Source organism: Geothermobacter hydrogeniphilus (assembly GCF_002898515.1).
Taxonomy (GTDB): domain Bacteria; phylum Desulfobacterota; class Desulfuromonadia; order Desulfuromonadales; family Geothermobacteraceae; genus Geothermobacter_A.
This window is the reverse complement of the sequence record NZ_PPFX01000005.1, coordinates 56,137-111,222: the sequence shown is the minus strand read 5'-3', so window position 1 is coordinate 111,222 and position 55,086 is coordinate 56,137. Positions and strand designations below refer to the sequence as shown.

General features: G+C 59.5%; 65 protein-coding genes (2 of these 65 cut by a window edge). 18 read left to right on the top strand and 47 right to left on the bottom strand.

Features of this window, described 5'->3' with window-relative positions; genetic code table 11:
• From infB to C2E25_RS03830, 18 genes are all read left to right on the top strand, one after another.
• A protein-coding gene (gene infB, locus C2E25_RS03915; RefSeq protein ID WP_103114483.1) for a translation initiation factor IF-2 crosses the window boundary here: on the top strand, positions 1–1,886 show its 3' portion. The gene continues 883 nt to the left of window position 1, outside the view; only the last 1,886 of its 2,769 coding nucleotides appear in the window; its start codon lies off the left edge, out of view; the stop codon is at positions 1,884–1,886.
• Between the two features lie 54 nt (positions 1,887–1,940).
• Positions 1,941–2,249 (top strand): DUF503 domain-containing protein, encoded by a 309-nt coding sequence (locus C2E25_RS03910; protein WP_103114482.1) that lies wholly within the window; start codon positions 1,941–1,943, stop codon positions 2,247–2,249.
• A gap of 23 nt (positions 2,250–2,272) precedes the next feature.
• Entirely contained in the window at positions 2,273–2,641 is a 369-nt protein-coding gene (gene rbfA, locus C2E25_RS03905) for a 30S ribosome-binding factor RbfA (RefSeq protein ID WP_103114481.1), read from the top strand.
• Positions 2,601–3,578, top strand: a complete 978-nt coding sequence (locus tag C2E25_RS03900; RefSeq protein WP_233189325.1) for a DHH family phosphoesterase — start codon at positions 2,601–2,603, stop codon at positions 3,576–3,578. Before rbfA ends, C2E25_RS03900 begins: the two co-directional genes overlap by 41 nt.
• Complete coding sequence (truB, locus tag C2E25_RS03895; RefSeq protein ID WP_103114479.1) at positions 3,575–4,483, top strand: tRNA pseudouridine(55) synthase TruB; 909 nt, start codon at positions 3,575–3,577, stop codon at positions 4,481–4,483. The genes C2E25_RS03900 and truB overlap by 4 nt, the downstream gene beginning before the upstream one ends.
• 115 nt (positions 4,484–4,598) lie before the next feature.
• Positions 4,599–4,865, top strand: coding sequence for a 30S ribosomal protein S15 (gene rpsO, locus C2E25_RS03890; protein WP_085008561.1), 267 nt, complete (start codon positions 4,599–4,601; stop codon positions 4,863–4,865).
• A gap of 209 nt (positions 4,866–5,074) precedes the next feature.
• Positions 5,075–7,174, top strand: coding sequence for a polyribonucleotide nucleotidyltransferase (pnp, locus tag C2E25_RS03885; RefSeq protein WP_103114478.1), 2,100 nt, complete (start codon positions 5,075–5,077; stop codon positions 7,172–7,174).
• Positions 7,175–7,189: 15 nt separating this feature from the next.
• Positions 7,190–8,455, top strand: coding sequence for a M16 family metallopeptidase (locus C2E25_RS03880; protein WP_103114477.1), 1,266 nt, complete (start codon positions 7,190–7,192; stop codon positions 8,453–8,455).
• Positions 8,456–8,625: 170 nt separating this feature from the next.
• Positions 8,626–9,081, top strand: coding sequence for a dUTP diphosphatase (gene dut / locus C2E25_RS03875; protein ID WP_103114476.1), 456 nt, complete (start codon positions 8,626–8,628; stop codon positions 9,079–9,081).
• A 2-nt stretch (positions 9,082–9,083) separates the two neighbouring features.
• A complete protein-coding gene (locus tag C2E25_RS03870) occupies positions 9,084–9,362 on the top strand; it encodes a YbeD family protein (RefSeq protein ID WP_158247115.1) in 279 nt (92 codons plus the stop codon).
• Positions 9,363–9,459: 97 nt separating this feature from the next.
• Complete coding sequence (locus C2E25_RS03865; RefSeq protein ID WP_103114474.1) at positions 9,460–10,074, top strand: L-threonylcarbamoyladenylate synthase; 615 nt, start codon at positions 9,460–9,462, stop codon at positions 10,072–10,074.
• Positions 10,074–10,463: a hypothetical protein gene (locus tag C2E25_RS03860; RefSeq protein WP_103114473.1), complete on the top strand. Its 390-nt coding sequence runs from the start codon at positions 10,074–10,076 to the stop codon at positions 10,461–10,463. The genes C2E25_RS03865 and C2E25_RS03860 overlap by 1 nt, the downstream gene beginning before the upstream one ends.
• Positions 10,464–10,611: 148 nt before the next feature.
• A complete protein-coding gene (locus C2E25_RS03855; protein WP_103114472.1) occupies positions 10,612–11,760 on the top strand; it encodes a phosphotransacetylase family protein in 1,149 nt (382 codons plus the stop codon).
• A complete protein-coding gene (gene hflK / locus C2E25_RS03850) occupies positions 11,757–12,782 on the top strand; it encodes an FtsH protease activity modulator HflK (RefSeq protein ID WP_103114471.1) in 1,026 nt (341 codons plus the stop codon). Before C2E25_RS03855 ends, hflK begins: the two co-directional genes overlap by 4 nt.
• Positions 12,779–13,726, top strand: a complete 948-nt coding sequence (gene hflC, locus C2E25_RS03845) for a protease modulator HflC (RefSeq protein ID WP_103114470.1) — start codon at positions 12,779–12,781, stop codon at positions 13,724–13,726. The genes hflK and hflC overlap by 4 nt, the downstream gene beginning before the upstream one ends.
• A 50-nt stretch (positions 13,727–13,776) precedes the next feature.
• Positions 13,777–14,307 (top strand): glycine cleavage system protein R, encoded by a 531-nt coding sequence (locus C2E25_RS03840; protein ID WP_103114469.1) that lies wholly within the window; start codon positions 13,777–13,779, stop codon positions 14,305–14,307.
• 21 nt (positions 14,308–14,328) lie between these two features.
• The gene (locus tag C2E25_RS03835) at positions 14,329–14,628 is read left to right on the top strand and encodes an Imm27 family immunity protein (RefSeq protein ID WP_103114468.1); all 300 of its coding nucleotides are present in this window, start codon (positions 14,329–14,331) and stop codon (positions 14,626–14,628) included.
• Positions 14,629–14,793: 165 nt separating this feature from the next.
• Complete coding sequence (locus C2E25_RS03830; protein WP_103114467.1) at positions 14,794–15,306, top strand: O-acetyl-ADP-ribose deacetylase; 513 nt, start codon at positions 14,794–14,796, stop codon at positions 15,304–15,306.
• A 74-nt stretch (positions 15,307–15,380) separates the two neighbouring features.
• On the opposite strand, the gene C2E25_RS03825 is transcribed toward C2E25_RS03830, so the two are convergent.
• From C2E25_RS03825 to fliM, 47 genes are all read right to left on the bottom strand, one after another.
• Positions 15,381–16,271 carry a HAMP domain-containing protein gene (locus C2E25_RS03825; protein WP_103114466.1) on the bottom strand — a complete coding sequence of 297 codons (891 nt, stop codon included), beginning with the start codon at positions 16,269–16,271 and terminating at the stop codon, positions 15,381–15,383.
• Between the two features lie 70 nt (positions 16,272–16,341).
• Complete coding sequence (locus C2E25_RS03820; protein ID WP_233189324.1) at positions 16,342–16,950, bottom strand: chemotaxis protein; 609 nt, start codon at positions 16,948–16,950, stop codon at positions 16,342–16,344.
• A gap of 188 nt (positions 16,951–17,138) precedes the next feature.
• Complete coding sequence (locus tag C2E25_RS03815; RefSeq protein WP_103114465.1) at positions 17,139–17,441, bottom strand: EscU/YscU/HrcU family type III secretion system export apparatus switch protein; 303 nt, start codon at positions 17,439–17,441, stop codon at positions 17,139–17,141.
• A 1-nt stretch (position 17,442) separates the two neighbouring features.
• Positions 17,443–18,477, bottom strand: coding sequence for a hypothetical protein (locus C2E25_RS03810; protein ID WP_103114464.1), 1,035 nt, complete (start codon positions 18,475–18,477; stop codon positions 17,443–17,445).
• 235 nt (positions 18,478–18,712) lie between these two features.
• Positions 18,713–19,423 carry a PilZ domain-containing protein gene (locus C2E25_RS03805; RefSeq protein ID WP_158247114.1) on the bottom strand — a complete coding sequence of 237 codons (711 nt, stop codon included), beginning with the start codon at positions 19,421–19,423 and terminating at the stop codon, positions 18,713–18,715.
• A complete protein-coding gene (locus tag C2E25_RS03800; protein ID WP_103114462.1) occupies positions 19,413–20,087 on the bottom strand; it encodes a flagellar brake protein in 675 nt (224 codons plus the stop codon). The genes C2E25_RS03805 and C2E25_RS03800 overlap by 11 nt, the downstream gene beginning before the upstream one ends.
• A gap of 51 nt (positions 20,088–20,138) precedes the next feature.
• Positions 20,139–20,552: a hypothetical protein gene (locus tag C2E25_RS03795; protein WP_103114461.1), complete on the bottom strand. Its 414-nt coding sequence runs from the start codon at positions 20,550–20,552 to the stop codon at positions 20,139–20,141.
• A gap of 8 nt (positions 20,553–20,560) precedes the next feature.
• Complete coding sequence (fliS, locus tag C2E25_RS03790) at positions 20,561–21,007, bottom strand: flagellar export chaperone FliS (protein ID WP_103114460.1); 447 nt, start codon at positions 21,005–21,007, stop codon at positions 20,561–20,563.
• Positions 21,004–22,389, bottom strand: a complete 1,386-nt coding sequence (fliD, locus tag C2E25_RS03785) for a flagellar filament capping protein FliD (protein ID WP_103114459.1) — start codon at positions 22,387–22,389, stop codon at positions 21,004–21,006. The genes fliS and fliD overlap by 4 nt, the downstream gene beginning before the upstream one ends.
• Before the next feature lie 22 nt (positions 22,390–22,411).
• Positions 22,412–22,756 (bottom strand): flagellar protein FlaG, encoded by a 345-nt coding sequence (locus tag C2E25_RS03780; protein ID WP_103114458.1) that lies wholly within the window; start codon positions 22,754–22,756, stop codon positions 22,412–22,414.
• Positions 22,757–22,853: 97 nt separating this feature from the next.
• Complete coding sequence (locus C2E25_RS03775) at positions 22,854–24,278, bottom strand: flagellin (RefSeq protein ID WP_103114457.1); 1,425 nt, start codon at positions 24,276–24,278, stop codon at positions 22,854–22,856.
• Between the two features lie 170 nt (positions 24,279–24,448).
• Positions 24,449–26,521, bottom strand: a complete 2,073-nt coding sequence (locus C2E25_RS03770; protein WP_103114456.1) for a 6-hydroxymethylpterin diphosphokinase MptE-like protein — start codon at positions 26,519–26,521, stop codon at positions 24,449–24,451.
• Positions 26,522–26,525: 4 nt separating this feature from the next.
• The gene (locus C2E25_RS03765) at positions 26,526–27,974 is read right to left on the bottom strand and encodes a B12-binding domain-containing radical SAM protein (RefSeq protein WP_103114455.1); all 1,449 of its coding nucleotides are present in this window, start codon (positions 27,972–27,974) and stop codon (positions 26,526–26,528) included.
• Positions 27,971–29,011: a radical SAM protein gene (locus C2E25_RS03760; protein ID WP_103114454.1), complete on the bottom strand. Its 1,041-nt coding sequence runs from the start codon at positions 29,009–29,011 to the stop codon at positions 27,971–27,973. The genes C2E25_RS03765 and C2E25_RS03760 overlap by 4 nt, the downstream gene beginning before the upstream one ends.
• On the bottom strand, positions 29,008–30,027 hold the full coding sequence (locus C2E25_RS03755; protein WP_103114453.1) for a radical SAM protein: 1,020 nt from the start codon (positions 30,025–30,027) through the stop codon (positions 29,008–29,010). Before C2E25_RS03755 ends, C2E25_RS03760 begins: the two co-directional genes overlap by 4 nt.
• A 39-nt stretch (positions 30,028–30,066) precedes the next feature.
• On the bottom strand, positions 30,067–30,696 hold the full coding sequence (locus C2E25_RS03750) for a PIG-L deacetylase family protein (RefSeq protein ID WP_103114452.1): 630 nt from the start codon (positions 30,694–30,696) through the stop codon (positions 30,067–30,069).
• Positions 30,693–31,412 (bottom strand): WbqC family protein, encoded by a 720-nt coding sequence (locus tag C2E25_RS03745; RefSeq protein ID WP_103114451.1) that lies wholly within the window; start codon positions 31,410–31,412, stop codon positions 30,693–30,695. Before C2E25_RS03745 ends, C2E25_RS03750 begins: the two co-directional genes overlap by 4 nt.
• Positions 31,402–32,364: a glycosyl transferase gene (locus tag C2E25_RS03740; RefSeq protein WP_103114450.1), complete on the bottom strand. Its 963-nt coding sequence runs from the start codon at positions 32,362–32,364 to the stop codon at positions 31,402–31,404. Before C2E25_RS03740 ends, C2E25_RS03745 begins: the two co-directional genes overlap by 11 nt.
• On the bottom strand, positions 32,364–33,137 hold the full coding sequence (locus tag C2E25_RS03735) for a cytidylyltransferase domain-containing protein (RefSeq protein ID WP_103114449.1): 774 nt from the start codon (positions 33,135–33,137) through the stop codon (positions 32,364–32,366). The genes C2E25_RS03740 and C2E25_RS03735 overlap by 1 nt, the downstream gene beginning before the upstream one ends.
• Positions 33,121–34,014 carry an NAD-dependent epimerase/dehydratase family protein gene (locus tag C2E25_RS03730; RefSeq protein WP_103114448.1) on the bottom strand — a complete coding sequence of 298 codons (894 nt, stop codon included), beginning with the start codon at positions 34,012–34,014 and terminating at the stop codon, positions 33,121–33,123. The genes C2E25_RS03735 and C2E25_RS03730 overlap by 17 nt, the downstream gene beginning before the upstream one ends.
• Positions 34,002–34,721 (bottom strand): nucleotidyltransferase family protein, encoded by a 720-nt coding sequence (locus tag C2E25_RS03725; RefSeq protein ID WP_103114447.1) that lies wholly within the window; start codon positions 34,719–34,721, stop codon positions 34,002–34,004. Before C2E25_RS03725 ends, C2E25_RS03730 begins: the two co-directional genes overlap by 13 nt.
• A complete protein-coding gene (locus tag C2E25_RS03720) occupies positions 34,714–35,700 on the bottom strand; it encodes an NAD-dependent 4,6-dehydratase LegB (RefSeq protein ID WP_103114446.1) in 987 nt (328 codons plus the stop codon). Before C2E25_RS03720 ends, C2E25_RS03725 begins: the two co-directional genes overlap by 8 nt.
• Before the next feature lie 9 nt (positions 35,701–35,709).
• Positions 35,710–36,753, bottom strand: a complete 1,044-nt coding sequence (locus C2E25_RS03715) for an N-acetylneuraminate synthase family protein (RefSeq protein WP_103114445.1) — start codon at positions 36,751–36,753, stop codon at positions 35,710–35,712.
• A gap of 170 nt (positions 36,754–36,923) precedes the next feature.
• Entirely contained in the window at positions 36,924–37,352 is a 429-nt protein-coding gene (locus tag C2E25_RS03710; protein ID WP_103114444.1) for a flagellar assembly protein FliW, read from the bottom strand.
• Positions 37,349–37,597: a carbon storage regulator CsrA gene (csrA, locus tag C2E25_RS03705; protein ID WP_085008639.1), complete on the bottom strand. Its 249-nt coding sequence runs from the start codon at positions 37,595–37,597 to the stop codon at positions 37,349–37,351. The genes C2E25_RS03710 and csrA overlap by 4 nt, the downstream gene beginning before the upstream one ends.
• A 245-nt stretch (positions 37,598–37,842) precedes the next feature.
• A complete protein-coding gene (gene flgL, locus C2E25_RS03700) occupies positions 37,843–38,781 on the bottom strand; it encodes a flagellar hook-associated protein FlgL (protein ID WP_103114443.1) in 939 nt (312 codons plus the stop codon).
• Between the two features lie 3 nt (positions 38,782–38,784).
• The gene (gene flgK, locus C2E25_RS03695) at positions 38,785–40,164 is read right to left on the bottom strand and encodes a flagellar hook-associated protein FlgK (protein ID WP_103114442.1); all 1,380 of its coding nucleotides are present in this window, start codon (positions 40,162–40,164) and stop codon (positions 38,785–38,787) included.
• Between the two features lies 1 nt (position 40,165).
• Complete coding sequence (locus tag C2E25_RS03690) at positions 40,166–40,519, bottom strand: flagellar protein FlgN (RefSeq protein WP_103114441.1); 354 nt, start codon at positions 40,517–40,519, stop codon at positions 40,166–40,168.
• A 3-nt stretch (positions 40,520–40,522) separates the two neighbouring features.
• A complete protein-coding gene (gene flgM, locus C2E25_RS03685) occupies positions 40,523–40,819 on the bottom strand; it encodes a flagellar biosynthesis anti-sigma factor FlgM (protein WP_103114440.1) in 297 nt (98 codons plus the stop codon).
• 166 nt (positions 40,820–40,985) lie between these two features.
• A complete protein-coding gene (locus tag C2E25_RS03680; RefSeq protein WP_103114439.1) occupies positions 40,986–41,330 on the bottom strand; it encodes a rod-binding protein in 345 nt (114 codons plus the stop codon).
• Positions 41,331–41,397: 67 nt separating this feature from the next.
• Positions 41,398–42,492, bottom strand: a complete 1,095-nt coding sequence (locus tag C2E25_RS03675) for a flagellar basal body P-ring protein FlgI (protein WP_103114438.1) — start codon at positions 42,490–42,492, stop codon at positions 41,398–41,400.
• 19 nt (positions 42,493–42,511) lie between these two features.
• A complete protein-coding gene (locus tag C2E25_RS03670; protein ID WP_103114437.1) occupies positions 42,512–43,198 on the bottom strand; it encodes a flagellar basal body L-ring protein FlgH in 687 nt (228 codons plus the stop codon).
• Positions 43,199–43,200: 2 nt separating this feature from the next.
• Positions 43,201–44,154, bottom strand: coding sequence for a flagellar basal body P-ring formation chaperone FlgA (flgA, locus tag C2E25_RS03665; protein ID WP_103114436.1), 954 nt, complete (start codon positions 44,152–44,154; stop codon positions 43,201–43,203).
• A gap of 13 nt (positions 44,155–44,167) precedes the next feature.
• Positions 44,168–44,953, bottom strand: a complete 786-nt coding sequence (gene flgG / locus C2E25_RS03660; protein ID WP_103114435.1) for a flagellar basal-body rod protein FlgG — start codon at positions 44,951–44,953, stop codon at positions 44,168–44,170.
• Between the two features lie 17 nt (positions 44,954–44,970).
• Entirely contained in the window at positions 44,971–45,711 is a 741-nt protein-coding gene (gene flgF / locus C2E25_RS03655) for a flagellar basal-body rod protein FlgF (protein WP_103114434.1), read from the bottom strand.
• Positions 45,708–46,103 (bottom strand): hypothetical protein, encoded by a 396-nt coding sequence (locus C2E25_RS03650; protein ID WP_103114433.1) that lies wholly within the window; start codon positions 46,101–46,103, stop codon positions 45,708–45,710. Before C2E25_RS03650 ends, flgF begins: the two co-directional genes overlap by 4 nt.
• 16 nt (positions 46,104–46,119) lie before the next feature.
• Positions 46,120–46,878 (bottom strand): FliA/WhiG family RNA polymerase sigma factor, encoded by a 759-nt coding sequence (locus C2E25_RS03645; RefSeq protein WP_085008666.1) that lies wholly within the window; start codon positions 46,876–46,878, stop codon positions 46,120–46,122.
• The gene (locus C2E25_RS03640) at positions 46,875–47,789 is read right to left on the bottom strand and encodes a MinD/ParA family protein (protein WP_103114432.1); all 915 of its coding nucleotides are present in this window, start codon (positions 47,787–47,789) and stop codon (positions 46,875–46,877) included. The genes C2E25_RS03645 and C2E25_RS03640 overlap by 4 nt, the downstream gene beginning before the upstream one ends.
• A gap of 11 nt (positions 47,790–47,800) precedes the next feature.
• Positions 47,801–49,057: a flagellar biosynthesis protein FlhF gene (flhF, locus tag C2E25_RS03635; protein WP_103114431.1), complete on the bottom strand. Its 1,257-nt coding sequence runs from the start codon at positions 49,055–49,057 to the stop codon at positions 47,801–47,803.
• Entirely contained in the window at positions 49,047–51,134 is a 2,088-nt protein-coding gene (gene flhA, locus C2E25_RS03630; RefSeq protein ID WP_103114430.1) for a flagellar biosynthesis protein FlhA, read from the bottom strand. The genes flhF and flhA overlap by 11 nt, the downstream gene beginning before the upstream one ends.
• Positions 51,135–51,150: 16 nt before the next feature.
• Positions 51,151–52,209 (bottom strand): flagellar biosynthesis protein FlhB, encoded by a 1,059-nt coding sequence (flhB, locus tag C2E25_RS03625; protein WP_103114429.1) that lies wholly within the window; start codon positions 52,207–52,209, stop codon positions 51,151–51,153.
• Positions 52,210–52,218: 9 nt separating this feature from the next.
• Complete coding sequence (fliR, locus tag C2E25_RS03620; protein ID WP_103114428.1) at positions 52,219–52,995, bottom strand: flagellar biosynthetic protein FliR; 777 nt, start codon at positions 52,993–52,995, stop codon at positions 52,219–52,221.
• An 8-nt stretch (positions 52,996–53,003) separates the two neighbouring features.
• Positions 53,004–53,273, bottom strand: a complete 270-nt coding sequence (gene fliQ, locus C2E25_RS03615) for a flagellar biosynthesis protein FliQ (protein WP_103114427.1) — start codon at positions 53,271–53,273, stop codon at positions 53,004–53,006.
• 94 nt (positions 53,274–53,367) lie between these two features.
• Positions 53,368–54,093: a flagellar type III secretion system pore protein FliP gene (fliP, locus tag C2E25_RS03610; RefSeq protein ID WP_269845096.1), complete on the bottom strand. Its 726-nt coding sequence runs from the start codon at positions 54,091–54,093 to the stop codon at positions 53,368–53,370.
• 5 nt (positions 54,094–54,098) lie between these two features.
• Positions 54,099–54,479 (bottom strand): flagellar biosynthetic protein FliO, encoded by a 381-nt coding sequence (gene fliO, locus C2E25_RS03605; RefSeq protein WP_103114425.1) that lies wholly within the window; start codon positions 54,477–54,479, stop codon positions 54,099–54,101.
• Entirely contained in the window at positions 54,479–54,805 is a 327-nt protein-coding gene (gene fliN / locus C2E25_RS03600) for a flagellar motor switch protein FliN (protein ID WP_103114424.1), read from the bottom strand. Before fliN ends, fliO begins: the two co-directional genes overlap by 1 nt.
• Positions 54,795–55,086, bottom strand: the end of a protein-coding gene (gene fliM, locus C2E25_RS03595) for a flagellar motor switch protein FliM (RefSeq protein ID WP_103114423.1). It continues 704 nt past the right edge of the window; only the last 292 of its 996 coding nucleotides appear in the window; its start codon lies off the right edge, out of view; it ends in the stop codon at positions 54,795–54,797. The genes fliN and fliM overlap by 11 nt, the downstream gene beginning before the upstream one ends.

The window sequence follows — 55,086 nt, the reverse complement described above, 5'->3', positions numbered from 1 at the left end:
GTCGCAGCAAACGCGCCCGCATGGAGGTCTTCGAGCCGGACCGGACCGACCGTTATCGTCGCGCCAAGCGTTCCGGCAAGCAGCAGAAGAAGACCGAAATCACCGTGTCCAAGGCGATCAAGCGCAAGATCAGAATTTCCGATGTCATCACCGTCGGCGAGCTGGCGAAGCGCATGGGGGTCAAGGCCAATGACCTGATCCGGGAACTGATGAGCCAGGGGAATATGGTGACCATCAACCATCCCCTCGATTACGAAACCGCCGCCATCCTCGCTTCGGAGTTCAACTACGAGGTCGAAAATGTCGGTTTCAACGAGGAAACCATCCTCAACGTCGACAAGGCTGCTGTCGGTGAAGACAAACCTGAAGATCTCGAACCGCGGCCGCCGGTGGTCACCATCATGGGCCATGTCGATCACGGCAAGACCAGTCTGCTCGATGCCATCCGCGCGACCAATGTGATCGCCGGCGAGGCCGGCGGCATCACCCAGCATATCGGTGCCTACGACGTTGAACTGGACGGCAGGAAGATCGCCTTCCTCGACACTCCCGGCCATGAGGCATTCACCGCCATGCGTGCCCGCGGGACCAGCGTGACCGATATCGTGATCCTGGTCGTGGCCGCCGATGACGGCGTCATGCCGCAGACCCGCGAGGCGATCAACCATGCCAAGGCCGCCGGGGTGCCGATCATCGTTGCGGTCAACAAGATCGACAAGCCGGGCGCCAACCCGGAGAAGGTCAAGCAGGAACTGACCGAGTTTGAACTGGTCCCTGAAGACTGGGGCGGTGATACCATCTTTGTCGAGGTGTCGGCCAAGGAAAAGACCAATATCGACGGTCTGCTGGAGATGATCCTGCTGCAGGCCGAGGTGCTCGATCTCAAGGCCAATGCCAATAAGCATGGTTGCGGTGCCATCGTCGAGGCCCGTCTCGACAAGGGCCGCGGACCGGTGGCAACCCTGCTGGTTCAGGAGGGCACCCTGCGCATCGGCGACCCGCTGGTGTCAGGCGCTCACTACGGACGGGTGCGGACCATGACCAATGACCGCGGCGAGCAGGTTCAGGAGGCCGGACCTTCGACGCCGGTTGAGGTGACCGGCCTTTCGGGCGTTCCCGACGCCGGTGACACCTTCAATGCCCTTGATGATGAAAAGGCGGCCAAGGAGGTTGCCCAGCATCGCGCCCAGAAACAGCGCGAAGCCGAGCTGGCCAAAACCAGCAAGGTGTCTCTTGACCAGCTTTACGCCCGTCTCCAGGAAGGGGATGTCAAGGAACTCAAGGTCATTCTCAAGGCCGACGTTCAGGGTTCCGTCGAGGCGGTCAGGGATGCGCTGGTCAAGCTCTCCAACGATATCTGCCGACTGGTGGTCATTCATACCGGGGTCGGCGGCATCATCGAGAGCGATGTCACTCTGGCGACCGCGTCCGACGCGATCATTATCGGCTTCAATGTCCGTCCCGAACCGAAGGCCGCAAGCCTGGCCGAGCACGAAGGGGTCGATATCCGCCTTTACAGCATCATCTACGATGCCGTGGCGGACGTGAAGAGCGCCATGGAAGGTCTGCTGGCGCCGACCCTTAAGGAAGTCGCCCTCGGTCGCGTCGAAGTCCGTGATACCTTCCACGTATCCAAGGTCGGCACCGTTGCCGGCTGCTACGTCCTTGACGGCAAGGTTTCTCGCAACGCCCAGGTTCGCCTGGTGCGCGACAGCGTGGTCATCTGGGAAGGCAAGCTCAACAGCCTCAAGCGTTTCAAGGATGACGCCCGCGAAGTTCAGGCCGGTTACGAATGCGGTATCGGGCTGGAGAACTACAATGATGTCAAGGTCGGTGATATCATTGAAGCCTTCGAAATCGAAGAGATTGCAACCACGCTTGACTGATGCCTGCTGCGGCGGCTTCTGCTGCCGCGCGGAGCGAAGGGACGGGGTTGGGGAATGGTTGTCGGTATTCTGCGGCTGGAGCTGCTGCTGCACGGCCCTCAGAGCCTGAAGGAGAAGCGCGGGCTGCTGAAAAAGCTGATTGCCCGGCTGCGCAACCGTTTTCCGATCAGTATCGCCGAGGTTGATCATCAGGATTGCTGGCAGCGGGCCGGTCTCGGTATCGTTGTGGTCGGGGTCGAATCTGCTCCGATTGAACGGCTGGCCGACTGTCTGGAGGAGGAAATCGCCCGTTCCGGCCTGGCGGAAACCGGTCTCAGGCATTTCGAATTGCTGCATTACTCCGGAGTTGTCGAGGCCGGTTGATTTTAAATGGAGAAAAATATTACGTGGAATTCCAGCGTTCACAAAGGGTTGCCGAGGTTCTGCACCAGGAAATCTCGCGCCTGATCCAGTTTGAATTGAAAGATCCCCGGCTCGGTTTTGTCACCATCACCGCCGTTGATGTCAGCAGGGATGTGCAGCATGCCAAGGTCCATTACACGGTGATTGGTGACGAGGCGGCACAGAAGGACTCCGGTCGTGCCCTGCAGAGTGCCGCCGGGTTCATCCGCCGACAGCTCGGACGGGTTCTGCATCTGCGCACCGTGCCGGAGATTGTTTTCCAGTACGATAAGTCGATCGCCTACGGAAACCACATCGAATCCCTGATCCGGGATGTCAACAAAGACCGGGATGATGCTGCAGAAGATAAGTGAACTGATCAACAGCAGCCACTCTATCCTGATCGCCTCTCACTCGAGTCCGGACGGAGATGCGATATCCTCCACGCTCGCCCTTTACAACGCCCTGAAAAAAATCGGCAAAGAGGTGGTTGCCTACAATCGCGACGAGGTTCCCGGTGATCTGCGTTTTCTTCCGGGAAGTGACGCGTTGATCCGTGAGCTGCCGGCCGGGCGTTCCTTTGACCTTGGACTGGTGCTTGATGCCGGAGAGTTGCGTCGTGCCGGGACCGAACTGCGTGACCGCTGCGCCCGACTGGTCAATATCGATCACCATCCCCACTCCGAAAGCTTTGGTGAAATCAACTATGTTGATGTCAAAGCCAGCGCCACCGGCATCCTGATTTACCGCCTGCTGAACGAACTCGGCTACGCCATCGATTATCCGGTCGCGCTCTGTATCTACACCGCCATTCTGTCCGATACCGGATCCTTCCGTTACTCAAATGCGGACCCGGAGAGTTTCGAGGTCGCCGGAAAGCTGGTGGCGATGGGCGTCGATCCCTGGAAGGTGGCCTCCGGTCTCTATGAAAGCCAGGAAGAGGTGAGCCTGAAGCTGCTCGGTCTGGCATTGCAGACCCTGGAGGTTTCTCCCTGCGGTCGTTTTGCCGCTCTGACGGTGACCGGCGAGATGCTCGCCGCAACCGGAGCGACGGCCGAGCATACCGATCGCTTCATCAATTATCCCCGTTCCATCGAAGGGGTCGAAGTGGCGGTTTTCTTCCGCCAGGTCGATGCCGGACAATTCAAGGTCGGGTTTCGTTCCAAGGGACATGTTGATGTCGGGGCCCTGGCCCGCGAGTTCGGTGGTGGCGGGCACCACAATGCAGCCGGCGCCCTGCTTAAAGGGACCGCTGCTGCCATCCGCCGACAGGTGTTTGAACGTCTCGGTGAACTGCTCCCCAATCAATGACCGGACTACTGCTGATCGATAAACCCGAGGGGCTCAGTTCCTTCGATGTTGTCCGACGTGTGCGTCGTTCCCTGAAGATCAAACGGGTCGGACACGGCGGCACTCTCGACCCGTTCGCCACAGGACTGCTGCCGGTGGCGGTCGGGGACGCGACCCGGCTGCTTGAATACCTGCTCGGCGACTGGAAACGTTATCGGGCCGTCATGTGTCTCGGCATCGCCACCGACACTCTCGACAAGACCGGCAGGGTGATCGCGCAGACCCGTCCGGATGACGGGATCCACAACCGGCTGGATGAGGTTTTTGCCGCCCACACCGGCCTTGTCATGCAGGTTCCTCCGATGTATTCAGCTCTCAAGCGTGACGGAGTTCCTCTGTACAAGCTCGCCCGCCGGGGAGCCGAGGTCGAACGGAAGGCCCGGCAGATTGAGATCCGCGAGCTGAAGCTGCTGGCGGTCGAGGGTGACGATGTCAGTTTCGAGGTCTATTGTTCCAAGGGAACCTATGTGCGGACCCTGGCCGATGACATCGGCCGCGAGCTCGGCTGCGGGGCACACCTGACGGCGTTGCGGCGCCTGGCCAGCGGCCCCTTCAGCCTGGATGACGCCCTGCCGCTGGAGACGATTGAAACCTGGGACTGGAGCACTCCCCATCCGCGCCTGTTGAGTCCGCTGCAGGCCATGTCCGGATATCCGGTGGGACAGTTGTCCTGCTCCGCGCGGCAGCGTCTGGCCCATGGCGTGCCTCCGGCCGCCGTGGATGTCGCTTTCGACCGTCCGCCCGAGGCCGGCGAACTGGTCTGCCTGGCCACCGAGGGACAACTACTGGCGATGGCCCGGTTCGCGCCAGCTCGCGAACGGGAGAAAAGGGGTGATTTTGAGCTCTGCAAGGTGTTTAATACCTGAACGGGCAGGCTCTCCGTGCTTTACAGGCCGGGGGTTTTGTGTTAAAAGGTCCGGTACTCTGAACGCCGGTATGGCCGGCATGAATCAACACATCACGTAAGAAGGAGGTGGCAACGTGTTCGCCACGGAACGTAAACAGGAAATCATCAACAAATTCCAGAAGCACGAGGGTGACACCGGGTCTCCCGAAGTCCAGATCGCCCTGCTTTCTGAGCGCATCACCTATCTGACGGATCATTTCCGCACCCACAAGAAGGATCATCATTCCCGACGTGGCCTGCTGAAGATCGTCGGTCAACGCCGTCGTCTGCTCGACTACCTGAAGAAAAAGGATGTTGAGCGTTATCGGACGATTATCAAGGAACTCGGCATCCGTCGCTGATCGGGCAACAGGTTCTTCGTCTGGGCGAAGGGCGGTTGCCCTTCGTTTTTTTTGGGTTCGGTGGAGGTTGTCCTAAGAGAGGGTTTGCTGTCGCGACATTGCGGCACGAATTCTGTCTCAGGCCATCCTCCTTCAGCCGGTCCTTGTCCGCGACGAAGAACCTGCCTTTTCATCGATCGATGCCCCAACAGGCTTGAGGAGGAACTCACATGGCCTATCACAAGGTAGAAGTAGAATTCAATGGACAACCGCTGTCCCTTGAAACAGGAAAAATGGCTCGTCAGGCCGACGGAGCGGTGGTCATCAGTTATGGTGGCACCAAGGTGCTCTGTACGGTTGTCTCGGCGCGAAAAATGCGCGAAGGTCAGGATTTCTTTCCCCTGACCGTCAATTACCAGGAAAAGTTCTATGCCGCCGGCAAGATTCCCGGCTCCTTTTTCCGCCGCGAACGCGGCGCGACGGAGCGTGAAACCCTGATCTGCCGGTTGATCGATCGTCCGATGCGGCCGCTCTTTCCCAAGGGTTACCTGTTCGAAACCCAGATCATGCCGACCGTCATTTCGGCCGACTGCGTCAACGATCCCGATACCCTGGCGATGGTCGGGGCCTCGGCCGCCGTGGTCGTGTCCGATATTCCCTTCGAGGGTCCGATCGCCGCCGTGCGCGTCGGCCGTGTCGGCGGGAAGCTGATCGCCAACCCGACCCTGGAACAGCAGCAGGAGAGCGACATCGAAATCGTCGTTTCCGGTTCGCGCAACGCGGTGATGATGGTTGAAGGCGAGGCCGACCTGATTTCCGAAGATGAGATGCTTGAAGCGATCTTCTTCGGTCACGAGGCCCTGCAGCCGCTGATCGACCTGCAGCTCAAGCTGCAGCAGCTGGTCGGCAACGAGAAGCGTCCCTTTGAAGTCGCCGAGGTCGACGCCGAACTGGAAGCGAAGGTTGTCGAGCTGGCCGAAGCCCGTCTCGCCGAGGCGGTGCGCATCCAGACCAAGCAGGAGCGCTACGCCGCCATCGACCAGGTCAAGGCTGATGTCAAGGAAGCCCTTGCCGAAGCCTACGAGGGCCGCTCTGATGAGATCGGCAACATCCTCGGTGCCATCGCCAAACGTCTGGTGCGGCAGATGGTCACTAAAGAGAAAGTGCGGATCGATGGTCGCGACATGACCACCGTGCGCCCCATCAGCTGTGAAGTCGGCGTACTCCCCAACGCCCACGGCAGCGCGCTGTTCACCCGTGGGGAAACCCAGGCGCTGGTGGCGGTGGCGCTCGGCACCTCGATGGACGAGCAGCGGATGGACAATATCCAGGGCATGGAATTCAAGAAATTTCTGCTGCATTACAATTTCCCGCCGTTCTGCGTCGGTGAGACCAGCATGCGGCTCTTCCCCGGCCGGCGCGAGATCGGTCACGGCATGCTGGCCGAGCGGTCGGTTGCCAAGATCCTGCCGGAGCATGACGATTTCCCCTACACCATCCGCCTGGTTTCCGACATTCTCGAGTCGAACGGCTCTTCGTCGATGGCCAGCGTCTGCGGTTCCTCCCTCGCTCTGATGGACGGCGGCGTACCCACCAAGGACGCGGTGGCCGGTATCGCCATGGGCCTGATCAAGGAAGGGGACGATATCGCCATTCTCTCCGATATCCTCGGTGACGAGGATCATCTCGGCGACATGGACTTCAAGGTGACCGGCACCAAAGACGGCGTCGCCGCCCTGCAGATGGACATCAAGATCACCGGGGTCGACAAGGCGATCATGAAACAGGCGCTGGAACAGGCCCGAGAAGGCCGGATTCATATTCTCGGCAAGATGGCTGAAGCGCTGCAGGCTCCGCGTACCGAACTGGCGCCAAACGCTCCGCGCATCACCATCGTCCAGGTCAAGCCCGAGCAGGTGCGCACCGTCATCGGTTCCGGCGGCAAGACCATCCGCGGCATCATCGAGGCGACCGGCTGCCAGATCGACATCGAGGACGACGGCAAAGTCAAGGTCTTCTCCTCCGATGCCGCCGCCGCCGAGGCTGCCAAGAAAATGATTCGCGACCTGACCGAAGAGCCGGAAGTCGGCAAGCTTTACCAGGGGACAGTCAAGCGGATCATGGAATTCGGCGCTTTCGTCGAAATTATTCCCGGAACCGACGGCCTGGTGCATATCTCCGAACTCGCCAAAGAGCGGGTCAAGGCCGTGACCGACATCCTCAAGGAAGGGGACTCGGTGCTGGTCAAATGCATCGGCATCGATCGCCAGGGTAAAATCAAGCTCTCCCGTAAGGAAGCCCTCGGCGAATCCGCCCCGGAAGAGAAGTAATATCAGCGGCGGGACATGATTCAGTCCACGACGCTGCAGAATGGCCTGCGGGTCATTACCGAATACGTGCCGGGAGTCCATTCCGTATCCATAGGTTTATGGGTCGCGAATGGTTCCCGGCACGAACCTTTTGAGCACAACGGCGTCGCTCACTTTGTCGAACACATGTTGTTCAAGGGGACGACCCGTCGCACGGCTCGTGCCATCGCCCGGGAGATCGACGCGGTCGGTGGTTTTCTCAATGCCTTCACCACGCGTGAATTCAGCTGTTTTTATGCCAAGGTCATGGGAGACAAGCTGCCCATGGCGCTTGATCTGCTGGCTGACATCATCCTCGATTCGACCTTCGATCCCGAAGAGGTGGAAAAAGAAAGGAAGGTTATTCTCCAGGAACTGCACATGGTGGAGGATGCTCCCGAGGATTGCATCCATGATCTTTTCTGCCAGCTGTTCTGGAAAAAACATCCGCTCGGTCTGCCGACGGCCGGCACGGCGAAAACCGTTTCCGGGTTGCAGCGACAGCAGCTGATCGACTATCGCGACCAGCGTTTCGTCGGTCGAAACCTGATGGTCTGCGCCGCGGGGGCGGTCAATCACGATCTCCTTCTCAATGATGTTGAACGGTTGCTTGGGAGTCTGCCTGCCGGCTCCCTTCCCGCCGGCGGCGGCGGATTTGAACCCCAACGTCGGGTCAGTCTTGAACATCGGGATCTGGAACAGGTTCATTTCTGCCTCGGGACCAGGGCATTGCCGCAGAACCATCCCGACCGTTTTGCCGGTTTTTTGCTCAACGCCATACTCGGCGGCGGCATGAGTTCCCGCCTTTTTCAGGTGATCCGCGAGGAACGCGGACTTGCCTATTCTGTCTACAGTTACCTCAACTGTCATGTCGACAGTGGTTGCCAGGTGGTCTATTCCGCCACGTCGCCGACCGATTCAGCGGATGCCATCCGCCTGGTGCTGGCGGAAATGCGGCGCCTCAAGGAAGAGCCGGTTGAAGATGACCTGCTCCATGACATCCGTGAGCAGTTGAAGGGCAACCTGATTCTTTCCCTGGAAAGCACCGACAACCGGATGAGCCGACTGGCCAAAAATCAGTATTATCTCGGTGGACAACTTGAAATTGACACCGTTATTGAACAGTTTGACCGGGTGACCGCGGAGGATGTGCGTCAACTGGCCGCCGAACTTTTCACCAACCGGAGTCTCAACCTGCAGTTTCTCGGCAAACTGGAGGTGAGCGGTTTTCCGATGTTCGATTTAAGCTTAGACCCGAATTAGTGAGTACATTGCCAACGAATAGCACAAGTCATTGGCCTGCCTGCGTTTTTCAAAAATCATCAGCGAACCTATGGGTGCGCCTTAAATTTTTGAAAACCTCATTCAGGCCAAGCACTTGCACTCTTCATCCGGCATGAACTCACTGATTCAGGTTAGACTGAGAGGTTTTCGTGTCATCACCTGTTGTTCGTTGTCTCCGTCTGCATCCCGATGCCGTTTTGCCGTGTTACATGACCGCCGGGGCCGCCGGTATGGATCTGCATGCCGTCGTTGACGGGAGCCTGCTGCTGACGCCCGGTGAACGCTGCCTGGTGCGCACCGGCCTGGCGCTGGAAATCCCTCCCGGTTTCGAAGGCCAGGTTCGTCCACGGTCCGGTCTCGCCCTGCGCCATGGCCTGAGCATGGTCAATGCGCCGGGAACAATTGATTCCGATTACCGCGGTGAAATCGGGGTGCTGTTGATCAATCTCGGCCAGGAGTCGATTCGAATCAGCAGCGGCGACCGGATCGCCCAGCTGGTGATCGCTCCCGTTGTCCAGGTGGAGCTGGTCGAAGTTGCCGAGCTGAACGACAGTGAACGGGCCGATGGTGGTTTCGGTCATACCGGTATTCGCAGGGAGGTGTGATCGTGGGTCAGGTGGATTCCCCGGAAGAGTTGTTTGATTTCCCCTGTGATTTCCAGTTCAAAGCCTTCGGTGAGACGGCGTGTGAGGAGAGCTTCTTCCGCGAGGTTCTGCAGGCGGTCAGCCGGGTGATTCCGGTGGGCCGGGAGGCCCTGCGTTCGCGGACCAGCTCCGGCGGTCGCTATATCTGCGCGACCATCACCGTCCGAGTGAGCAGCCGTGACCAGATGGAGGCCATCTATGCCGAGCTGCGGACTCTTGAAGGACTGCGTTACCTGCTCTGACCCCTGTCGCGTGGAGGTGGCGGTTGTTGCAGACGCCGGTTAATCAGTGTATTCTCACACCTGATTCAGACGATATCCAAAGTCAGGAGTCCCGATCATGCTGATGCCCATTAACGCTGAAACTCCACAACTCCGTCTCGTCCGCCGGGTTGTCGAGACACTGACCCGTGGCGGAGTGATTGCCTATCCCACCGACACGATCTACGGGATCGGTTGCGATATCTTCAACAAAAAAGGGGTCAGGAAGATCTACCAGATCAAGCAGCGGGATGCCCGCAAACCCTTTTCCTTCATCTGTTCCGACCTCTCCGAGGTTGCCAACTATGCCCGGGTCAGCAATTTCGCTTTCAAATTGATGAAACGCCACCTGCCGGGCCCCTATACCTTTGTTCTTGAGGCGAGCCGCGTGGTTCCCGATCTGCTGGTGACCCGGCAGAAAACGGTTGGCATCCGGATTCCCGACAATCCCATTGCCACCGCGATCGTCCGTGAACTCGGTCATCCTCTGGTAACGACCAGCGCCAACCTGGCCGGTGACGAAATTCTTCAGGATCCCGCCGATATCGAAGAGAGTCTCGGCAGGAAGCTCGACCTGGTGATCGACGGCGGCATCCTCAACAGCAAACCTTCGACCGTGATCAGCCTGGTGAATGATCAACCTGAAATCCTGCGCCTGGGATGCGGTTCGGTGGACTGGTTGGAGCAGGGCTGATGCGTAAAGAGGTGACGGTTGCCTTCTATCCCTGTTGCTTTGAAACAGAGACCTGGTCGTACGAGGTCGATCGTGCCGCGATCAACGCCCGGCTTGAATCTCAGGGGGAGGAACTGGCCGGGCTGGGTGTGCGGTTGCGGATTGTCGATGACAACAGCCGGACCATTGAAGTTCGAGGGTACGGCGATCTGCTCAACAGTATTCGCCTTCGTTCTCCGGCCGACGGGATTTCCAACCTCTGCCTCGGACATATCATCGGACCGAGTCGTGACTGCGACCTGATCGAAGATATCCGGCGAGGGATCAACCGCGTCGCTTTCGCGCCGGAAATGATCCGCCCCGAGGATGAAAACCTTCGGGTCTGTCATAATTGCGGTTGCGGCTGCTGAATATCTCCCGGGATTCCATCTGAATCAGCGGGTTCATGCCGGTTCCAGATTTCCGTGCCGAATTATAAAAACTTCTTTGTCCGTAGTGGTACACTGCATCTATACCCAAAACCGTCACTATCGGACAGCCTGGAAGGATGAGCTGTTTATGGCTCGTAAAATTTTCATTGCCGCGACCGGCCAGAACAGCGGCAAAACCACCACAAGCCTGTCATTGATGCATATGGCCCGCAAAAAGTATCCGCGGGTCGGTTTTATCAAGCCGATCGGGCCGAAGCCGGTGCTTTACCGCGGCATCAGCGCCGACAAGGACGCGGTGGTCATGGCGCGGGTTTTCGGGCTTGAAGACGATCTGCGGCTGATGTCTCCCTTCGTGCTGCAGCCGGGGGATACCCGCCGCGTTCTGGACGGTAAGATTGACCGCGACCTGATCGCCGAACGGATGATTGAGGCGATTGAGGAACTTGACGCCAAAAATGATTTCCTGATTATCGAAGGCGCCGGTCATCCGGGCGTCGGTTCGCTGCTCGGCTGCAACAACGCCCGCCTGGCCGCGGAATCCGGCGCGGCGGTGATGCTGGTGACCGGCGGCGGACTCGGTAACGTGGTCGACAGCGTCTGCATGAACCTGGCCTTGTTCGAGAAAGAACAGGTCGAGGTCAGGGCCGTGCTGGTGAATAAAATCATACCTGACAAGCGCGAGCGGACCCTGAATTACCTGGAACGCGCTTTTGCCGACCATACTCTCAAGTTGATCGGTGGTTTCAATTACCAGCCGATTCTGGCCAACCCGACCCTGCGGCGGATTGCCGGGGTTCTCGATATCGAGCTGCATGCTGACGAGGAGGAGGCGCAGCGGATCGTCCATCACGTCCAGCTCGGCGCGGCCAGCGCCCAGCGGGTCGCGGGTCTGTTGCAGGACTCAACACTGGTTATTGTCAACAGCAGTCGGGATGAGTTGATCGTCACCCTGGCGAACCTCTACCAGATCCCCGCATGGCGCGCCAAACTGGCCGGGATCATCATTCCCGGAACGGGTGAGGTCAGCGACATCTCCCAGCAGATCATCGAAACCAGCGGCATTCCGTACATGCGTGCCGGGCGGACATCGACCAGGGTGTTTGAAATCATCAAGGAAGATGTTTCCAAGCTGACCGCGGAAGATACTCACAAAATAGCTTTGATCAGTGAACTGGCTGAAAAGCGCTTTGATTTTGAAGCGATTGACGCTTTATTCGACCAGGAGACCAGGTCTCCCGGACGACCGACAACCTCCAACGACACGGGGCATTTATGAGCGACTGGGGCCAGGGTTCTCCCGGCGATGAGTTTGAAAAGAAAGTTGTCGAGATCGGCAAGCATCTCAAGAATAATTTCCGACCGAAAAAGGAGCTGCTGATTGTCATCGTGCTGCTGGTACTCGGTTTCGGCGTCTTCAACAGCTTCTACGAGGTCGATACCGAGGAGACCGGTGTCCTGCTGCGGCTGGGCAAATTTGCCGGTTATACCGAGCCGGGACTTCATTTCAAGCTTCCCTTCGGTATCGATCAGGTCTACCTGGTGAAAACCGGACGGGTTCTCAAGGCCGAGTTCGGATTCCGGACCGTAAACCCCGGTGTGCGGACGACCTACACCAAGCGGGGGCTGGAGGAGGAAGCCCTGACCTTGACAGGGGACCTCAACGTCAGCGATGTCGAGTGGATCGTGCAGTACCAGGTCGCCGATCCGTTCAAGTATGTTTTCCGCATCAAGGACCCGGTTGAAACCATTCGCGACCTGTCCGAAGCGATGGTGCGACGGGTGATCGGCAATTCCAATGTCAGCGCGGTTCTGACCACTGAACGCGCGCAGCTGGCGACCGAAATCCAGAAGGATCTGCAGAAGATCCTCAACGACTACGACATCGGCGTGCGCATTGTCACCGTCAAGTTCCAGGATGTGACTCCGCCGGACCAGGTCAAGGCAGCTTTCAACGAGGTCAACGAGGCCGAACAGCAGAAGGAGAGTCTTATTTTCCAGGCCCGTGAACAGTTCAATCGCGAGGTCCCGAAGGCGCGTGGCACGGCCAAGAGAACACTGCAGGAAGCCGAAGGCTACGCGGTCGAACGGATCAACAAGGCGCGCGGCGAAACCGACCGTTTCCTGGCGCTGTTGACCGAATACCACAAGGCACCGGAAGTAACCCGCAGACGAATCTATCTTGAGACCCTCGAAGAGGTGCTGCCCCGATTGAAGGAGATCTATATCATGGACGGAGACGGTACCGGAGCGCTCCCGCTGCTGCCGCTGCGCGCGGAAACGAAAGGGGGCGGCAAATGAAAACCCCGATTCTGATTGTTGTCGTGGCGCTGGCCGTTATCCTGGCCAGCAGCAGTCTCTACGTTGTCAATGAAGCCGAGCAGGCGATTGTCACCCAGTTCGGCAAGCCGGTCGGTGATGTCAGCACGCCCGGTCTGCATTTCAAGATTCCCTTTATCCAGAACGTCAACAGGTTTGAAAAACGGATTCTGAAATGGGACGGTGATCCCAACCAGATTCCGACCAAGGACAAGCGGTTTATCTGGGTGGATACCACCGCTCGTTGGCGGATCGTTGACCCGCTGGTTTTTTTCAAGACCGTGGCCACGGAACGGGGCGCCCAGAGCCGTCTGGATGACATTATCGACTCGGTGGTCCGGGACGCGGTTTCCGAACGGCTGCTGGTTGAACTGGTGCGCGGCAAAGATTACAAGCCCCAGAAGCAGGAAGCGGAAAAATTTGTCGTCGAAGGGGTCGAGGTCCGTCCCGAACAACTGGTCGGGCGAGAGGAGATCCTTGCCGGCCTGCTGACCAAGGCCCAGGCCAGTACCCCGGAATACGGCATCGAACTGATCGACGTGCAGATCAAGCGCATCAATTATGTCGAACAGGTCCGCAAGCGGGTCTACGAGCGGATGATCAACGAGCGCAAGAAGGTAGCGGCCAAGTACCGCTCCGAAGGGGAGGGCGAACAGGCCGAGATCCTCGGCCGGATGAACCGTGAGCTGAAGGGCATTACCTCCGGGGCGTTGCGCAAGGCTCTTGAAATACGCGGCAAGGCGGACGCCGAGGCGGCGGCGATCTATGCCGGTGCCTACAATCGGGACCCGGAATTCTACTCCTTTCTGCGAACCCTTGAATCCTACAAAAAGACGATCCGGGAGAACGGCCGACTGGTTATTTCCACCGATTCCGATTTTTATCGTTATCTGAAACAGCTTACGCCGAAGAATTCCCGACGTTAGAACTGCTGTGCCCGGCAGGAGCCGGGGGATCGTTGCAAGAGGAGGAAGGAATGGAAAATCGCTTCATCATGACCGCGTTCGGTGAGGATCGTCCGGGAATCGTCGCGGATGTCACCCGCATCCTGTTTGACAACGGCTGCAATCTCGAAGAAACCAGTATGACGCAACTGGCCGACGAATTTACCCTGATCCTGCTGTTTTCGGCGGACCGTCCGGAGATGACCGAGCTGCTGGAACGTGAATGCCGTCGGCTGGAAAAGGAGAAGGGCATTTCCGCCTTTGTCAGGCTGTTGCGGAACCGGAGCGGGCGAACCATGGTCGCGCGGGCCGGTTCGGTGCTGCATGTCGAAGGGGTCGACCAGGCCGGCATCGTCTATAAAGTCAGCCAGTTCCTGGCCGACAAGGGGCTGAATATCTGTGACCTGAAATCGCAGGTCAGCCCGTCCCCCGGCAGCGGCACCATCCTCTATATTATGGATATCCACGTCCAGTTGCCGGAAGGAACCGACCTGTCCGCCTTCGAGCAGGGTCTGGCTGTTGTCGCCGATGACCTGAATGTCGATATCAGCTTCAGCGCCTGATCAACGAACTGAGGAGGCGACATGAACGAGATGGAACAGGAGTTGAAGCCGACGCCGCGTGAAACCCTGCTGCATGGTCTCTGGATCGATACCGGCAGCCGCATGGAGAAAGACTCGACCTGGCAGCGCATCCTGTGGCTTACCGGAAACCATCTGCAACTCCTCGCTGAAGTCGAGGATGGGAAGCTCTACAGGGATCCGACCGATGGCCGGTTGTGGGAACTTGTCAAGACCCGTCCCGAACTGCCTGATGGCGGTCCGCCGATCCTGCGCGTTATGGAAACCGCCCGCGCTGAGGAGATATACGGAGTAAGTTTGTAAGCCGTTGCCGGGGTCACTCACAAGGTGATGAAAAAGTCGTGTTCCCCGGGCTGAGCAGAAATGTCCCGATGCAAGGCGCCCGAACCCCCACGGAACAAGGCGTGCCGGACGGTACATTGGAGCGCAACAGATTTTCATCAGCCTGCCAGGGAGAAGGAGGTTGAGATGGCGGCTATTGAGATCGTTCAGGGAGATATCACCTCGCTGGAGGTCGATGCGATTGTCAACGCGGCCAATCGATCTCTCCTCGGCGGCGGCGGGGTCGATGGTGCGATCCACCGCGCCGCCGGGCCGGAACTGCTCGCGGCCTGCCGCAAGCTGAACGGTTGCCGGACCGGCGAAGCGAAGATTACCCCGGGATTTCGGCTCCCGGCGCGGTACGTCATCCATACGGTCGGCCCGGTCTGGCGTGGCGGAGACCGCCAGGAGGAACAGCTGCTGGCGGCCTGCTACCGCAACAGCCTGGAACTGGCCGAACGGCATGGCCTTACGAGCATTGCCTTTCCGGGTATCAGTACCGGGGTCTACGGTTTCCCCGTTGCGCGGGCCTGCCCGATTGCGATCGGTGAAGCGCGCGGCTTTCTCGAAAGGGCGGAAATGATTTCAAGAATTGTCTTCTGCTGCTTTTCCGGCGCGGATCTGGATGTGTACCAAAAAACTCTGGCCGCAGAACAGTAAACAGGAGAATGAGATAAAAATAACGAGCGGCTGTCGAAAGACAGCCGCTCGTTATTTTTGATCCCTGATCCAGGTTATCGCCTGGCGAGTTTTTCCATCGCCAGCTTGATGCTGACCCGGAGTCGTTCCAGCACATCGGCCAGCCTGGCAATTTCATCCTTGCCCTTGACTTCGATTTTCTGATTGACCTTGCCGCCGGCCAGGTCCGCGGCGTGGGCGGTCAATACCTGTAGAGGCTTCAGGGACTGGTTGACCACCAGGAAAACCGCAACCACGCAGACCACCAGGGTGCCGAGCATGATCATCAGCAGGGTGGCCTTCAGCCGCGCCTGGGCCATGCGGGTTTTCTCCAGGGAGAAGCCGATGCGGAATCCGCCCCAATGTTTGCCCTTGACGATGATTGGGCTGGAGATATCCCACATCGTTTCACCGGTATCCCGGTGGTAGACCTGCAGAAACGCCGGCTGTTTGTTCTGCGCGGCGGCAATACCGACCGGGTCGTTGAAAATCCGCTTGGTGCGGTTGCCGACCAGATCCTTCTGCTGGTCGCCGGTGATCGGCTGCTGGTAGCGGGTATTGTGGGTCGGCAGGTAGCCGTTGACATCGACGGCGACGGCGAAAACCACTGATTCATCCTTGGTGAACTCGTCCTCCATGGCGAGGATCGCCTTGTCCATGTAGGAATCGTAACGGGTGTGGTATTTCGGTGGCGTAAAACCGGGGATCAGCTGGTAATCGTGGTCAAAGGCGTCCTTGACGCTGAAAACACCGTTGTCGATGGCCTCTTCAAGAACCTTGCCGACCAGTTTTGCCCCGATAAGTGATTCGATCTTGCCTCTTTCCAGAAGCTGGTCTTCGAGACTGGAACTCTGCTGCTGGATAATGTAGAACGAACCGGCAGCAATGACGATCAGCAGTACAGCACTGACCAGTACCGCCACTTTGACGGCGATCTTGTTGAACATACGACACTCCTCTTGATGACAGTTGCGTCCCGCGGTCGACGGGACGGAATGATAATGGGCGTGGAATCGTTTACTGTTTCACGTAGCCGATGCGGACCGCGCCCCAGTGACGTCCCTGCACCATGATCGGTATCGAGAGATCGGACATGACTTCTCCGGTATCGCGGCTGTAGCGTTGCAGCAGGTAAGGTTTTTTGTTGCGTGCCGCCGCCAGCCCGGTGCGGTCGTTGAAAATGCGTTTGGTGCGGTTCCACTTGGTGTCATGATCGCCGTCACCGGTCATTGGCTGGGAATATTTGGAATTGTGGGTCGGCAGGTAGCCATTGCGGTCGACGGCGACGACGAAGATGAAACGTTTGTCGGCGGCCAGGCAGGAGTCGAGAATCGGCAGCAGCACACCGTCGGTGAGGCGATCGTACTGGGTGTGAAATTTCTGTGGGTCGGTTCCCGGAATAGGAATGTAAAAGGTGTCGAACAGTTGCGGCAGGGTCAGTCGGCCGGAGGTGAGCAGCAGATCGAACTGCCGGGTTATCTTGTCGGCACACTGCAGGGCCAGTTTTTTCGCCTTCTGATCGAGCGGGCTCAACTCGGCGGTCCGGGCTGTTCCGGCGGACAGCAAAAGGCAGAGGCAGAGCGCGGCCATGACGGTCGGCCGTAGTGCGAAACGAGTTGGCAGCATGTCTCCTCCTGAAATGGTCACCTGAACCAGATAGCAATAAAACGTAATTATATTTCTAATGAATTGGTTTGGGCAAGGAAAATCTTTTAACGGTCTGGAATAACAATGTTTGTTATGGTGGGTTGATCATCTTCGGAAAGATGGGTTTTGTATTGTTGCAGTTTGTCGAGTTGTAGTAAAACGCGATTTCACCTGGTTGCGATCTCAGCCTGCCCGTTTCGGGCATGATCCTGATTGACCTGGTAGATAAAGGCCAGCAGTTCCGCAACGGCCTGGTAGAGTTCGAGGGGGATTTCGTCGCCGGTCGGAACCCGTGACAGCAGTTCGACCAGGTCGGGATCGGAGACGATATTGACACCCGATTCTTCCGCCAGCTGGACGATCCGTCTGGCCAGCTCCCCGCGGCCGCCAGCCACCACCTTCGGGGCCCGGTCATGGTCCTTGCGGTAAAGCAGGGCAACTGCTCTGTCTTCAGCCGATACCGTATCCATCTCAAACCCTCGTGTCAAAGACTGGGCTGCGACCGCCGCTCAGCAGGTTGACGAGGTGCTGTTGGGGAGTGGTCGCGTCACTGCTGAAGTTCAATCCGGACAGGCGCCAGGGCTGCAGCCGTTGTTCCAGTTCGTCCCTGTAGCCCTCCAGGAATTCCATGCTTTGCCGTGATTCGGTCCTGATCCTCAAGGTCAATCCCCGCTGATCGAACAGCATATTGATATTCAGGACGCCGATGGAGCTGAGCTGCAGGTAGAGACTGAGCATGCCGTCCGACCGGGACCTGTCCCCGTTGCCGCTCGGGTGCCTCTCTGCCAGCAGGTAACCGTAGTCAAGAAATGAAAAGGGCAGGGGGAGCAGCAGGAAGCCATCCTCGTTCAGCCGGGCGCGGAAAATCTGTGTCGCTTCGATGAGTTGATGAAGATGCCGGATGCGGTCCGCTGTCGGGTTGTTCTGCCCCTGAACCCGGTCAAGCAGTTCCAGGACCGCGCCCTTGAGGTTGGCCAGGTGGCCCGCGGTCGGGTTCTGTTGCAGTCGTTGCTCAAGGTCAAGCCCCAACACCCTGGCCAGGGATTTCAGAAAACGTCCTTCGGTTCCTTCTGTCTGACCACTGAAAAAGAGCAACGCTCCCTGGAGGGCATCCCTGGCCGCGGGTGAGAGAGTCCCGGCCAGAGGATGGTTCGGCGCGGCCAGTTCTTCCAGCAGGGGCAGCAGGTCGAATGATTGACCCGCCAGATGCAGGACCTGCCGCACCCGGTCCGACAGGCTGAATGTCAGCAGCCGCAGTTCCACACCTTCGGGGCTTTCGACAATCTGCAGCGAAAGTTTCTGTCCCGTCATCAGCGGGGTTTCGGTTTCGACCAGGAATTTCCTGCCCCCCAGCTGCAACACCGCTTTTTCCAGTCCCCCCTCGGCGACAGTGGCCCGCACCACCTGGTCTCGGCGCAGGTGCTGATCACGGCTCTCCCGCAGATTGATCGTCGCGGCGGCCGGGACAAGTGTGTTGGCGGCTGCCAATGGGTTGATAAGAGTCATCACCTTTCACATCGACCGCTGCCACGGAAAACTTAACCTGAATCAGTGGGCTCCTGTTGGATGGAGAGTGCAAGTGCTTGTCCTGAATGAGATTTTCAAAAATCTGAAGCGCACCCATAGGTTCGCTGGCGATTTTTGGGAAGCTCAGACAGATCAATGACTTGTGCTGTCCGCCGACAAGGGACTCTCTGATTCAGGCTTAAGTCCGATATTGTCCGTTGCCGCCGGGTCGGAATCAGTTTTCCGAAGACTCTTCGTGCTGTTCAAGGCTGGGGCTGAGAACTTCGCCGAGCAGTTTGACGCGGTTGTGCATGGAGCGGAAATGGCGGGTGAGTAAAAAGGTTTCCAGTTGATCCCGGTTCTCCTGGCTGAGATCGGTGAAGGAAACAATGACTTCATAGCGGGACAGTTCCAGCGGTTGGCAGCGGATGACGTCACCGGTGGCATTGACCCTGTTCCGGGATTGTCCGGGAAGGGATATTTCAAGGTGAAGCTGTTGTCCGGGGTGAAAACGGTCCGGCCCGATAAAACGGATGCTCCGGTTGCTGAGAGTGACCTGGCGGGTCCGGGCTTTGCGCAGTCGTGACCATCTGGCCGAGCCGGTCCACTCGCGGATCTGGATTTCGGCGTCGATGCGTTGGGCACTGCGGGTGGCGGCATGCTGGACGACTGATTCGATCCGCAGGGAAAAACGACGTGGCGCGAGACGGCGTTCGAGGCGGCCCCGGTAGAGGAGAACGGACTCCCCGAGGTCTCTGGTGATGACCCAGTTATCGGTGTCTACAGCAGGTGGAACACCGGTCTCCGATCCGTCGATGCAGACCGTCAGGTTGTGGTCGATACGTTCCACCGCCGCGTCGAGGGTCAGGAGTGTTCCTCCCGAGAGGGGAATGGTGACGCGCAACAAGGCCCCTTCTGTCAGGCCGACCATGAGATTATCGGTCATCACTGCTCTCTTCAGACTTGACCTTGACCCGTTTGCGCAATTGTTCACGCTGCTGGGCGAAACAGTAGGAAATAATCCGGTCGCGGTCCCGCGGGGCGATTTCAACAAAGGCCAGGGCGATTTCAACTTTCCCGTTATCGGTTTCATCGATCCTGACCACGCGGCCGACGCACTCGGCATCAACTTCGGGGAAGCCTTTCAGGCAGAGTTTGACATCGACCTTGTCGCGCATGCGGAAGCGGCCTTCGACCGGGAAGCGGATACCGCCGCCGCTGAGGTTGACCCGGGCGTTGGAAACCTGTTTCTGAACCGGTTCCTTGTCACTCCGATAGAGCAGGGAGACTTCGGTATCGACCCGGAAAAACTCCCTTTTCTGCATGTTGCTGTAGCTCTGGACATTGGCCAGACGCAGGCGTCGGGGGGGGATGATTTTGTCGATGTTGGCACGGACCACATACACCAACCCGCCGACATCGAAGGAGATGGTGCACTGGCCGCCGGGATCGATTTCGTCGATCGGCAGCTGCCCGGGGGAAAAGGTCACCTCGAAAAAAGGCGGCATGGTTTCTTCGGGGGTGCAGTCGAGCGCCAGCACACGTCGACCGATCAACGGAACATTGATGCGGACCAGTGGACATTCGGCGAGAAGATCAATCGGGGCCATAAATCAATCCCATCCTGGGAGGTTTGCAGGGGCTCCCATCCCGATTGCAGATCAGGTTGTATAGTGGAAGGTGGTCCCTTTGCGGCCGGCCGATTTGTATTTGCCGAGGGCACTTCTGCCGCGGCGGTTGCGTTCCAGTTCGTCGGCCATCACCGACATTTTACCTTCCAGTTTATCAACCAGCAAGCGGTTGCATTCACCGATTCGATTCAGCAGTTCCCGGCGTTGTGCGATCAGGCCCTGAGGCAGGACGGAGATCCCGCTCTCCTCGACGCGTTGTTTCATCCGGGTGTCGAGGCGTGCGGCTTCGGCCTGAAAAGCTTCCAGTTCCTTGAGTTTCTCACGGATCACCAGGGGCCGGTTGCCGGTGATTTCTTCCAGCAGTGTCTCCATGAAGCGCGCCATGCTCAGGTACCGGGCGTTGCAGGTCGTCAGCAGGGCGGCGATTTCGTCAGCTGTGTTCATTGCTGATCCTAAATCTGGGCCTGGGCGGTCAACCTGCGTGCCGGTTCCGGGGCCGCGGCCTTCTGGCGCTTCTCCGCCAGTTCACGGTTGCGGATTTCGATCGCTTCGCTCCAGGTCTGGCGCAGGTCCCGCAGCAGATCCTCGACCGTCCGCAGGGGGGCCGGGTCGTTCTTCAGGTTGCCGTTGGTCAGCTCGCGGATGATGAAATTGTAGAGCGCGTCAAGATTTTCGGCGATTTCGCCGCCGATCTGGTGGTCCAGGGTGTCGGAGAGGGTGGTGACGATATGGATGGCCTTGCTGATCGATTCCGCCTTGCGGACCCGGTCGGCGTTGGCCAGGGCCTGGATCGCCTGCACCGTGTTTCTGAGCGCGCCGTCGTAGAGCATGATCAGGATCTGCTCGGGGGTTGCCTGGTTCACCTGGTTCTGCTGGTATTGATTCCAGAAGGCATTCATTTTTTAGAACTCCATATGTTCGCCAGCATCGACATCTGCTGGGTGAGGTAGTCTCCCTGGGCATTGAGCCCACTGACCAGTTCTTCCATGGCGCTGAATTGCTGCTGAAGGGTTTTTTCCCGCTGGTCGAGCCGTGCCTGCATCTGCGTAATCCGGTTGTCGATACGCTCCATAATACGATTGATGCTGTTTTCGCGACTGGCGAGAAATCCTTCGCGACTGTCGGTCATCGCTTTCAGATAGGATTCGAACTGGCCGGAAATTCCATCCTTGGTTCCGTTCCCCGACAACAGACTGACCACCCCGTTCAGGTCGGTTGCCAGCGCGTTGTCCAGGGTGCCGTTGTTGAGAACCAGGGTGCCGTCACGTTGGGTTTCGAGTCCCAGCTCGGCCAGACTTTTGAAATTGCCGCCGGTGTCTACCATGTTGGTGAGAATATTCTGCAGATGACGCTTGATGGTGTTCATTCCCGAGTCACCGGCCAGCAGACCGGCGGTTTTGCCGTCCTTGGCGGACTGGCTCGAAACGAAGGTCATGATCTGATTGTAACTGTTGACGAAATTCTGAATTTTCCCTTTGACCACGTCCTTGTCCTGGATGATGGTCATGGTGCTGACAGTGGCGCCGTTGTCGGCCTTGTCCAGGGTCAGGGTGGTGCCGGGGATGGCATCGGTGAAAACGTTGCTGTTGCTGTAAAGATCGACCCCGTCGACCGAGATGTGGGCCTGGCTTGCCTGTTGGGTTTCGGTGAAAATCGGGTTGGCATAACTGCCGCCGGTCAGACCGCTGACGTCGATGGTGAAGCCGACGTCGGCCGGGGCCCCGGCCTTGGTGCCGGAAACCACCAGCCGGTAGGGGGTGCTGGTGCCGTCGTTGATGATGGCCGCCTTGACGCCGATGCCGGCATCGTTGATCGCCTTGACGATCCCTTCAAGTGAATTGTTGCTGCTGTCGATGGTGATGTTGTGGCTGACCGGCATTGTGGTTCCGGTGGTGATGACCAATGTCCCGGTTCCGAACGACGTTGCGGTTTTGTCGGCGTATCCCTGGCTGACATCCTTCTCAACCTGCGCGAAACTGTAGGAACGGATCTGGTAGCTGCCTTCGATGGCATCCTTGGTGGTGGTTGTCGCCGTGACCAGGGATTCCCCGGTAAAGGAGGCTTTCTTGGCCAGCAGGTTGTCGCTGGAGTTGAGAGCTTTGACGTCGGTCAGCAGCTTGTCGAGGGAACCGCTCAGGACGCCATAGGCATCGAGCCGGGCACTCTGGTATTCCTTGTCCGACTTTAAGCGGTCGATCGGTTTGCGGTCAGCCGCCATGATCCCTTCGATCAGGGTGGTGGTATCGATGCCGGTTGCAAGCCCGTTGAAATTGATCGTCATGAAGAATGCCCTCTGTGCTGCTTCAGCTTTCGGTGTCGACCATCAACCCCCGCAGATCCTGCAGAGCTTTGGACGAGCGGATCAGTTCTTCGCTGGGAATCTGCCGGACCAGTTCGCCTGATTCGCGGTCGACGATGCGGATCACCAGGGAGTTGATGTCCTTGTTCATCTCGAACTGGATACTGTACTGGCCGTTGCTGGTGATCTGCTTGATCTTGTCGAACAATTCTTCCGGATTGACTTTCTGATCCTTTTTTTCGGCCTCAGGGAGTGCCCGCGCGACCTGGCGGTCCTGTTCGACCTGTTCGGCCAGGTCGAATCTGGGCGGTGCGCCGACGTTCCCGGGTGCGATCGCTTCGACTTTCATGCCTGACTCCCTTCGCTGAACATCCGGTTTTGCCTCAGGTTCATCGGGTTAAAAAACGGGGGCCGGAGCATCCGGCCCCCATACCCGGTTCACCTGATTACTTCAGCAGCGAGAGGGCCAGCTGCGGGGCCTGGTTGGCCTGTGCCAGGATCGAAACACCGGCCTGCTGCAGGATGTTGCTCTTGGTCATCGCCGAGGTTTCCTGGGCGATATCCGCGTCGAGGGTCCGCGAACGGGCGGCGGAGAGGTTCTCGGCGACATTCTGCAGGTTGGCGATGGTGGTTTCGAAGCGGTTCTGCACTGCACCGAGATCGCCGCGGATCTGGTCGATGGCGCCGAGGGCGGCGTCGACCCGCTTGATGGCGGTCTGGGCGCCGTTGGCGGTCGAGATGTCGATGGAATCGACCCCGGCGGTGTCCTTGGCGATGCTGGTCAGACCGGACTCGGTGCCGCCGGTGACAGTGATGGTGTCGGTGGCATCCATGGTGATCTTGCCGCGGTTGGCGCTGCCGGAAGCGGCGACCGTACCCTTGCCGGTAAAACCGGTGGACGTGCCGGACTCGGTGACGACGATGTTGCGGCCGTCAGCGGCGGTCAGGGTCAGGTCGGTACCGTCGTCGGAGGCGATGACACCGGTCTGGTCGGAGACCGCATTGATGGCGTTGCGGACGTCGGTGACGGTCAGGGCGGCGCCGGAGACGTCGGTACCCGTCGAGTAAACGTCTACGCCGTTGATCTTGAGGCCATAGGTGTCACCGGTGGTGCCGCCGATGTTGGCCCAGGTGGTGGTGGCGACCTCGGTCTTGGCCGAGACCGAGAGCCCGGCGATGCCGGCGTCGTTGATCGCCGCCGCCTTGGCGTAGGCCGAATCCGCGCCACGGTAGGTGGTGTCGGTGGCGTGGGCGAAGTTGGCGCTGGAGGCGATGGTGGTGGCGGTACCGGAACCGACGGCGATGGTCATGCCGGTGGTGGTGTTGGCGGTGACCGCGGTGCCGGTGCCGGAGGCGATGTGGCCGAGGCTGGAGGCCTTGGCGCTGGAGATGTTGAAGGAGATCGTCTCACCGGCGTTGGCACCGACCTGGAAAGTGGCACCGGTGAAGGAGCCGTCGAGGACGCGGCGACCGTTGAAGGTGGTGGTCGTCGCGATACGATCCAGCTCATTCTGCAGCTGGCCGACCTCGGCCTGCATCGAGGAGCGGTCGGACGAGGTGTTGGTGTCATTGGCCGACTGCAGGGAGAGCTCGCGGATACGCTGCAGGATATTGGTGCTCTCCTGCAGGGCGCCTTCAGCCGTCTGCGCCAGGGAGATGCCGTCGTTGGCGTTCCGGGAGGCCTGGTTGAGACCGCGGATCTGCGAGGTCATCCGGTTGGCGATGGCGAGGCCGGCGGCGTCGTCCTTGGCGCTGTTGATACGCAGACCGGACGAGAGCCGCTGCATCGATTTCCCCAGGGCATTCTGGGATTTGTTCAGGTTTCGCTGGGCGTTCAGAGAAGCGACGTTGGTGTTGATTGTCAGTGCCATTGTAATTTTCCTCCGTGAAGGTGGTGTTGGTGGGCTTCCGTGCCCGGTTCAAGTGAAAGTGAACGTCCATGGGGGGGCCGCATCCTCGATCCTGGTACCTCCTGGGCCTGGTATTCCCCGCGTTCAGAATGACATATCGGCCGCCCGGGACTGGAGGTTTAGGTGAATTTTTATCTGTCTCGAGGCTGAGGATGGGTTTGTCGGGTAGCGGATGATGCCGTCGCCGCCCCTGTCGTGGGCTGTCCCAGTTGCCGGTGATCGTTCCACTCCATGGCGGCTCCGAGCAGCAGTTCTCGCCCCTTGCGGTAAAGATTCGCTGTTTCCTCCGGAGTGCGGGCGGCGATCAGGAAACGGAACCAGGTGGTGAGCAGATCCTTGATGATCCGCAGGTAGGGCAGGGGGCGCAGGTCCGGTGTCGTCCCGGTCCGGCAGAGCTGGAAGAGGTCGTGCTGGGCACGGTTGAGGGTCGAGGCCAGGTGGCTCCAGCTGATGGTCTGCTGGTCGAACAGGCGGTGCAGCCCGGTTGTCAGGAGATCTGCCGTCTGGTTGGCCCCATCCGCAAAGGGGTGCCAGTGTTCCCCCCTGCGGGGCGGTTCAAAGGCGGCCTTGAGCGCGGCGAGGGCCGCTTCCTTGTCCGGCCAGGGATCGAGTTCAAATTCATTCGAGTGGACCGCGTCCGCGCCGGCGATACGGGCGCCGTCCGAGAGATTGAGGATGCGCGTCCCCGGTTCGAGCTGACGCAGGGTCTTTTCGGCCAGCAGCCGGGCGTCATTGAAGTAGGGGCGGGTCAGCAGCGGCTGCCGTGAGGGGAAGTTTGCGGCAACCGGAAGTTGCCGGTTGCCGGTTATCTCGACGCCCTGGTCTGTCTGTTCATCGAAATGTCCGCCCTTGACGTGAATCCGGTTGCTGTCGCGAAAACCGAAATCCATGCCCAGCAACAGCAGGGTCCGCGGATGACAGGCACAGGCGAAGGCGAGGGCCAGGTTGCCGGTTGTCTGCAGCCCGAAAGGAAGTTGATAGTTGAAGATAACCGGCTGCGGCAGGCCGTCGACGGCGACCAGCAGGGGCTGGTCGAACTGCCGCAGAATTGCCGGATCCTTGTGGTTGCCCGCCAGCAGCGGAATGCGGCGGTCAAGGTCGAGCCGCCGCAGGGTCGCGTCGTCCCATTCGGGATCGAGGCTGACCTGGAAATCGGGCCTGATACCGTTTTTGAGCAGCACCCTGACCGCGGTGTGAGCTGCGATGATGATGATTTGCTGTTGCTGTTTTTTGAGCCATGCAAGGTCGTTGCACAGAGATGGCCCGGCGCCGACCACGGCGATCCTGGTTTCCGGTTCCGGTCGCGGTTCCGAGGTTAGTATCGGCACCCCTGCCGCAAGGTTTTTTTTCGCGTGATCGAGGGCGCGCAGTTCGCGGTCGGCCGGCACCCAGGCGTCGGTCAGCGCCAGCCAGGCCAGCCGCAGTCGCTCGACAATCCTGTCGATCTCGGGGAGCCGGTAGCCGGGCAGCACTCGCAGCCAGACGGTGCTGGTGATCCAGCTGCGGGTGAGGATTGCCTGCAGGAAGGCATCCGGGACCGGGTCGCCGACGTGCAGTCGCAGGCCGCCGCAGCGTTGTTCGAGCCGGGCGTAGTCGAGAAAATGGCAGGAAACCAGGAACTTGAACCTGTCCGGTTCGATCAGCGTGACATCGGCTACTGAAGTTCGACTGAGATAATGGTCGATGTGCAGGCCGTGGAAGATACCGGCGAAGACCACCGCCGGGGAAAAACGGCGGCCGTTTTCGATCTCCGGAAGCTGGAATCGATCTTCGGACAGGCGCTCTTCGAATTGGGGAAAGGCTGCCAGCAGCGATTCGCTGAACGCCATCAGCTGCCGACCGTGGTTTTCATCCTGTGGATAATGGCGCAGCCGGGGGTCGAGAAAATCGATCCAGCCGGGGTGGTGCCAGTCGCCCAGCTGTTCGGCAAAGCTGTCGAGACCGCTCTGCGGATGACAGAGCAGGTTGCTGGAGGTATCGATCAGGTCAAGGAAATGGTCATTGATGCTGACCTGGTAAGGGTTTTGTCCGCCGCTTTCCAGCAGGCTCGCGAGAGCCGGATCGCGTTGTTTGAAAAAGGTCAAGTTGGCCTGGAAGGTGTTGCTCAGCAGGGACGCCCGCTGGCGCGGAGTACGTTTCCGCAGTCGTTCCAGCATGGTGCCGGCGGATTTGGCGCGACGGTGTTTCGGTCTGTTTTGCGTCATCGTGTCAGATCCTCTGCAGCCGTTGCCGGGGCGTGTAGTCCCGCGCGCCGCGAAAATGGTCGTTGCGGCCGCTGTAGAGATCTTCGAACTGCCGGATCAATCGCCGCGCTTCCTCCATGTCACCTCCGGTGTGCCGGTAATGGTCGAGGATCAGGTCGCGGTTCGCCTCCAGCAGAAGCCGGTAGAACCTGTCCAGGGGGAGGTCGGTGAAGTTGACCAGGTAGCGATCCGAGTTGCTGAAGCGGTCGAAGAAATCGTCCGGGCCGGTCAGCAGGCCCTGCTCGATGGCGTACTGGTAGAGCGCGCTGCCGGGATAGGGGGTCGGCGGACGGATGGTTCTGACCTGCTGGTAGTTGTTGTAGCGTTTGATGAACTCGACGTTGGTGCGCAGGCTTTCCTCGGTATCGCCGATGTTTCCCCACAGCAGGTTGAGAGAGAGCCCGATGCCGCCGACCTCGTTGACCGCTTCCACGGCCCTGATGTTCTTCTGAAGGGTGGTGTTCTTGCGCATCAGCCGCAGGACGTTGTCGTTGGTCGATTCGATGCCGAAGGTGATGAACCTGCAGCCGCAGCGTTTCAGAATGCCGGCCACCTCACGGTCGATGATATCGACCCGGGCGGCGCAGGAAAACCGGATCTGCATGCCGCGCTGATCCAGTTTGCGTTCGAATTCGAGCAGTCTTTTCTTATTGAGGATGAACATCTCGTCAAGGAAGAGGAAATATTCGATCCGGTAGCGCTCGATCAGCAGTTGCAGTTCATCCAGCACGTTGTCAACGCTCCGCACCCGGTAGCCGCTTTCGAGGCGGTGGCAGAAACTGCAGGCGTTGACACAGCCGCGGGAGGAAATCAGCGCCAGGCTGCGGTCGACATCCTCCGGCTGCCCGGCGAAGTGCACGCTGCCGATATAGTCCCGCATCGGGAACAGCTCCCAGGCCGGCAGCGGCAGGCTGTCGAGGTCGCGGATGGCGGGACGTGGCCGGTTGTGGTGAACCTCACTGCCGCGGCGCCAGGCGATTCCCCTGATGTCGCCGATGGCCGGGGTCCCCGAGATTTTGCCGTGCAGGAGTTCGACGACCGTCTGCTCGGCATCGCCGATGGCGACCACGTCGGCGCCGGTTCTTTGCAGCATGTAGGCGGGCAATGCCGATGGCCCATGGCCGCCGAGCACCAGCCAGGCCTCCTTCTTGTGCCGGGTGACGACCCGGCACAGCTCTTCAACGGTTTCCTTGAAACGAGCGGCCAGAAAGCCGATGCCGATCAGGTCGAAGGTATTGTCGTCGAGATACGCGGCCAGCTCTTCGTTCGACTGGTGGTAGAGATCCTGGCAGTAGATCTGGACATCCGCCCCGGCATCGCGCAGGACGGCGGCCAGGTAGGCCACCCCGAGGGGGAAGTAATTGAAATCCTGGTAGTTGTCATGAATGATAAACAGGACGCGTCCGTTTCTCATGCTGTTTCCTTTTCCAGAAGGGCGGTTTGCCGGTTCTCGTGGCTGCCGAAGGTGCCGTTCAGGCAGGAACTGCAGACCGGGTGACCATGCCAGCAGCGGCTCCGCATCATCCGCCGCAGATTCATCGCCTTCGGGCCGTTCCAGATCTTCGCCAGGCCGGTGTCGTCCAATCGGCCGAGAACGATCTCCGCCCCCTGTGGCGAGCAGCAGGGCAGGACGTTGCCGTCGACCGTGACCACCAGTCGTTCAAAGGGTTGGGAACAGGTCACGTCGGCACTCTTTGCCTGCTGAGCCGGGTGCAGTGTCATCGATTCGTCATCATTGCTGTGCGGAACGTAACTTTGAATCGAAACGTAATCTGCGTGCTGTTGCCAGTTGTCGATGAACGCATCAACTTCATGTTCGTTTTCACGGATCTTGACCAGGGTGCAGCGCAGTACCGGCAACGGAGCCCGCAGTTCGTCGCGGATGGCGACAAAGGCCTCCAGGTTGTTCAGCAGCCGTTGGTAGTCGCCGCCGGTGCGGATGCGGCGGTAGGTCTCCTCACTGGCGGCGTCAATGCTGACCGACAACCGGGTCAGTCCAGCGGCGATCAGTTCCCGGGATTTCTCCGGGGTCAGCAGGATGCCGTTGGTGTTGAGGCGGATATCGATGAACCCGGCTTCCCTGGCCAGGGCGACCCGTTCGACCAGCAGCGGGTCGAGCAGCGGCTCGTTGTTGAGGTTGAGGGAAAGGGACGGACAGCCGAGCCGGCCCGCCTCCCGGATCAGCCGACGGTAATCGTCAAGGGACATCATCGCCGGTTGCGGGCTCGGCGTCCGGCTGCGGAAGCACATGGCACAGCTGAGATTGCAGGTGTTGACCGTCTCGACCACCAGGAACAGGGGGTAGGGGAAGAATTGCAATTCCTTTTCCGCCTGACGCCATTCTTTTCGGTAGCGGCGGAAGACTTCACCCTGCAATTGTCCCAGGTAGGTGTCGATATCGCCCCGGCGGCTGTAATCGGTGACTTTTTCAGTTTCAGTGGTGGTCGTCACGGTCGTGGCTCCTCCGGCATCATCGGCGTACTGCAGCGCGAACAGAGTTCGATTTCCCTGATTCGTCCCTGTTGCTGCAGTTCGCGGTAGGCCTGCATCTGCGAGCCCTGCCAGGCCTTTTCGATGGGGGTGTCAACGATTGAGCCGAGGGTCACCTCGTCGAGGTCGTCGAGGTGGCAGAATTTGATGCGGCCGTCATGAGCGATGCCGAGCCGCTGCCAGGGTTTTTCACAGACGAAATCTTCCTGGTAGCGGACCGGATGAACGTAGCGGTCCCGGTCGTCCCACTGGTAGTAGTTGATGTATTCGAGGAAGCCGAGGCCGTCGATCCGCTCGCGCCAGAGGTCGATCATCTGCTGCCGTTCTTGGTGGTTCTCTTTCATCTGCACCATGTTGATGCGGATGAAGGGCGTCAGGGAACGCAATTCCTTTTTCAGTTCAATGGCGCGGTTGATATTGGCGACCACCGCATCGAAGCGGGCATTCTTGCGCAGCTGTTCGTAGTGGTCCGGGATCGGCGAATCGAAGGAGATGATCAGCTTGGTCAGACCGCCTTCGATCAGCGATCGGGCCAAGGCCTCGTCGAGGTGGACGGCGCTGGTATGCAGCATGATGTCGAGAATGCCGAGATCCGCGGCCAGCTTCACCATCCGCGGCAGGTCGGGGTGCAGCAGCGGCTCCCCGCCGGCGTTGAGATTGATCGCCAGCAGGCCCTTTTCCGCGCCTTCGCGCAGAGCTTTTTCATAGACTTCGAACGACATCCGGTAGGTTCCCGGATAGCGACCCTGCCTGACCAGTTGGGTGCGCGGGCAGAAAGGGCAGGCAAGGGTGCAGGCGTTGGTCAGGTCGAAATCGAGATGCATCGGGAAGCGGGTCAGGGTTTTATGGCGGGTGTTTTCCTGCCAGGCTCGGCGATAGCGGAGAAAATCGTCGCCCATGTCCGCTTCCCAGGTGGTGTTGAAGTTGAGAAAGGAGCAGAGGGTGTTGACATCCCGCTCGCGTTTGCTTGCTGTCATTTCGGTCTCCTGTTCAGCTCATGCGAATGAAATGAAGGATCAGGGTTCGAGCCACTTCACCACTTCAAAGACTTCGGCGTAAGTCACGCCGATCCGCTGACCGGCGTTTTCCGCCTCGTTCTTGAAAAACCGCAACCACTTGTAGCCGGTGCGTTCCAGCTCCGAGGTGTGGGCCTTGACGGCCTCCTCCTTGATGCCCCAGAAATCGGTGATGTCGATATAGAAATTGCCTTTGAAATCAGTGGTTGAGTGATACCAGTTACTGCGATACATGAGCATCCTGGGGACGTGCCGGCAACAGTGCAGCGAAGCTTTGGCCAGGGCCTGGTGGTCGTGGTGGATGTCGCTGTCCCAGTGGGTGTAGACGCGGTGGATATGTTTCTCTTCAACGATCCGGAGAATCTGGACATTAAGGGCTTCGGTGAACTCGACCGCAAAGGTTTCGCAGTCGCCGCAGAAAAGTTCGACCCCGAGGATCTCCATCGCCCGGCGGCCCTCGTTGAGAGCGGTTTCGTTGGAGCGGATCATTTCCTTGTTGTAGCCGGTGAAGCCGGAGGTCGAGGCGACGAAGGCGTAGACCTTGTCCCCCTGGGCGATGTGTCTGGCCAGAGCGCCGCCGCAGCCGAGTTCGATATCGTCGAAATGGGCGCCGATGGCGAGGATGTTCATGACCGCACTCCTTCCATGGTGGATCGCAGGATGGCGCGGGATTGTTCGATCCCGCAATTGAAGAACAGGTCGATGCTGCTCAGGCCGGGGATGAAGTCACCATGCAGTTGCGGATAGACCGGGTGGCGGAAGCTCTGCCAGCAGACCTTGATACCGGCCTCCCGAAAGGGCTCCGGGTCGAAATAGGCGCGGGCGCCGTTCCCCGACAGGTAACGGTCGGCGGCGGTTTTTTTCAGCAGATCAACCAGCATGGCATTGCTGCTCCCGGCGGGATTCAGTTCGCCGGCGAGGCGCAGTGGAATGTCGATGGCGAACAGCCGCAGCAGCATTTTGATCGAGCGCAGGTTGAAATCGATCAGGGTTGTCGCCGGAGACCGGTAGAGTTTTTCCAGTTCCGGATAGATCTGGTCGAAAAATGGGGCACGACGGTAATGGTGTTTGAGCAGAGAGAGATTACGTTCCCGCCAGTCGGTGTTGTCGGCCAGCAGCACCTGGTTGATCGGGGTTTTCTGTGCCGTTTTCCTGACACTGACAGTGAGCCAGCGTTCGCCCCGGGGGGTTTTGATCTTGTCGCGGTTGTGCCAGCTCCTGCTGTTGTTGAGAAACTGGACGTTATCGAGAACCAGGTAGAGGTCGGCGTACAGCAGACGCTGGAAGAAGCCGAGCCAGGGCAGGAAGTCGGGCTGGTGGATGACGACCGTTTTTTCAGAGCACATGACGGATTTCCCGGACGATATTCATCGCTCCGCGGTCAGGATTTTGACGCAGACCGTGGCGACTCATGGTTTCCAGGGTCTGTTGTGCAATGTCGAGGCCAAGCCGCAACTCTCGGATGTTGAGCTGCTCATGGTGAGCGAGAAACAGGGAACTGCCGCGCTGCTGCAGGTACTCTCCGACCTCCACCTCGAAGTCCTCGTTGGCGACCACCAGGCAGGGCAGGCCGGCGGCATTGGCCTCGAAGGGCGTGACCCCGCCGCCGGTGATGGCGAGGTCGAAGTCGGCGAAGGTCGCCACCAGGGAGTCGACCCGCTCCAGGATCGGCCAGTACCGTTCCGCCAGCGTCTGCAGTTCGTTCCGGTGGGCAAAGGCGGGGCCGGTATGGATCGTTGCCGGCCGTTCAAGCTCCCTGAGCAGCCTCAGGACCTTGAGGGTGACGCCGTAGGTATCGCTGCCGCCGAGGGAGACGATCAGTCTCTGCAGCTGTTTGCGCGGCCGCCGATGGGCGTGGATCTCCGGTGTCAGAATCAGGAAGTCCGGGCCGGTGAAAATTTTCCGTCCCTGCAGCCGGGTTCGGTCGGTGAAGACCAGCGGGGCAAAATGGAGGTCGGCATGAGCGGCGCCGGGGCCGCGGTCGTCGAAGGTGACCAGGGGAATGCCGGTCGCGGCGACGCGCGACGCGTGGCTGGCGGAGGTCTGGTGACGGTCATTGATCCAGGCGCGAGCCGCGAGTCTGTCGATCCAGTTCGGTTCCCAGGGATCCGGGTTCTCCAGGTCGACGACCGAATGCCTGATCCCCCGTTCGGTCAGCAGCTGCAGCGAGGGCGGGTGATGGTTGATCAGCACATGGCAGGGGAGCTTCACGGCTTCCAGGTGGCGGTAAAGGGTCATCGCCCGGAACAGGTGGCCGAGTCCCTTGCGGTGGGACGCTTCGACGCACAGGATCAGCATCACGGCAGGCCGGACGGTGTTGTTTCGGCCGCCCGTTCGGCAAAAAGTTCACAGAGATCGATCGCCTCGCGGGTAGTGACGGTCTCGGCCGGGCGGTTGGCGGTGATGAAGCAGGCGCGGCGATAATCTTCCGGGGTGTCGACGGTCAGCCGGATGTCAGGACGATGTTTGCCGGGAGCAGCGTTCAGGGTGGCGATTCTGAAGCGCCCGGGGCGCTCCTGGATGAATTCGTTGACATGTTCGCGGTGATGGGGCAGGTGGCCGTGGTTGAAGCTTTCTTCCAGGGCCTGGTAGCTGAAGATCTCGGCGCCGACCCCGACCGGCAGGCTGGCGAAGGAATGGCTGTAGTCAGCTTGAGACGCGAGATGTCGCCGTATCAGGCGGTCGAGTTCGGCGACATCGACAAAGGGGTTGTCGGCGGTCAGTCGCACGACCTGGCTGAACCGGTATCCGGTTGCGCAGTGATAATAACGATCCAGGACATCCTCTTCGCTGCCGCGGAAACAGCGAACGCCGGTTTGCAGGCAGAAGGTGGCAACCGGATCATCCCGTTGCAGCTCACTGGTGGCGACGATGATCTCGGCTGGACTCTGCAGTCTCTCCAGGCGGCGGAGGATGACGCCGAGCAGGGGACGGTCGCCGACCGGTTTCAATACCTTGCCGGGCAGCCGGGTTGAACCCATGCGCGCCTGGATGATGACTCCCAGCCGTTCACTGCCGCCGACCGGCAGAGCCGCGACCGGTAACGGGTGAGGTTCAGCCGCCGGCAGCATGGGACCCTCCTTGTCTGTCCCCTCTCGGGGTGCGCAGTTCTTCAATCATGCTCTTCAGCCCCTGTTCCAAGGAGGTTTTCGGTCGCCATCCGATCATCCTGGTTGCGCGGCTGATGTCGGCGACGACATCGTCCAGCTCGTTTTTCCGGCGGACATTTTCTGTTGTCACTTCCTTGTCGATGCCGAGCAACGACTGGACCCGGGCGACGGTTTCCGCCACGCTGATCGAGGTACCGGACCCGATGTTCAGGGTTGTCAGTCCGGGTTGCGGGGTCAGGGTCAACAGCAGTGCGTCCACCAGGTCGTCGATGAAGACAAAATCACGACGCGGACGCAGGTCCCTGAGGGTGATCCGCTCTGCATGCAATGCCTGGTGAATGATCCATGGAACCAGGAAGCGCCGATCCTGTCCCGGACCGTAGACATTGAAGGGACGCAGGATGGTGACCGGCAGATTGAATTCGCGGGCGTAAAAGCGGCACAGCTGTTCGGCCAGGACTTTCGACTGGGCGTAGGGATTGTCGGGGCGGAGGGGATGATCTTCAACCACCGGCAGCTTTTCCGGGGGGCCGTAGAGATAGGCGCTGACATAGGTCAGGGCGGCACCGGTGGCGCGGCAGAATTCGAGAACGTTCTGGGTGCCGGTGAGGTTGGTATGAAAGAAGGCTCCCGGCTCGCGCCAGCTGTCGGGAACGAAAACCCGTGCCGCCAGGTGAAAGACGTGGCGGATGCCGCAGGCGGTAAAGGGACGGAAATTGTCCGGTCTGGTGACCCCGCCTCTTTCGGAGTTGATCTCACGGTACTCCAACTCCTGCTGTCGCAGTCGTGCGGTCAGGGCGCGACCGATGAAGCCGCGGCTGCCGGTCAGGAGTAGCATGGCAGGAAACGGGCCTTCAACTGATCGAATTCCTCGATCGCCTGGATGTAATCGTCTGCTCGACCGATGTCGAGCCAATAACCGTCGAAGCGCTTGATGCGGGGGAGCTTGCGGGCCTTGATCATGTCGTACATGAGGTGATCGAAACCGTAGGGCTTCGCGTCGGGGATAAAGTCGAGAGCCCTGCGGTTGAGCATGTAGATGCCCATGCTGACGTCGTAGTTGATAACCGGCTTTTCCCTGAATCCGCACAGGCAGTCCTGTTCGTCGACTTCCAGCACCCCGTATTCACTGCATTGCGTGCGGTTGAAGGCGGAGATGGTGAAAAGATGCTTGTGACTGACGTGGTACTTGTAGAAGAGGCCGAAATCGAGGTCGGTGAGGATGTCGCCGTTCATCACCAGGAAGTTTTCCGGCAGGTCGTCAATCAGCTTCAGTGGAGCCATGGTACTCAACGGGATGTTCTCCAGTGAGTAGTCGATCCTGATACCCCACTTGTCCCCTTCACCGAAATAGGCCTTGATGATTTCCGCCTGGTGGTTGACCGCCAGGGTGATGTGTTTGAAGCCGAAATGGGACAACTGGCGAATGATCACTTCGAGGATCGGGTAGTCGCCGACCGGCATCAGCGGTTTCGGCAGCACCACGGTGTAGGGACGCAGACGGGTACCCTGGCCGCCGGCGAGGATGACAGCTCGTTTACACATTGTAGATACCCCCTTTGTAGCGGGCGAGATTCCGTTCATCGGTGAACCAGGCGATGGTTCTCTCCAATCCCTTTTCCAGGCTGGTTTCGGGGACAAAACCGGTCAGCTTCCTGAGTTTGCTGTTGTCGCATCTGAGACGGAAGACCTCTGACTTCTCAGGACGCAGCCGTTGTTCATCGCTGACGATGGTGATGCCGCTGCCCATCATGTCCCTGATCAGACGCGCCAGTTCGCCGATCGAGATTTCATCGTTGGAGCCGATGTTGACCGTTTCACCGAGGGTGGTTTCACTGGCGGCCAGGGCCCGCAGCCCGCGGCAGGTATCGTCCACGAAGGTGAAATCGCGGGTCGGGGTGAGGTCGCCGAGACGCAGTTCCGGTTGTCCTCCGGCAATCTGGCTGATGATGCCGGGGATGACGGCGCGGGCGGATTGCCGCGGGCCATAGGTATTGAACGGCCTGGCGATGGTCAGGGGAAGATCGAAGGCGCGGTGATAACTCTCGGCGATGGCGTCGGCGCCGATTTTGCTGGCGCTGTAGGGGGACTGCGGTTGAAGCGGATGGTTTTCGTCGATCGGCACGTAGCGGGCGGTGCCGTAGACCTCGCTGGTCGAGGTCTGGATCACCCGTCGGCAGCCGTTTTCGAGGGCCGCCTGGCAGATATTGAGGGTACCGTTGACGTTGGTTTCGATGTAGCTGGCCGGCGCCAGGTAGGAGTAGGGGATGGCGATCAGGGCAGCAAGGTGAAAAACGGTATCGATGCCGGCGGTGATTTTTTTGCAGAAAAACGGGTCGCGGATGTCGCCACAGACAACTTCGACCTGGTCGAGGATGTCGGTCGATTCCAGCCAGCCCCAATGATTGAAGGAGTTGTACAGGGAAAGGGCCCGGACCCGGGCTCCCTGGCGAACCAGCTGTTCTGTCAGGTGTGAGCCGATGAAGCCGTCAGCGCCGGTTACCAGGACCTGTTTCCCTTTCATGGACGATCGTCACTCCCTGCTGATATGCTCCGGCCGCAAAGGTTGCTCGGCCTTGAGATGGGTTGCCGCCCGGCAGCCGATGACCTCGTCCCACATCAGTGGTGGCAGTCCGTTGCCGGGGCGGCGGATATCGAGGTTGGCGGTGGTCAGCAGCGATCCGGCCGCGATATCCTCCATGGCGATGATGCTGACCCGGTTGGTTCGCATGTTGCGCAATTCGTCGGGAGTCGGTTTTTTGACTCCGTCCCCCCTTGCTGCAGCGATATATTGCGAGGATTGTACCAATCGATAAAATTCCTTTTCATCCGAAGAGATAGGCCGATCCGGACCCTCCAGGTTGCCCTCCACCCAGAAATGCCGTTCGATCATGTCGGCGCCGAGGGCGATGGCCGCCCGGGCGATGTCGATGCCGATCGTATGGTCGGAGAAACCGGTCGGCAGGCCGAATTTTTCCTTCATGGCCACCATCGCCAGCAGGTTCTGCTCGGCGGGGTTGCCCGGGTAGTTGGAGACGCAGTGGAACAGCAGTACCGGGCTGTTGCCGGCCTGCTGAATCGCGTTGACGGAGGTTTCAACCTCGGCCATGGTACACATGCCGGTCGACAGGAAGATCGGCTTGCCGGTTGTTGCCAGTTCGCGCAGCAGGGGGATATGGGTCGCCAGGTCGGAGCCGATTTTGTAGGCCGGGCTGTCGAAGCGGGAGATCAGGTCCAGGTCTTTCATGTGACTGGGCGCCGAGAAAACCGTGATGTCGCGGTGACGGCAATAGTCGACCAGAAAGAGCTGCAGTGCCGCCGGAGTCGCGGTTTCGGCAAAGACTTCGTACTGCAGACGGGTGCCGACCGCTTCCATGTTGAAGCGGTTGGAGCGGGTGGTGATGGTTTCGGGGTCGAGGGTCTGGAACTTGATCGCCCTGGCGCCCGCCCTGACGGCGGCATCGACGATCCTGACCGCTTCTTCCTCGTTGCCGAAATTGCCGGCGATTTCCGCCATGAAGTAGCAGGGATGGCCGTTTCCGATTGGAACGCTATCGACCGATACGTATTCAGACATGGTTCTCTCCCATCATCATAAAAAAACCGGGCAGCCGAATCCGAGGATCGGAAGCCCGGCCGTTTGTTCAGCGGGGATGCGCCGCAGGAACGGCAGCCGGTGGCGGGAAACTGACCCGTACCGCCGGTCGGTATCGTCGTGTCAGCCGGGTGAAATGATTGCCCGCCGGTTCAGGACGCGATCTGCGGCAACGGCGTGCGGGTATTGTAGGGAGCCCCTTCGAGGATAACCTGGATGGCCCGGTTGGTCTCCGGCGAGAAGATGATCGGGGCCGCCAGGTTGAGAGTCACCGATTTGTCGTCGTGGATCGTCACTACCGCCAGGGCATAGCATTCACCCGCTTCGGACGCCTTGAGTTTGCCCTGTTCGTTCTTGTCCGGGACCACGTTGTAGTCGAGAAAGAAGTTGTTCGGATCGGTGAGCAGAAAGGCGATGTCGGCATCGTCAACGCTCTGAATCCAGAACAGGGGACTTTCCTGACGGTTCGGCATGACGATGAAGTCGTGCAGGTCCTCAAAGCCGATCAGCCCGTCCGGAAAGTGGATGGTGTTTTCCGAGCTGAATTCAATATCGCCGAAGCGGGTTCCATTGATCTTCATGGCCGGGGCTGCTTTCTGGTGGTGTCGAGTTTCCTGGTCAATTCCTGCAGATCCGTCGGCTGCCATTGGGTCGCCTTCCTGTTCTCGGTTTTGATGCGTTCATAGACTTCGAGACGATGGATTTTCTTGCTGCGCGGCGCGTCGATGCCGATCCGGATGCTGCCGCCGCGAACATCGACCACGGTGATTTTGACGTCATCACCGATGATGATTCCTTCGCCGCATTTTCTGGTCAGTACGAGCATTGCTGCCCTCCATGGCTTATCGGTCGAAGGTGACCGAAAGGTTAATAAAACCTGAATCAGTGAGCCCCTTGTCAGCGGATAGCACAAGTCATTGTCCTGCCTGAGCTTTCCAAAAATCACCAGCGAACCTATGGGTGCTCTTCAGATTTTTGGAAATCCCATTCAGGCCAAGCACTTGCACTCTCCATCCGACAGGAACTCACGGATTCAGGTTAAAGTCAGGCCGTCTGTGGCCGAACAGTCTATCAGACATAATTGAGAATTGACAATTGCGAAAGGCGCCCGGTGACCGAAAGGGCCGCCTGCAGAGCCGTTTCCTGCTGGGTCATGTTGGTGATGGTTTCGACCAGGTCGACATCTTCGTAGCGGGACAGGATGGTCTGCATCTGAATATTGGTCTGTTCCATCCGGTCCTTGGCGGTCTCCAGCCGCCTTCCGGCGTTGCCCATCAGGCTCTGGTTGCTGCGAATCTGTTCCAGGCCTGTTTCGACATTGTCGAGCTGGGCGCTGACGGCGGCCGGGTCATTGTTGCGCAGCGCCTGTTCGACGGACGCCATGACCGCGAAGATATCGACCGCGCCGGGGTCGGTAACACCGTCGAAATCGGCATCGCCCATCAGCAGCTCGTTGCCGGTCAGGTTGATCTTGGCCCGCTCCGAAGGCCCGATTTCCAGGTTGAATTCACCGCTGTCGCCGTTGTAGAGCACCGGCCGCGGGTCGAGAACCGGGTCGTAGGCCGGGTTGTCGACAAAGGGCTTGGTGTGAACCTGAAACCCGGAAAAGAGATATTTGCCGTCAAGCTGGGCATTGGCGCTGTCGTACATCTCCTGGCGCAACTGTTTGACCTCTTCGGCGTAGGTGAGCCGATTCTGGGAATCGAGACTGTCATTGATGGAGGCGATGGAAATTTCCTTGAGCCGCACCAGCACGTCGTTCATGTGCGACAGGTGTCCGTCCATGCTGTTGATCTGATCGAGGCCGGAATCCATGGTGCGGATGAAACGGTCCGAACTCTTGATCTGGGTCCGTGCGTGCAGCATCGGACGGATGGCCGACGGATCGTCCGAGGGTTTGTTGATCTTCTTCCCGGTGGCGCTCTGGACGCGAAGGTCTTCAAGGGTGCGGTTGATCCGGTTGAGATGAGCAAGGAGCGTATGATAGGTGGTGCCCATGGTTGCTTTCATGGCTTACCTCTTGATCATCAGGATGCTGTCCATCATTTCGTCGACCGTACCGAGAAATTTGGCGGAGGCTTCGAAACCCTTCTGGTACTGGATCAGGGAAATCATTTCCTCTTCCAGGGAGACACCGACGGTTGAATCCCTGACGTTGTTCAACTGGGTCAGGGTATCTTCCAGCCCCGACAGGGAGAGTTCGTTCTGACTCGCTTCCATGCCGACCGTGGCGGCCATTTTTCCATACCAGGCGGTGTAACTGTCCTGGCCGTTGACCATCGGTGTTGCTTTCAGCCCGGCAATCTGCAGGGCGTTGGTGTTGTCTCCCGGCGCCATGGTCGCTCCGGCGGCGACGAAATCGTTGTTGCTGAAGGCCATGGACAGGGAGGTCGCGGCTCCGGCAACGGCCGCCGGCTGGTTGAAGAAATCACGACCGCTGATGCCATCGAGACCGCTTCCGGTCCGATGCTGGGTGTTGATCGCCGTGGCGAAATCATAGGCCAGTTGATCGAGCCGGCCCTGCAGGTCGGGAACCAGTTGATCTCGGATATCGAGCAGTCCGCGAAACTCTCCGCCCATTCCTTCGCGCGGCAGGTCGATGATGGTGCTGCCCAGTTTCAACTGCAGCTTGAGGGTGCTGCCGGTTGGCACTCCTTCGATCTGCAGCGCCTCGGTTCCTTCGACCAGCGGCAGACCGCCGGGTAATTGCAGCATGACCATGTGGCGGCTGTCTTCAAGGGCCTGGACTCCCAGCGAATTGGCCAGTTCCTTGACCAGCAGGTCACGTCGGTCACGATCCGAGTTGGCGTTGTTGCCGGAAAGTTCGACGGTGGCGATGCGGTTGTTGAGCTCGGCCACCTGGCTCAGTTTCAGGTTGACCCCGTCGATCTTCGAGACCAGGGCGTTGTCGATGTTGGTGGACACGCTCTGCAGGTCGTTGTAGGTGTTGAGGAAGGCGTCGGCGACCAGTCCGCCATGCTGCATCACCAGATCGCGTTCGACACGACCGTCGGGGTTGGTCGAGAGTTCCTGCCAGGCATCGAAGAACCGGTCGATTTCGGCGGCAACGCCGGTGTCGTCGACCGGCAGGGTGCGTTCGACGCTTGCCAGGGGGCTCGCCTTGGAACTTTCCATGCCGAGATCAGCGGTTTTGGTCTGAATCTGTTTGGTCAGAAACGCGTCGCTGGCGCGTTCAATGGAACTGACCCGCACCCCCTGGCCGATAAAGAAATCACCCATGGAAAGGGTGGGGAAGGGGGTCAGGGTCGGCGTCTGGCGGGAATATCCGGGCGTGTTGACGTTGGCAATATTGTTGCCGACGACCTCCATCGCCTTCTGCTGGGTGGTGATCGAGGTCTTGGATGCGTTCAGTGCCGCAAGCAGACCGCCCATATCAGACCTTCCCTGAGAGCAGACTGCCGCCGTTGACGTTGGAGATCTGTCTGCCGCTCTCTCCATAAGCCGGGTTGGCAATCTGCCGACTGTAGAAATTCATCGTCTCGCGGACCCAGTTCAAAGATGACCAGAACAGGTAGGCGTTACGTCGGTTTTCCTTCTGGATCTTTCCCGCCAGTTCACGCAGTTCCGGAGTCAGTTCATCTTCCCGGGTTGGGGGCAGGGCGCCGAGCAGGGCGCTTTTTTCTTCCACCGTTCGTTGCAGACCCGCCAGGTCGAGGTTCATGGCGCATTCGCGCTCCTCAAGCAGCAGCCGGTGCAGTTTACGGTATTGATGGAGGGTTGCGGTCATTGCTCAGCGATCCTTCAGAATGTGTTTGAGCAGACTGGTTGCGACCGCCCGGGAATCGGGCTGGTAGCTTCCATCGGCGATCTGCTCCTTGAGCGCGGCGATCCTGTCGGCCCGTCGACTGTCACGGATCGGGCCTGATTCGCGGGCCTGCCCGGCTTCGCGGGCAAAGGCCGAAATCTTGACCTGGTCGGCCTGCCGCGTTTCGATGCTGGATTTCTTATCCTTGACGTCCGGCTTCTGTCGGCGGTCAAGATGGTCAAGACGGGCAACTGGCTTGCCGGTATTCAGTTTAACGGTCATAACATCCACCTTTGTTTCAATGCCCCGCGGGACAGGATCGTCCGGGCCGCTTCAGGGCTGTCTAACAAGCCGTATGGGGCTTTCCCTGTTGCTCTTTTCGGTTGTCGGACGATGAGAGTTTAGCAAAAAACATCAGAAAATGGGTTTATTTACCCCCCCCCCTAATCTATCCATTCTGATCGGCGATTCTTTTCGGCTCCGGACTCACGGGGCCGTGTTCAAGTTTCTGCAATTGCCGATAGAGGGCATTCGCGATCCCCATCCCGCCATGCTGCTCGGCCACCCCGCGGGCGACCTGGGCATCAAGCAGATCGGTGTACATGTCGTGAGAGGCGTCCTTTTCAAGCAGTCCGCTCTGCGGGATCGTGGCCCGCATGCCTTTCAGCATCTGCTGCATGAACAGGGCTTCGAACTCCCGGCAGGCGGCCCGCAGTTTTTCCTCCTTGCCGGCAGACGCGGCGGCATCGATGCGGCTGAGGGAGACAACGGGCAAGGCGTCATTGATTCTCATCTGAAAAGTGTCCTTTAGCGTTTTGCTGCAGATGCTTTTGCGCGGCAAATCGCTCGTTGCGAAAGCGTCAAAGAACAACCAGTTCCGCGTGCAGGGCTCCGGCCGCCTTGATCGCCTGCAGGATGGCGATCAGGTCACGCGGCGAGGCGCCGATGGCATTCAGCGCCTGGGCGATTTCCGAAATGCTGACGCCCATGTTCATCACCACCAGTTCGCCGTCCTCCTCGTTGACCTCGATATCGGTTTTCGGAACGGCGACGGTCCGGCCGCGACGGGCAAAGGGCGCTGGTTGCGATACATCGGCCGACTCGGTGATCACCAGGCTGAGATTACCGTGGGACACGGCCACGGTGTCGATCCGGACTTCCTGTCCCATGACGATGGTGCCGGTTTTTTCATTGACCACGATGCGCGCCGGGCTGTCGGTCCTGACATCCAGGGCTTCGACTTCGGAAAGAAATTTGACCATCCGGCCACGGTAGTCATCAGGGACCCGAATCGCGACGCTGGCACCGTCAACGGGACGGGAGGTGTTCGGACCGAAGCGGTGGTTGATGGCGTCGGCAATGCGGCTGACCGTGGCGAAATCTGTTTCTTCAACCCGGTAGGTGAGCTTGTCGCTGCTCGGCAGGTGGAAGGGGATCTCTCTTTCCACCAGCGCGCCGCCGGGAATCCGTCCCGCGGTGGGATGGTTCTTCTGTACCTTGGCCGCCTTGCCGCCGAAGGAGAGGGCGCCGACCACCACCGGTCCCTGGGCGACGGCGTAGACCTTGCCGTCGGGGCCCTTGAGAGGCGTCATCAGCAGGGTGCCGCCGGCAATCGACTCGGCGTCACCGATGGAGGAAATGGTGACATCGATTTCGTTGCCCGGCTTGGTGAAAGGAGGAAGTTCGCTGGTGACCGTGACGGCGGCGACATTGTCGACCTTCACTTTGCTGCGATCGACCGTGACCCCCATCCGCTCCAGCATGTTGACCAGGGACTGGGTGGTGAACTGGGTGCTTTTGCTGTCACCGGTGCCGTTGAGTCCGACCACCAGGCCGTAGCCGACCAGCTGGTTGTAACGCACCCCTTCGAGCCGGGCGATATCCTTGATTCGCGCCGCCTGCAGACTTCCGGGGAGGAGCAGCAGAAGTATGATCAGCCATTTCATGGTGCGCATGTGTAGTCCTCCGGTCGACTCAGAAGGGCCAGACATTGTCCAGGACCCTGGTCATCCAGCCCGGTTTCTGCTTGTCGCTGACGACCCCTTTGCCGGTGTAGGCAATGCGGGCATCGAGAATATATTTTGAGTCGACGATATTGCCCGAGGTGATGTCGCTCTGGCGCACCAGGCCGGTCAATTGAATGTACTGGGTTTCTTCGTTGACGGTGACCGCCTTGTTCCCTTCGATGCGCAGGTTGCCGTTGGGAAGAACTTCGATCACCTGGGTGGTCAGGGTGGCGATCAGGTCTTCCTTACGGGTGGTTTTACCGTTCCCTTGAAAATCGTTCTTGTAACTGGCACTGATCAGATTGCTCGGGTCGATCCCGCTGGCGAGATTGGCGAGATCCTTTTCGAAACGGAAAAACTTGGTGATGTCCGCCGAAGCGGTGCTGGTGCGGTCGGTGGCCGTGGTCGCTTCCTTGCTGGCACTGGCTTTCTCGAAAATGGCCACGGTGAGGATGTCGCCGACCCGACGGGCCTTGAGGTCGGTGAACAGGTCGCTGCCGCGATCCGCCCAGATCGACCCGGTCGGTTTGCGCTGTTCCGCCGGGATATACTGGCGGGACTGCACGGCCGGGGACTGACGCAGGGGCTCGGGAGGCTTCGTCGTCGCGCAGGCGGCAAACAGCAGGGGGAAACAGAGAATCATCAGCTTGTTCATGGTCAGAACCCCACTTTGACCTGGCCGGGAGCGATCACCTTGCAGAGAATATCCCGTTGCGAATTGCTGTTGCGGACCGGGATGGTGTCACCGATTTCCCCGTTGTGCCGGGCGATACCTCTGGTTGAAATGCTGAGGCCGCCATGCTGCAGAGAGATGGTTACCATTTCGCCTCGCTTGATGACCGGCGGTGAGACCACCATCGAGCGTGTCAGCGGCTGCCCCCGGCGCAGAGTGCGCCGGGTTTTCTTGCCGATCAGCTGGTTCAGGTCGAGACAGGGGTTGCGCATCGGTACGATGTTCCGGCGCACCAGCTGCAGATCCGTCGCCCTGAGAATCGATCCTCGCGGCAGGTCGCGAATCATGGTCGGCACCTCGGCCAGGGCTTCGATCTGGCCGCGAACGGTCAGGTTCCTGACCGGTCGGTCCTCGACCCGGAACAGGATATTGAAACTGCGGCTGTGGAGGATGTCCGGGTCGGACGGTCTGATTTCGGTGCGCAGAGTGCCTTTCGGCAGCACGAAGGGACGCGGCAACTGGAGGTTGACCAGGTTGAGCGTCATGCCGGGAAAGCGTTGCTGCTGGGATTGCAGGTATTTTTTCAGCAGGGTCTGCACCTTCCGCGGTCCAAACGGGACCCCGGCGCGCCTGATAACGACAACATCGGCACCCTGGTGGTCGGCGCCGGCCAGGTCCGGTTCGAGCCTGCACAGCCTGGCCCAGAGGTCGCGACTCTGCATTCGCAGTTCGCTGCCGGGGGCGGGGGCGGCGGCCAGGCTTATTCCCGCCAGGCTGCGGGATCTTTTACCCACGGGAGTGATCGAGGCAATGGCGCCGAGGGTGACATCATCGCCATCCACAACGGCCTGAGGGTGAAACCGGACCGTCAGAGCCTGGCTTCCGGATGCCCCCAGCATAATCAGCAGCAGACTTGAGATTGTGATAAAGAGTTTCATCTCAGCCGGCTTTCTAGACAAGATTGTTGGTCATCTGCAGCATCTCATCCGCGGTTTTGATCGCCTTGGAATTGATTTCGTAGGCACGTTGCCCGGCGATCATGTTGACCATCTCTTCCATGACGCTGACGTTGCTGCCCTCGATATACCCCTGGGAGATGGTGCCGAGGCCGAGCAGGCCGGGAGTTCCGGTGGTCGGCGCGCCCGAGGCCGGGGTTTCCTGCAGGAGGTTGCGGCCGAGACTCATCAATCCGGCCGGGTTGCTGAAGTTGGCCAGTTCAATATTTCCCACCTGCGTGCCTTCGGTACTGCCGTCGAGAAACGCTTCGACAGTGCCGTCGTCATGGATGGTGACCCGGGTAGCATTTTCGGGAATGCTGATCTGCGGCACAATCGGATTGCCCTCGGACGTGACCAGGCGTCCGGTGCTGTCCTTTTTCAGGGTCCCGGCGCGGGTGTAAACGGTTTCGCCGTCAGGCATCTCAACCTGGAAAAAGCCGGGGCCCTCAATGGCCAGGTCGAGTTCATTGCCGGTCTGGGTGATGTCGCCGGAGGTGAAAATTTTCTGTACCGCGGCGGTGCGGGTCCCCAGGCCGACCTGGATACCGGTCGGGATTTCGGTGCCGCTGCTGGTGTTGCCGCCGGCATTGCGCATCGTCTGGTAGAGGAGATCCTGGAAATCGGCCCGGCTTTTCTTGAACCCGGAGGTGTTGACATTGGCCAGGTTGTTGGCGATCACGTCCATGTTGAGTTGCTGCGCTTCCATGCCGGAGGCTGCAATCGACAGTGCCTTGATCATTTTCGACTCCTCACTGGTTAGAATGCCCCGAGCTCAGCGGCCTTGGTGGCCATCTGCCCGTAGGCCTTGATCATCTTCTGATAGGTTTCAAATTCGCGTTCGTAAGTCACCATGCGGGTCATTTCCCTGAGCACATTGACGTTGCCGGCTTCGAGGGCTCCCTGGATCAGCCTGGGGTTGGCTACCGTGGTCGGGGCGGTCGTTTTGGGAGCGATGAACAAGCCGTCCCCGACCTTCTCCAGCGGGGTGCCGGCGGGGAACTCATACAGGGTGATGACGCCCGCTTCCTGTCCGTCAATGAGTACCGAACCATCTTCACTGATTTCCACTTCGCCGTCGCCGCTGACAGTGATCGGGCCGCTTGCTCCGAGGACCGGGTAGCCTTCGGCGGTGACCAGTCGATCCTGGTTGTCCCGGGTCAGGTTGCCCTGGCGGGTGTAGCGGTCACCGGCCGGTGTCCGGACCTTGAAGAACCCGGGGCCGTCGATGCCGAGGTCAAAAGGGTTGCCGGTGGTTTCGAGATCTCCCTGCTTGCGGTCGATACGGGTTTCCTTGAGCCGGGTGATGGTGACCAGACCGTCACGGCCGCGGCCCCGCTGGGCCTGGATCAGCCGGGACTCGAAGTCGGGAATATCCCGTTTGAAGCCGATGGTTTTGGCGTTGGCCAGATTGTTGGCCGCGACGTCGAGAGCCTGCAGCCTGGCCATCGCTCCGGACACCGCTGAAAGCAGGCCGGCGTTGTAGGCGACATCTTTCATGCCGGGCTCCCCTGGGTGGAAGGCATTCCGCGGCGCAGGTTGGCCAGGCTGACCAGTTGTTCCGCTTCGCCGCGACCGATCTGCAGGACCTGTGATATCTGCCCGGAGTCGAGTCCCTGGGCAACCAATGAGGTGATGTAGCGGTATTTGTCGGGGACAGCGACCTCGGGGCGCTTGTTGTTGATCCGGGCTTTCAGCTCCGCCAGGGCGAGGTTCTGATCGAAGGTGGGTTGTTCGATCTTCCGGCGGGTCTTGTCGCCGCAGACCTCGTTGCGCATATCGAGCAGTTCACGATTGACGCGATTCAGCTTCCAGTACAGAAAGCCGAACAATGCCATTGCCAGGGTGACCGTGGCCAGCAGCATGAAAAAAAGAATTTCCGGTTTCAGCATGGCGTTCTCCTCGGCACTATTTTTTCGGGAAGGGGGGCATGCTGGTGCGACGTGAAAGCCTGACCTTGAGCTTGATCAGCGCCTGGCTGTGAATCTGGGAAACGCGCCCTTCCGAGATGCAGAGAATTTCGGCGATCTCTTTCTGGGTCAGTTCCTCGTGGTAGTAGAGCGCGACCACCAGGCGCTCCTTCTCGGACAGTTTTTCGATATGTGCCGCCATCTCCCGGGTGAGGTCACTCGCTTCCAGTTCTTCCAGCGGGCTTTTGCCTTTTTCATCTTCGAGGTTGTCGATGATGCTGCGACCGGTTCCGGAGTCGTCGAGATATTCGTTGAGGCTGATGCAGCCCAGATGGGAAACCTCGCCGAGCAGAGTCTGGTAGTCTTCAAGGCTGATTTCCAGTTCGGCGGCGACCTCTTCCTCTTCGGGGGCACGACCGAATTTTTTCTCCAGCCGGTCAATGGTTCTGGCGACCCTGGCGTGTTTTTCCCGCAGGGTCCTGGAGAACCAGTCCATGCGCCGCACCTCGTCAAGCACCGCGCCGCGAATACGGCGTTCGGCAAAAGTTTTGAACAGCACCCCCTTGGCCGGATCGAAGCGGTTGGCGGCGTCAACCAGGCCGAGCATGGCCGCGCTGCAGATCTCATCGCGGCTGACGAAGGCCGGAACCTGGGTTACCATTCTTTCCACCAGGAAATTGACCATCGGGAGATGGGATCGAATCAGTTCATCCTTGTCGAACATTCCGGTTTCGCGATAGGTGGCGGTTTTGTTCATGACTCACCTCCCTTATTCATGGTGAAAAATTGTTTCCAGAAAAACTGCATGGTTCCCTTGGGATCCCGGTCACGAGGCGCCTCGATCAGTGTCCGGGCCAGTCCGGCAAAGGCGGAACTGATGCGCAGGCCGGGGTACAGCTCGACAATCGGTTTCTGCCGGCGCACCGCTTCCTGCATGCGCTGGTTCTGGGGGATGCAGCCAAGGTAATTGATGGAAATATCAAGATAGCGGTTCGAAACAATGGTCAGTTTCTGGTAGACTTCGAGTCCTTCGTCATTTCCGTGGGTCTGGTTGACCACCAGGTGGAAATGCTTCTGATGAAAACGGGTCGAAAGCAGTTTCATCAGGGCGTAGGCATCGGTGATGGCGGTCGGTTCCGGTGTGGTGATGACCATGATGTCCTGGGCGGCGACATTGAAGTAGGTGACGTTCTCCGAAATACCGGCCTCGGTATCGATCAGGACAATGTCAAAGCGTTCATGCAGGGCGTCGAGGTCTTCCAGAAAACGCAGTTTCTGGGCACTGTTGAGATGGGTCAGCTGCTGGATTCCGGAACCGGCCGGCAGGATACTGGTTCCGGCGGGCCCGTTGACCATGATCGATTCCAGGGACTGCTGTCCCCTGAAGTAGTGATTGAGGTTGAACTTGGGGGTCAACCCGCACATGACATCAATATTGGCCAGGCCGAGGTCGGCATCGATAACCAGCACCCGCTGTCCGCAGCGTGCCAGGGAAACGGCGATATTGGCGGCCAGAGAGGTTTTACCGACCCCCCCTTTGCCCGATGTGACCGACACTACTCGGGGTGTCGACGGAATCGGCGCGGTCGATTTTGCCTCGGTTGCCATGTGCGGCTGCAGGTTGCGCAGGGTTCCCGCCTGATCAAAGTGCCCTTGAACTACATTCATGAAATTCACCTCTATTGCCTGCCCAGAATACATTCGGCCACCAGTCGTGGTTCGGCCACCAGCAGATCCTCGGGGACGCGTTGGCCGTTGGTCAGATAGGAAATGGGAAGATTCCTGCGCAGCGGAATGTCGAGCAGGGCGCCGCGCTGGGTGGCCTCATCAATCTTGCTGAAGATCAGTCGATGCAGCGGCATGCGGCTGAAACTGCCGACGATGTCACCGAGATCCCGGCCACGGGTGCCGGTTGCCAGCACCAGGTGATTTTCGGTTTTCGTTTCCGGGACCAGGAAGGATGCCAGCTCGGTCATGCCCTGCTCGTCGCGATGGCTGCGGCCGCTGGTGTCGATCAGAATCAGGTCCTTGTCGCTGTGGCGGGTAAAGGCCTCCAGCAACTGCTTCGGTGAATAGATCACCTCGACCGGAAGTTCCATGATTTCCGCGTAGACCTTGAGTTGTTCGATGGCGGCGATGCGATAGGTGTCGATGGTGAACAGGGCGACCTTTCCCGACTGATTGCGGAGAAATTCTGCGGCCAGTTTGGCGACCGTGGTGGTTTTGCCGACACCGGTGGGACCGACCAGCGCGACCCGCTGCTGCCCCTTGCGGGAGGGCAGGGGAGGAGCGAATTCCACCAGTTCGCCGATGGTGTCAAGGAAGAACTGGTCGAGCAGGGCCGGGTTGCCGAACTGCTGCGGGCCGAGCCGGTCTCCGGCATAGCGGGCCAGGGTTTCAGCGGTGTCCGGCGCGATGTCATGCCCGGTCAGATCGGCGATCAGCCGGTCGACCTCGTTCGCCGCCTGCGGCGCGGGGGTGTAAGCCCGGGTCGCGGCGACGGCAACCGGCTGCTGCTCCCGCAGGCTGAGCTGGCGGATGATTGCTTTCAGGTCATCGATTTCTTCCCGCAGGGTGCCGATATCCTGACGGGCGACCATTTCGCGAAGGTCGTGCAGTTCCGCTTCCAGCGGATCGATGACCTTCTTCTGCTTCCAGATATCCCGGTAATTGATATCGTTCAGGGCCCGGGCGTTTTTTTTCTTTTTCTCAGCGCTGTTTTGCGCCGCGGGCGCGTAGTTCGCGGCGGCGGTCTGCGGTTGCGGATCGGAGCTTTCGATAGCGGCGGTGATTTCAACCTTCGGTCGGCCCAGCAGTCCGAGACCGTTTTTGCGCAAGGTGCGGGTCGAGAGGATCAGGGCGTCCGGGCCCAGGGTTTCCTTGACCTTGGCCAGGGCTGCCGGCATGGTTTCGGCTTCGAAAACTCTAACCTGCATTGAGGCTCACCGTTCCCAGGGAACGCACCATCATCTGCGGTGCGATTTCATTGTGCGAGAGCACCACCAGTTGCGGCAGGTAGCGCTCGGTCAACCTTTTGACATGAGGGCGGATGGTCGGTGCCGTCAGCAGCACCGGCACATTGCCGCCGCCGGCTCCGGCGACCAGATCGCTGAGACGTTCGATAATGTTGTGAGCGAGGCCCGGTTCGAGTGCCAGGTAGCTTCCCTCCTGGCTGGTGTGAATGGCGTTGTGCAGGGTTTCCTCGATCTCGCGGTCGAGGGTGATCAGGTTGAGATTTTTCCCGTCCACAGCGTACCGGTCGCTGATGGAGCGGGCCAGGGCGCCGCGGACATACTCGGTCAGCACCATCGCGTCCTGGGTATGGGGCGCGTAGTCGGCCATTGTTTCCAGGACGGTGCGGATATCCCGGATGCTGACGTGTTCTTTGAGAAGATTCTGCATAACGCGCATAATGAGTCCGATGTTGAGAATGTCGGGTACCAGGTCTTCGACCAGTTTCGGACAGGTCTTGGAAAGACTATTCAGCAAGTTCTGTACCTCTTGTCGTCCAAGCAGTTCGTGGGCATGATTTTTTATCACCTCGGACAGGTGGGTACTCATCACTGTGGCACAGTCAACTACTGTATATCCTGCTATTTGCGCGCGATCCTTCTTGTCTTCGGAAATCCATACCGCCGGCAGACCGAAGGCCGGTTCGGTGGTTTCTATCCCCTTGATAACCTCGGTCGCGGTGCCCGGATCCATGGCGAGATATTGACCCGGGAACACTTCTCCGACACCCACTTTCACGCCCTTGAGCAGGATGCTGTACTGGTTCGGTGTGAGCTGCAGGTTGTCCTTGATATGGACCGGCGGGATAATGAAGCCCATATCCATGGCAAACTGTTTGCGGATCGCCTGGATGCGCGGCAGCAGTTCACCCTCCTGGTTTGAATCGACCAGGGGAATCAGGCCGTAGCCGACCTCGAGTTCAAGCAGGTCGACATGCAGCAGTTCATCAAAATCGACTTCAACATCCCGTTCTTCCACATCTTCCACCGTTTCGGCCTCGGCCAGCAGTGAACGCTCCCGGGTTTTCTGTACCTGGAAAGCGATGAATCCGAGGACGATCGAAATCAGCACGAAAGGAATGTGGGGCAGGCCGGGAATCATGGCGAAGACCAGCAGGATGCCGCTGACCAGCCACAGGGCCCGGGGATGGAGGGTCAACTGTCCCTTGAGGGCGGTGCCAAAATCCCGACTGCCGGCGGCCCTGGTGACCAGGATGCCGGCGCCGGTGGAAATGATCAGAGCCGGAACCTGGCCGACCAGGCCGTCACCGACGGTCAGGATGGTGTAGGTCTGGGCGGCGCTGACAGCCGGCATGCCGTTCTGCAGCACACCAATAACGAAACCGGCGCCGATGTTGACCAGGGTGATGATGATGCCGGCGATGGCATCGCCGCGGACGAACTTGCTGGCGCCATCCATCGCTCCGTAGAAGTCTGATTCCTCGGCGATCTCCTTGCGGCGGCTGCGGGCGGTTTCCTCGTCGATCAGCCCGGCGTTGAGATCGGCGTCGATGGCCATCTGCTTGCCCGGCATGGCATCGAGGGTGAACCGCGCCGCGACCTCGGCGACCCGCCCGGCGCCTTTGGTGATGACCATGAAGTTGATGACCACCAGGATGCAGAAGATGACGATGCCGACCACGTAGTTGCCGCCGACGACAAACTGGCCGAAGGATTTGATCACCGTGCCGGCCGCGTCGGCGCCTTCATGCCCGTGCAGCAGGATCAGCCGGGTTGAGGCGACATTGAGCGACAGCCGGAACAGGGTCGTCGCCAGCAGCAGGGACGGGAAACTGGAGAAATCAAGGGTCCGGGTGGTGTACAGGGCGATGATCAGGATCACCAGGGAAACGGTGATGTTCAGGGTCAGGAAGAGGTCGAGCAGCAGCGAGGGCAGGGGAATGATCATCACCATCAGGATCATCACCACTCCGGATCCGACAATGACGTCATTGCGCAGCACCTTCTGCGCTAAGTTCTGATTCTTCAGCAGTGCCAGCATACCCGTCTCCTAAAAATTATTTATTCTTCAGTCCGTAGACGTAGGCGAGGATCTCGGCGACGGCGGTAAAAAGTTCTTCCGGTACCGCCTGCCCGATGTCAAGCTTGTAAAGCGCCCGGGCGACCGGTTTGTTTTCCACCATGACGATCCGGTGTTCACGGGCGATCTCGCGGATTTTCATCGCCAGGTGGTCGGCGCCTTTGGCGATGACCTGCGGGGCGGCCATGGTTTCGCGGTCATATTTCAGGGCGATCGACAGGTGGGTCGGGTTGGTGACCACCACGTCGGCCTTGGGCACTTCGCTCATCATCCGTTTACGTGCCATTTCCTGCTGCAGGGAGCGTACCCGGGCCCGCAGCTGCGGATCACCCTCGGTTTCCTTGAGTTCTTCTTTCTGCTCCTGCTTGGTCATTTTCATCTTCTGTTCCATCTCCCAGCGCACGAACAGGTAATCGAACAGCGCCAGCATGATCAGCACGCCGCAGCTCTTGAACAGCACCAGTCCGGCGGTCCGGCCGAGAAAACGCATGGTCTCCGAAGGCGGCATGTCAACCAGCAGGATACTGTTGCCGAATTCGTTGTAGACGGTTTTGAAGGCAACCACCCCCACCAGGCCGACCTTGGCGAGCGATTTGACAACTTCGACGGCCGAGCGCTTGGAAATGAACTTTTTCGCTCCCTGGATCGGGTTGAGCTTGCTCAGGTCCGGTTCCATCGGCTTGCCGGTCAGCAGAAAGCCGATCTGCATGATGCTGGAGAGGGCTCCGACCACCAGCACCAGCAGCATGATCGGAGCGAGCAGCATGGCGACCTGTCCGAAAATGGCCATCCCGAGGTCATACATCGATTCCGGGTTCACTTTGATCTCACCGGATCGGCTCCAGATACCGGCCACCAGTTTCTGCAGTCGAGGCCAGAAGAAGGGCAGGTAAAAGAACCACATCAACAACATCGCGGTGAGCAGCATCGCGGTCTGAACTTCACGGCTCTGGGCCACCTGACCCTTGCTGCGGAATTCCTCGCGCCGCTTATCTGTTGCCTGTTCTGACCGTTCCTGGTCCTGCTCTTCAGCCATAACCGAATCCTAAAGTGCTTCGAACAGCAGTCGGAATCGCTGTTCGAGATCGGAAAATTCCTGGTTCAGCAATGCCACCATCAGGTTCAGGGTCAAGCCCATCAGCAGAAATGTGATGCCGATATTGAGCGGGAAGGAGAGTAGAAACACATTCAACTGCGGAAAAACCCTGGCCATGATGCCGAGTACCAGTCCCGAGAGAAGCAGCACCGCCAGTACCGGAGCGCTGAGCTGGATGCCGAGGACGAACATTTTTCCGGCCAGCTCCAGCAGATAGGGGACGGCACCTCCGGAGAAATCCCAATGTCCCGGCGGCAGCATCTCAAAGGAATTGACCAGCGCGCGAATGAAGTAATGATGGATGTTGAGGGAGAGAAAAATCAGGATCGCGAGAACATTCTGAAATTGCGAAATCAGCGAGACCTGGCGCTGGTTCTGGGGATCGAAGACGTTGGCGGCGGCAAACCCCATCTGGTAGCCGATCACCGTTCCGCCGAGTTCCACCGCGGTGAAGATGAACCTTGCCAGGTAACCGACCATCAGGCCGAACATGCCTTCCCCGGTCAGCAGGATCAGCAGCGAGACCGGTTCCATCGAGGTCTGCGGCAGGGTGGACCGGACCAGCGGAAAAATCATCAGCGTCAGCATCACTGTCAGGCCGGCGCGCACCCGCATCGGTGTCTGCCCGCCGCTGTAGAGGGGCAGGGTGCCGATCAGGGCGGCCACACGAACCAGACAGATAAGGAACGCCTGGATGGTTTCGACGGACAGCTGCGGCAGGGTCATGACGCGATCTAACCACCCAAATGATTGATGTTGCTGTAAATTTCCCTGGTGAAGGTCAGCATCAACTTAATCATCCAGGGCGCGAACAGCACCAGCGCGACCAGAACCGCGACGATTTTCGGGATGAAGGTCATCGTCTGCTCGTTGATCTGGGTGGCGGCCTGCAGAACACTGATCACCAGGCCGACGACCACGGCGCAGATCAGCATTGGCGCTGAAAGCAGCAGGACCAGCTCAACGGCACGACGGCCGACATCGATAACCATTTCGGGGGACATGGGCAATCCTTTCGGATTCCAGGTGCGAGGCGCGAGGCGCGGGGCGCGAGGTCCGCTGCGACCTCCCGTGCCCGGTCTCTGCCGGCGACCTGCGTCAGTGAAAACTCTGTACCAGCGAGCCGACCACCAGCCCCCAGCCGTCGACCAGGACGAACAGCAGCAGCTTGAAGGGCAGGGAGATGATCGGCGGCGGCAGCATCATCATGCCCATCGCCATCAGCACCGAGGCGACGACCATGTCGATCACCAGAAAAGGGACATAGATGAGAAAGCCGATCTGAAAGGCCCGTTTCAATTCGGAAAGCATGAAAGACGGAATCAGCGCCACGGTCGGCACATCGGTCAGATCCCGAGGTTGACCGATGCCGGCGATATTGACCAGCAGGGCGAGGTCTTTCTCATCGGTCTGTCGGTACATGAACTCCCGCATCGGCGCCAGTGCCCGTTTCAGGGCCTGTTCCTGGGATATCTTTTTGGCCAGATAGGGCTGCAGAGCGGTGTCGTTCATCTGGTTGAAGACCGGCGCCATGATGAAGAAGGTGAGAAACAGCGAGAGGCCGATAATGACCTGGTTGGGCGGCATCTGCTGCGTCCCCATGGCCTGCCGGACAAAGGAGAGGACGACCACGATGCGGGTGAAGGCGGTGGTCATCAGCAGGATCGCCGGGGCGATGGAGAGAATGGTGAGCACCACCAGGATCTGCAGGGCGGTGGACACTTCTCCCGGGCCTGTCGCCTCGCCGATGCCGAAGGTGATGGTCGGCAGCCCCTGGGCATGCGCGGCCGGTGGAATGAAAAGAATGGCAAGGATGAAAAGGATTCGTTTCACGCCTGCTCCTTCAATTGATCCTGCAGGGTTGTTTCGAAGTCTGTCGGAGTTTCCAGCCGGTGCAGCAGGTTGATTTGCTCCTGGCCGACCCCGAGCAGCAGCTCCTGGCCTCGGACCTTGACCAGCGCGACGGCTTTTTTGGGCGCCAGGTAGCGCATCTCCAGAACCTGGATGGCACCCTGGTGACGGCCGGGAAGGAATTTGAAGCGTTTTTTTGCCAGGGCATAGATCACCAGCACCAGGCCGATGATCAGCACCAGCGTGCCGATCACCCGCATGCCGCTGCTCAGCAGTTCACTGCTGGAACTGTCCGCCGCCGCCAGGACCAGGGCCGGTTGAGTCAGCAGCAGGCCGACGCTGCAGAATATCCTTTTCATCAGCCGAGGTTCTCGATGCGTTCCGCCGGGCTGATGACATCGGTCAGGCGCAGGCCGAACTTGTCATTGGCCAGCACCGCTTCGCCGCGGGCGATCAGTTTCGAATTGACATACAGGTCAAGGGGTTCACCGGCGAGTTTGTCCAGCTCGATGACGTAGCCTTCGCGCATCTGCAGCAGTTCCTTGACCAGGATGCGCGACCGACCGACTTCGACCGAGACATTCAGTGGAATGTCGAGCAGAAAGTCGATGCTGCGCGGATTTACAGCGTCACCGTTCATATCTCCGTTGCCGGTGCCGGTGGTGTTTCGAGTGTCAGTTTCCATGCTCTGCTCCCTCTTGATAGATTCCCGAGATACGCACGGCCTTGTTGCCGTTGCGGATACCTGCCTGGGCAAAATACTTGGGCCGTCCCTCGACCTGAATGGTCAGGGGGTCGGACGGGTTCCAGGGCAGGTCAATAATGTCGCCGACCTGGAAGTTGATGAAATCCCGCATTTCGAGATTGATGGTTCCGAGTTCCGCCGACAATTCAACCTGGATCAGGGGCAGTTCACTGCGCAGGTGCTTCTGCCAGTTGTTGTCGCCGAGGTTGTCCGGCTGATCC

Bases quoted from the DNA above. Each gene is read 5' to 3' on its own strand.
- C2E25_RS03910 (WP_103114482.1), top strand. From the start codon at position 1,941: ATGGTTGTCGGTATTCTGCGGCTGGAGCTGCTGCTGCACGGCCCTCAG.
- C2E25_RS03900 (WP_233189325.1), top strand. From the start codon at position 2,601: ATGTCAACAAAGACCGGGATGATGCTGCAGAAGATAAGTGAACTGATC.
- truB (WP_103114479.1), top strand. From the start codon at position 3,575: ATGACCGGACTACTGCTGATCGATAAACCCGAGGGGCTCAGTTCCTTC.
- pnp (WP_103114478.1), top strand. From the start codon at position 5,075: ATGGCCTATCACAAGGTAGAAGTAGAATTCAATGGACAACCGCTGTCC.
- C2E25_RS03880 (WP_103114477.1), top strand. From the start codon at position 7,190: ATGATTCAGTCCACGACGCTGCAGAATGGCCTGCGGGTCATTACCGAA.
- C2E25_RS03865 (WP_103114474.1), top strand. From the start codon at position 9,460: ATGCTGATGCCCATTAACGCTGAAACTCCACAACTCCGTCTCGTCCGC.
- C2E25_RS03860 (WP_103114473.1), top strand. From the start codon at position 10,074: ATGCGTAAAGAGGTGACGGTTGCCTTCTATCCCTGTTGCTTTGAAACA.
- C2E25_RS03855 (WP_103114472.1), top strand. From the start codon at position 10,612: ATGGCTCGTAAAATTTTCATTGCCGCGACCGGCCAGAACAGCGGCAAA.
- hflK (WP_103114471.1), top strand. From the start codon at position 11,757: ATGAGCGACTGGGGCCAGGGTTCTCCCGGCGATGAGTTTGAAAAGAAA.
- hflC (WP_103114470.1), top strand. From the start codon at position 12,779: ATGAAAACCCCGATTCTGATTGTTGTCGTGGCGCTGGCCGTTATCCTG.
- C2E25_RS03840 (WP_103114469.1), top strand. From the start codon at position 13,777: ATGGAAAATCGCTTCATCATGACCGCGTTCGGTGAGGATCGTCCGGGA.
- C2E25_RS03835 (WP_103114468.1), top strand. From the start codon at position 14,329: ATGAACGAGATGGAACAGGAGTTGAAGCCGACGCCGCGTGAAACCCTG.
- C2E25_RS03830 (WP_103114467.1), top strand. From the start codon at position 14,794: ATGGCGGCTATTGAGATCGTTCAGGGAGATATCACCTCGCTGGAGGTC.
- C2E25_RS03825 (WP_103114466.1), bottom strand. From the start codon at position 16,271: ATGTTCAACAAGATCGCCGTCAAAGTGGCGGTACTGGTCAGTGCTGTA.
- C2E25_RS03820 (WP_233189324.1), bottom strand. From the start codon at position 16,950: ATGCTGCCAACTCGTTTCGCACTACGGCCGACCGTCATGGCCGCGCTC.
- C2E25_RS03815 (WP_103114465.1), bottom strand. From the start codon at position 17,441: ATGGATACGGTATCGGCTGAAGACAGAGCAGTTGCCCTGCTTTACCGC.
- C2E25_RS03810 (WP_103114464.1), bottom strand. From the start codon at position 18,477: ATGACTCTTATCAACCCATTGGCAGCCGCCAACACACTTGTCCCGGCC.
- C2E25_RS03805 (WP_158247114.1), bottom strand. From the start codon at position 19,423: ATGACCGATAATCTCATGGTCGGCCTGACAGAAGGGGCCTTGTTGCGC.
- C2E25_RS03800 (WP_103114462.1), bottom strand. From the start codon at position 20,087: ATGGCCCCGATTGATCTTCTCGCCGAATGTCCACTGGTCCGCATCAAT.
- C2E25_RS03795 (WP_103114461.1), bottom strand. From the start codon at position 20,552: ATGAACACAGCTGACGAAATCGCCGCCCTGCTGACGACCTGCAACGCC.
- fliS (WP_103114460.1), bottom strand. From the start codon at position 21,007: ATGAATGCCTTCTGGAATCAATACCAGCAGAACCAGGTGAACCAGGCA.
- fliD (WP_103114459.1), bottom strand. From the start codon at position 22,389: ATGACGATCAATTTCAACGGGCTTGCAACCGGCATCGATACCACCACC.
- C2E25_RS03780 (WP_103114458.1), bottom strand. From the start codon at position 22,756: ATGAAAGTCGAAGCGATCGCACCCGGGAACGTCGGCGCACCGCCCAGA.
- C2E25_RS03775 (WP_103114457.1), bottom strand. From the start codon at position 24,278: ATGGCACTGACAATCAACACCAACGTCGCTTCTCTGAACGCCCAGCGA.
- C2E25_RS03770 (WP_103114456.1), bottom strand. From the start codon at position 26,521: ATGACGCAAAACAGACCGAAACACCGTCGCGCCAAATCCGCCGGCACC.
- C2E25_RS03765 (WP_103114455.1), bottom strand. From the start codon at position 27,974: ATGAGAAACGGACGCGTCCTGTTTATCATTCATGACAACTACCAGGAT.
- C2E25_RS03755 (WP_103114453.1), bottom strand. From the start codon at position 30,027: ATGACAGCAAGCAAACGCGAGCGGGATGTCAACACCCTCTGCTCCTTT.
- C2E25_RS03750 (WP_103114452.1), bottom strand. From the start codon at position 30,696: ATGAACATCCTCGCCATCGGCGCCCATTTCGACGATATCGAACTCGGC.
- C2E25_RS03745 (WP_103114451.1), bottom strand. From the start codon at position 31,412: ATGTGCTCTGAAAAAACGGTCGTCATCCACCAGCCCGACTTCCTGCCC.
- C2E25_RS03740 (WP_103114450.1), bottom strand. From the start codon at position 32,364: ATGCTGATCCTGTGCGTCGAAGCGTCCCACCGCAAGGGACTCGGCCAC.
- C2E25_RS03735 (WP_103114449.1), bottom strand. From the start codon at position 33,137: ATGCTGCCGGCGGCTGAACCTCACCCGTTACCGGTCGCGGCTCTGCCG.
- C2E25_RS03730 (WP_103114448.1), bottom strand. From the start codon at position 34,014: ATGCTACTCCTGACCGGCAGCCGCGGCTTCATCGGTCGCGCCCTGACC.
- C2E25_RS03725 (WP_103114447.1), bottom strand. From the start codon at position 34,721: ATGTGTAAACGAGCTGTCATCCTCGCCGGCGGCCAGGGTACCCGTCTG.
- C2E25_RS03720 (WP_103114446.1), bottom strand. From the start codon at position 35,700: ATGAAAGGGAAACAGGTCCTGGTAACCGGCGCTGACGGCTTCATCGGC.
- C2E25_RS03715 (WP_103114445.1), bottom strand. From the start codon at position 36,753: ATGTCTGAATACGTATCGGTCGATAGCGTTCCAATCGGAAACGGCCAT.
- C2E25_RS03710 (WP_103114444.1), bottom strand. From the start codon at position 37,352: ATGAAGATCAATGGAACCCGCTTCGGCGATATTGAATTCAGCTCGGAA.
- csrA (WP_085008639.1), bottom strand. From the start codon at position 37,597: ATGCTCGTACTGACCAGAAAATGCGGCGAAGGAATCATCATCGGTGAT.
- flgL (WP_103114443.1), bottom strand. From the start codon at position 38,781: ATGAAAGCAACCATGGGCACCACCTATCATACGCTCCTTGCTCATCTC.
- flgK (WP_103114442.1), bottom strand. From the start codon at position 40,164: ATGGGCGGTCTGCTTGCGGCACTGAACGCATCCAAGACCTCGATCACC.
- C2E25_RS03690 (WP_103114441.1), bottom strand. From the start codon at position 40,519: ATGACCGCAACCCTCCATCAATACCGTAAACTGCACCGGCTGCTGCTT.
- flgM (WP_103114440.1), bottom strand. From the start codon at position 40,819: ATGACCGTTAAACTGAATACCGGCAAGCCAGTTGCCCGTCTTGACCAT.
- C2E25_RS03680 (WP_103114439.1), bottom strand. From the start codon at position 41,330: ATGAGAATCAATGACGCCTTGCCCGTTGTCTCCCTCAGCCGCATCGAT.
- C2E25_RS03675 (WP_103114438.1), bottom strand. From the start codon at position 42,492: ATGCGCACCATGAAATGGCTGATCATACTTCTGCTGCTCCTCCCCGGA.
- C2E25_RS03670 (WP_103114437.1), bottom strand. From the start codon at position 43,198: ATGAACAAGCTGATGATTCTCTGTTTCCCCCTGCTGTTTGCCGCCTGC.
- flgA (WP_103114436.1), bottom strand. From the start codon at position 44,154: ATGAAACTCTTTATCACAATCTCAAGTCTGCTGCTGATTATGCTGGGG.
- flgG (WP_103114435.1), bottom strand. From the start codon at position 44,953: ATGATCAAGGCACTGTCGATTGCAGCCTCCGGCATGGAAGCGCAGCAA.
- flgF (WP_103114434.1), bottom strand. From the start codon at position 45,711: ATGAAAGATGTCGCCTACAACGCCGGCCTGCTTTCAGCGGTGTCCGGA.
- C2E25_RS03650 (WP_103114433.1), bottom strand. From the start codon at position 46,103: ATGCTGAAACCGGAAATTCTTTTTTTCATGCTGCTGGCCACGGTCACC.
- C2E25_RS03645 (WP_085008666.1), bottom strand. From the start codon at position 46,878: ATGAACAAAACCGCCACCTATCGCGAAACCGGAATGTTCGACAAGGAT.
- C2E25_RS03640 (WP_103114432.1), bottom strand. From the start codon at position 47,789: ATGAATGTAGTTCAAGGGCACTTTGATCAGGCGGGAACCCTGCGCAAC.
- flhF (WP_103114431.1), bottom strand. From the start codon at position 49,057: ATGCAGGTTAGAGTTTTCGAAGCCGAAACCATGCCGGCAGCCCTGGCC.
- flhA (WP_103114430.1), bottom strand. From the start codon at position 51,134: ATGCTGGCACTGCTGAAGAATCAGAACTTAGCGCAGAAGGTGCTGCGC.
- flhB (WP_103114429.1), bottom strand. From the start codon at position 52,209: ATGGCTGAAGAGCAGGACCAGGAACGGTCAGAACAGGCAACAGATAAG.
- fliR (WP_103114428.1), bottom strand. From the start codon at position 52,995: ATGACCCTGCCGCAGCTGTCCGTCGAAACCATCCAGGCGTTCCTTATC.
- fliQ (WP_103114427.1), bottom strand. From the start codon at position 53,273: ATGTCCCCCGAAATGGTTATCGATGTCGGCCGTCGTGCCGTTGAGCTG.
- fliO (WP_103114425.1), bottom strand. From the start codon at position 54,479: ATGAAAAGGATATTCTGCAGCGTCGGCCTGCTGCTGACTCAACCGGCC.
- fliN (WP_103114424.1), bottom strand. From the start codon at position 54,805: ATGGAAACTGACACTCGAAACACCACCGGCACCGGCAACGGAGATATG.